The 54,511-nt window shown below is 62.9% G+C and carries 60 protein-coding genes and 2 pseudogenes (2 of these 62 only partly in view); 35 read left to right on the top strand and 27 right to left on the bottom strand.

The window, feature by feature from the left end:
* The 6 genes from ASD99_RS19830 to ASD99_RS19810 all read left to right on the top strand — a co-directional run.
* Positions 1 to 940, top strand: the 3' portion of a protein-coding gene (locus ASD99_RS19830) for a dipeptidase (RefSeq protein ID WP_057144648.1). Its footprint begins 446 nt before the window's first position; only the last 940 of its 1,386 coding nucleotides appear in the window; the start codon falls outside the window, past its left edge; it ends in the stop codon at positions 938 to 940.
* Positions 941 to 1,063: 123 nt separating this feature from the next.
* Positions 1,064 to 1,684 carry a ribonuclease D gene (locus ASD99_RS19825; protein WP_057144647.1) on the top strand — a complete coding sequence of 207 codons (621 nt, stop codon included), beginning with the start codon at positions 1,064 to 1,066 and terminating at the stop codon, positions 1,682 to 1,684.
* Between the two features lie 83 nt (positions 1,685 to 1,767).
* Entirely contained in the window at positions 1,768 to 1,968 is a 201-nt protein-coding gene (locus tag ASD99_RS19820) for a hypothetical protein (RefSeq protein ID WP_057144901.1), read from the top strand.
* A 237-nt stretch (positions 1,969 to 2,205) separates the two neighbouring features.
* Positions 2,206 to 2,460: a GlsB/YeaQ/YmgE family stress response membrane protein gene (locus ASD99_RS19815; protein WP_057144646.1), complete on the top strand. Its 255-nt coding sequence runs from the start codon at positions 2,206 to 2,208 to the stop codon at positions 2,458 to 2,460.
* A gap of 24 nt (positions 2,461 to 2,484) precedes the next feature.
* Positions 2,485 to 2,631 carry a hypothetical protein gene (locus ASD99_RS34130; RefSeq protein WP_082525739.1) on the top strand — a complete coding sequence of 49 codons (147 nt, stop codon included), beginning with the start codon at positions 2,485 to 2,487 and terminating at the stop codon, positions 2,629 to 2,631.
* Positions 2,632 to 2,649: 18 nt separating this feature from the next.
* Entirely contained in the window at positions 2,650 to 3,564 is a 915-nt protein-coding gene (locus tag ASD99_RS19810) for a hypothetical protein (RefSeq protein ID WP_057144645.1), read from the top strand.
* Positions 3,565 to 3,621: 57 nt separating this feature from the next.
* On the opposite strand, the gene ASD99_RS34855 is transcribed toward ASD99_RS19810, so the two are convergent.
* Positions 3,622 to 3,885: a hypothetical protein gene (locus ASD99_RS34855; RefSeq protein ID WP_244483010.1), complete on the bottom strand. Its 264-nt coding sequence runs from the start codon at positions 3,883 to 3,885 to the stop codon at positions 3,622 to 3,624.
* On the opposite strand from ASD99_RS34855, the gene ASD99_RS19805 reads away from it, so the two are divergent.
* From ASD99_RS19805 to ASD99_RS19790, 4 genes are all read left to right on the top strand, one after another.
* Positions 3,871 to 4,662 (top strand): YncE family protein, encoded by a 792-nt coding sequence (locus ASD99_RS19805; RefSeq protein ID WP_244497821.1) that lies wholly within the window; start codon positions 3,871 to 3,873, stop codon positions 4,660 to 4,662. The two genes, ASD99_RS34855 and ASD99_RS19805, sit on opposite strands and share 15 nt — an antisense overlap.
* A 113-nt stretch (positions 4,663 to 4,775) precedes the next feature.
* Entirely contained in the window at positions 4,776 to 5,159 is a 384-nt protein-coding gene (locus tag ASD99_RS19800) for a hypothetical protein (RefSeq protein ID WP_056594915.1), read from the top strand.
* Between the two features lie 377 nt (positions 5,160 to 5,536).
* Positions 5,537 to 7,810: a transglycosylase domain-containing protein gene (locus ASD99_RS19795; RefSeq protein ID WP_056594917.1), complete on the top strand. Its 2,274-nt coding sequence runs from the start codon at positions 5,537 to 5,539 to the stop codon at positions 7,808 to 7,810.
* Between the two features lie 146 nt (positions 7,811 to 7,956).
* Positions 7,957 to 8,709, top strand: coding sequence for an SDR family NAD(P)-dependent oxidoreductase (locus tag ASD99_RS19790; RefSeq protein ID WP_056594919.1), 753 nt, complete (start codon positions 7,957 to 7,959; stop codon positions 8,707 to 8,709).
* A 26-nt stretch (positions 8,710 to 8,735) separates the two neighbouring features.
* On the opposite strand, the gene ASD99_RS35330 is transcribed toward ASD99_RS19790, so the two are convergent.
* Positions 8,736 to 9,656: a zinc-binding dehydrogenase gene (locus ASD99_RS35330; RefSeq protein WP_057144643.1), complete on the bottom strand. Its 921-nt coding sequence runs from the start codon at positions 9,654 to 9,656 to the stop codon at positions 8,736 to 8,738.
* Positions 9,657 to 9,872: 216 nt separating this feature from the next.
* Here ASD99_RS35330 and ASD99_RS19780 point away from each other — a divergent pair, with 216 nt between their 5' ends.
* Positions 9,873 to 10,682, top strand: a complete 810-nt coding sequence (locus ASD99_RS19780; RefSeq protein ID WP_057144642.1) for an AraC family transcriptional regulator — start codon at positions 9,873 to 9,875, stop codon at positions 10,680 to 10,682.
* A gap of 57 nt (positions 10,683 to 10,739) precedes the next feature.
* On the opposite strand, the gene ybaL is transcribed toward ASD99_RS19780, so the two are convergent.
* Together ybaL and ASD99_RS19770 are read right to left on the bottom strand one after the other, a co-directional pair.
* Positions 10,740 to 12,524: a YbaL family putative K(+) efflux transporter gene (ybaL, locus tag ASD99_RS19775; RefSeq protein WP_057144641.1), complete on the bottom strand. Its 1,785-nt coding sequence runs from the start codon at positions 12,522 to 12,524 to the stop codon at positions 10,740 to 10,742.
* 222 nt (positions 12,525 to 12,746) lie between these two features.
* Positions 12,747 to 13,196, bottom strand: a complete 450-nt coding sequence (locus ASD99_RS19770; RefSeq protein WP_057144900.1) for a host attachment protein — start codon at positions 13,194 to 13,196, stop codon at positions 12,747 to 12,749.
* 418 nt (positions 13,197 to 13,614) lie between these two features.
* On the opposite strand from ASD99_RS19770, the gene cysG reads away from it, so the two are divergent.
* From cysG to ASD99_RS19735, 7 genes are all read left to right on the top strand, one after another.
* Positions 13,615 to 15,066, top strand: coding sequence for a siroheme synthase CysG (cysG, locus tag ASD99_RS19765; protein ID WP_056594927.1), 1,452 nt, complete (start codon positions 13,615 to 13,617; stop codon positions 15,064 to 15,066).
* Positions 15,063 to 15,356 (top strand): DUF2849 domain-containing protein, encoded by a 294-nt coding sequence (locus ASD99_RS19760; protein WP_057144640.1) that lies wholly within the window; start codon positions 15,063 to 15,065, stop codon positions 15,354 to 15,356. The genes cysG and ASD99_RS19760 overlap by 4 nt, the downstream gene beginning before the upstream one ends.
* A 43-nt stretch (positions 15,357 to 15,399) precedes the next feature.
* Complete coding sequence (locus ASD99_RS19755) at positions 15,400 to 17,070, top strand: nitrite/sulfite reductase (protein WP_056594931.1); 1,671 nt, start codon at positions 15,400 to 15,402, stop codon at positions 17,068 to 17,070.
* Positions 17,045 to 17,809 carry a phosphoadenylyl-sulfate reductase gene (locus ASD99_RS19750; protein ID WP_056594933.1) on the top strand — a complete coding sequence of 255 codons (765 nt, stop codon included), beginning with the start codon at positions 17,045 to 17,047 and terminating at the stop codon, positions 17,807 to 17,809. The genes ASD99_RS19755 and ASD99_RS19750 overlap by 26 nt, the downstream gene beginning before the upstream one ends.
* 178 nt (positions 17,810 to 17,987) lie before the next feature.
* A complete protein-coding gene (locus ASD99_RS19745; RefSeq protein ID WP_056594935.1) occupies positions 17,988 to 18,521 on the top strand; it encodes a DUF934 domain-containing protein in 534 nt (177 codons plus the stop codon).
* A gap of 96 nt (positions 18,522 to 18,617) precedes the next feature.
* On the top strand, positions 18,618 to 18,833 hold the full coding sequence (locus ASD99_RS19740; protein WP_056594937.1) for a GMC family oxidoreductase N-terminal domain-containing protein: 216 nt from the start codon (positions 18,618 to 18,620) through the stop codon (positions 18,831 to 18,833).
* Positions 18,834 to 18,889: 56 nt separating this feature from the next.
* Complete coding sequence (locus tag ASD99_RS19735) at positions 18,890 to 19,510, top strand: DJ-1/PfpI family protein (RefSeq protein ID WP_057144639.1); 621 nt, start codon at positions 18,890 to 18,892, stop codon at positions 19,508 to 19,510.
* A gap of 131 nt (positions 19,511 to 19,641) precedes the next feature.
* On the opposite strand, the gene ASD99_RS19730 is transcribed toward ASD99_RS19735, so the two are convergent.
* The 3 genes from ASD99_RS19730 to ASD99_RS19720 form a co-directional block, all read right to left on the bottom strand.
* Positions 19,642 to 20,664, bottom strand: a complete 1,023-nt coding sequence (locus ASD99_RS19730) for a fatty acid desaturase (RefSeq protein WP_057144638.1) — start codon at positions 20,662 to 20,664, stop codon at positions 19,642 to 19,644.
* A gap of 324 nt (positions 20,665 to 20,988) precedes the next feature.
* On the bottom strand, positions 20,989 to 21,234 hold the full coding sequence (locus ASD99_RS33935; protein WP_057144637.1) for a hypothetical protein: 246 nt from the start codon (positions 21,232 to 21,234) through the stop codon (positions 20,989 to 20,991).
* Positions 21,235 to 21,355: 121 nt separating this feature from the next.
* Positions 21,356 to 21,556: a hypothetical protein gene (locus ASD99_RS19720; RefSeq protein ID WP_056594945.1), complete on the bottom strand. Its 201-nt coding sequence runs from the start codon at positions 21,554 to 21,556 to the stop codon at positions 21,356 to 21,358.
* Between the two features lie 238 nt (positions 21,557 to 21,794).
* Between ASD99_RS19720 and grpE the strand changes: the two genes are divergently transcribed.
* Together grpE and ASD99_RS19710 are read left to right on the top strand one after the other, a co-directional pair.
* Positions 21,795 to 22,430, top strand: coding sequence for a nucleotide exchange factor GrpE (gene grpE / locus ASD99_RS19715; protein ID WP_057144636.1), 636 nt, complete (start codon positions 21,795 to 21,797; stop codon positions 22,428 to 22,430).
* Between the two features lie 117 nt (positions 22,431 to 22,547).
* A complete protein-coding gene (locus ASD99_RS19710; RefSeq protein ID WP_056594949.1) occupies positions 22,548 to 23,180 on the top strand; it encodes a trimeric intracellular cation channel family protein in 633 nt (210 codons plus the stop codon).
* Positions 23,181 to 23,257: 77 nt separating this feature from the next.
* On the opposite strand, the gene ASD99_RS19705 is transcribed toward ASD99_RS19710, so the two are convergent.
* From ASD99_RS19705 to ASD99_RS19680, 6 genes are all read right to left on the bottom strand, one after another.
* Positions 23,258 to 24,133, bottom strand: coding sequence for a GNAT family N-acetyltransferase (locus ASD99_RS19705; RefSeq protein WP_056594951.1), 876 nt, complete (start codon positions 24,131 to 24,133; stop codon positions 23,258 to 23,260).
* 181 nt (positions 24,134 to 24,314) lie between these two features.
* On the bottom strand, positions 24,315 to 26,606 hold the full coding sequence (locus ASD99_RS19700) for a PAS domain-containing hybrid sensor histidine kinase/response regulator (protein ID WP_056594953.1): 2,292 nt from the start codon (positions 26,604 to 26,606) through the stop codon (positions 24,315 to 24,317).
* Positions 26,607 to 26,749: 143 nt separating this feature from the next.
* A complete protein-coding gene (locus ASD99_RS19695) occupies positions 26,750 to 27,739 on the bottom strand; it encodes an MDR family oxidoreductase (RefSeq protein WP_056594955.1) in 990 nt (329 codons plus the stop codon).
* A gap of 57 nt (positions 27,740 to 27,796) precedes the next feature.
* On the bottom strand, positions 27,797 to 28,309 hold the full coding sequence (gene lspA, locus ASD99_RS19690; protein WP_056594957.1) for a signal peptidase II: 513 nt from the start codon (positions 28,307 to 28,309) through the stop codon (positions 27,797 to 27,799).
* 13 nt (positions 28,310 to 28,322) lie between these two features.
* Positions 28,323 to 29,180: a TrmH family RNA methyltransferase gene (locus ASD99_RS19685; RefSeq protein ID WP_057144635.1), complete on the bottom strand. Its 858-nt coding sequence runs from the start codon at positions 29,178 to 29,180 to the stop codon at positions 28,323 to 28,325.
* Positions 29,181 to 30,272 carry a class I SAM-dependent rRNA methyltransferase gene (locus tag ASD99_RS19680; RefSeq protein WP_057144634.1) on the bottom strand — a complete coding sequence of 364 codons (1,092 nt, stop codon included), beginning with the start codon at positions 30,270 to 30,272 and terminating at the stop codon, positions 29,181 to 29,183.
* 136 nt (positions 30,273 to 30,408) lie between these two features.
* Here ASD99_RS19680 and ASD99_RS19675 point away from each other — a divergent pair.
* The 3 genes and pseudogenes from ASD99_RS19675 to ASD99_RS19665 all read left to right on the top strand — a co-directional run bounded on the left by ASD99_RS19675 (position 30,409) and on the right by ASD99_RS19665 (position 32,031).
* Positions 30,409 to 31,097: pseudogene (locus ASD99_RS19675) on the top strand (helix-turn-helix transcriptional regulator).
* 75 nt (positions 31,098 to 31,172) lie between these two features.
* Complete coding sequence (locus tag ASD99_RS19670; RefSeq protein WP_057144633.1) at positions 31,173 to 31,565, top strand: VOC family protein; 393 nt, start codon at positions 31,173 to 31,175, stop codon at positions 31,563 to 31,565.
* Positions 31,562 to 32,031, top strand: a pseudogene (locus tag ASD99_RS19665) (EVE domain-containing protein). Before ASD99_RS19670 ends, ASD99_RS19665 begins: the two are co-directional and overlap by 4 nt.
* A gap of 58 nt (positions 32,032 to 32,089) precedes the next feature.
* Here ASD99_RS19665 and ASD99_RS19660 read toward each other — a convergent pair.
* The 4 genes from ASD99_RS19660 to sppA form a co-directional block, all read right to left on the bottom strand.
* Positions 32,090 to 33,055 carry an ornithine cyclodeaminase family protein gene (locus ASD99_RS19660; RefSeq protein WP_057144632.1) on the bottom strand — a complete coding sequence of 322 codons (966 nt, stop codon included), beginning with the start codon at positions 33,053 to 33,055 and terminating at the stop codon, positions 32,090 to 32,092.
* A 37-nt stretch (positions 33,056 to 33,092) separates the two neighbouring features.
* Positions 33,093 to 33,461 carry a hypothetical protein gene (locus ASD99_RS19655; protein WP_057144631.1) on the bottom strand — a complete coding sequence of 123 codons (369 nt, stop codon included), beginning with the start codon at positions 33,459 to 33,461 and terminating at the stop codon, positions 33,093 to 33,095.
* A gap of 57 nt (positions 33,462 to 33,518) precedes the next feature.
* On the bottom strand, positions 33,519 to 33,803 hold the full coding sequence (locus ASD99_RS19650) for an integration host factor subunit beta (RefSeq protein WP_006200394.1): 285 nt from the start codon (positions 33,801 to 33,803) through the stop codon (positions 33,519 to 33,521).
* An 82-nt stretch (positions 33,804 to 33,885) separates the two neighbouring features.
* Complete coding sequence (sppA, locus tag ASD99_RS19645; protein WP_057144630.1) at positions 33,886 to 34,842, bottom strand: signal peptide peptidase SppA; 957 nt, start codon at positions 34,840 to 34,842, stop codon at positions 33,886 to 33,888.
* 168 nt (positions 34,843 to 35,010) lie between these two features.
* On the opposite strand from sppA, the gene ASD99_RS33530 reads away from it, so the two are divergent.
* From ASD99_RS33530 to ptsN, 7 genes are all read left to right on the top strand, one after another.
* On the top strand, positions 35,011 to 35,205 hold the full coding sequence (locus ASD99_RS33530) for a hypothetical protein (RefSeq protein ID WP_056594974.1): 195 nt from the start codon (positions 35,011 to 35,013) through the stop codon (positions 35,203 to 35,205).
* Positions 35,206 to 35,542: 337 nt separating this feature from the next.
* Positions 35,543 to 36,256 (top strand): LPS export ABC transporter periplasmic protein LptC, encoded by a 714-nt coding sequence (lptC, locus tag ASD99_RS19640; protein ID WP_056594975.1) that lies wholly within the window; start codon positions 35,543 to 35,545, stop codon positions 36,254 to 36,256.
* Entirely contained in the window at positions 36,243 to 36,827 is a 585-nt protein-coding gene (locus ASD99_RS19635) for an LptA/OstA family protein (protein WP_056594976.1), read from the top strand. Before lptC ends, ASD99_RS19635 begins: the two co-directional genes overlap by 14 nt.
* Positions 36,827 to 37,645 (top strand): LPS export ABC transporter ATP-binding protein, encoded by an 819-nt coding sequence (gene lptB, locus ASD99_RS19630; protein ID WP_056594977.1) that lies wholly within the window; start codon positions 36,827 to 36,829, stop codon positions 37,643 to 37,645. Before ASD99_RS19635 ends, lptB begins: the two co-directional genes overlap by 1 nt.
* Before the next feature lie 261 nt (positions 37,646 to 37,906).
* Positions 37,907 to 39,433 carry an RNA polymerase factor sigma-54 gene (rpoN, locus tag ASD99_RS19625; protein WP_057144629.1) on the top strand — a complete coding sequence of 509 codons (1,527 nt, stop codon included), beginning with the start codon at positions 37,907 to 37,909 and terminating at the stop codon, positions 39,431 to 39,433.
* A 264-nt stretch (positions 39,434 to 39,697) separates the two neighbouring features.
* Positions 39,698 to 40,282 carry a ribosome hibernation-promoting factor, HPF/YfiA family gene (gene hpf, locus ASD99_RS19620; protein ID WP_056594980.1) on the top strand — a complete coding sequence of 195 codons (585 nt, stop codon included), beginning with the start codon at positions 39,698 to 39,700 and terminating at the stop codon, positions 40,280 to 40,282.
* A 106-nt stretch (positions 40,283 to 40,388) separates the two neighbouring features.
* On the top strand, positions 40,389 to 40,853 hold the full coding sequence (gene ptsN, locus ASD99_RS19615; RefSeq protein WP_013529589.1) for a PTS IIA-like nitrogen regulatory protein PtsN: 465 nt from the start codon (positions 40,389 to 40,391) through the stop codon (positions 40,851 to 40,853).
* Positions 40,854 to 40,921: 68 nt separating this feature from the next.
* Here ptsN and ASD99_RS19610 read toward each other — a convergent pair whose 3' ends face one another.
* Together ASD99_RS19610 and ASD99_RS19605 are read right to left on the bottom strand one after the other, a co-directional pair.
* Positions 40,922 to 41,176 (bottom strand): DUF1150 family protein, encoded by a 255-nt coding sequence (locus ASD99_RS19610; protein WP_023760740.1) that lies wholly within the window; start codon positions 41,174 to 41,176, stop codon positions 40,922 to 40,924.
* A 65-nt stretch (positions 41,177 to 41,241) separates the two neighbouring features.
* Positions 41,242 to 41,667 (bottom strand): Hsp20 family protein, encoded by a 426-nt coding sequence (locus ASD99_RS19605; protein WP_023760739.1) that lies wholly within the window; start codon positions 41,665 to 41,667, stop codon positions 41,242 to 41,244.
* Between the two features lie 315 nt (positions 41,668 to 41,982).
* Here ASD99_RS19605 and ASD99_RS19600 point away from each other — a divergent pair, with 315 nt between their 5' ends.
* Entirely contained in the window at positions 41,983 to 42,924 is a 942-nt protein-coding gene (locus ASD99_RS19600; RefSeq protein WP_056595245.1) for a nucleoside hydrolase, read from the top strand.
* A 189-nt stretch (positions 42,925 to 43,113) separates the two neighbouring features.
* Here ASD99_RS19600 and ASD99_RS19595 read toward each other — a convergent pair whose 3' ends face one another.
* From ASD99_RS19595 to ASD99_RS19575, 5 genes are all read right to left on the bottom strand, one after another.
* The gene (locus ASD99_RS19595) at positions 43,114 to 43,728 is read right to left on the bottom strand and encodes a LysE family translocator (RefSeq protein WP_056594983.1); all 615 of its coding nucleotides are present in this window, start codon (positions 43,726 to 43,728) and stop codon (positions 43,114 to 43,116) included.
* A gap of 113 nt (positions 43,729 to 43,841) precedes the next feature.
* Positions 43,842 to 45,296: an amidase gene (locus ASD99_RS19590; protein WP_056594985.1), complete on the bottom strand. Its 1,455-nt coding sequence runs from the start codon at positions 45,294 to 45,296 to the stop codon at positions 43,842 to 43,844.
* A gap of 1 nt (position 45,297) precedes the next feature.
* A complete protein-coding gene (locus ASD99_RS19585; protein WP_057144628.1) occupies positions 45,298 to 46,203 on the bottom strand; it encodes a ribokinase in 906 nt (301 codons plus the stop codon).
* Positions 46,204 to 46,359: 156 nt separating this feature from the next.
* Entirely contained in the window at positions 46,360 to 46,800 is a 441-nt protein-coding gene (locus ASD99_RS19580; RefSeq protein ID WP_057144627.1) for a hypothetical protein, read from the bottom strand.
* A 218-nt stretch (positions 46,801 to 47,018) separates the two neighbouring features.
* The gene (locus tag ASD99_RS19575; RefSeq protein WP_056594991.1) at positions 47,019 to 47,894 is read right to left on the bottom strand and encodes a methylated-DNA--[protein]-cysteine S-methyltransferase; all 876 of its coding nucleotides are present in this window, start codon (positions 47,892 to 47,894) and stop codon (positions 47,019 to 47,021) included.
* Positions 47,895 to 48,009: 115 nt separating this feature from the next.
* On the opposite strand from ASD99_RS19575, the gene ASD99_RS19570 reads away from it, so the two are divergent.
* Complete coding sequence (locus ASD99_RS19570; RefSeq protein ID WP_056594993.1) at positions 48,010 to 48,825, top strand: class I SAM-dependent methyltransferase; 816 nt, start codon at positions 48,010 to 48,012, stop codon at positions 48,823 to 48,825.
* 65 nt (positions 48,826 to 48,890) lie between these two features.
* Here the strand turns inward: ASD99_RS19570 and ASD99_RS19565 are convergent, their stop codons facing one another.
* Positions 48,891 to 49,385 (bottom strand): DUF2244 domain-containing protein, encoded by a 495-nt coding sequence (locus tag ASD99_RS19565; protein WP_057144626.1) that lies wholly within the window; start codon positions 49,383 to 49,385, stop codon positions 48,891 to 48,893.
* Between the two features lie 22 nt (positions 49,386 to 49,407).
* Here ASD99_RS19565 and nth point away from each other — a divergent pair, with 22 nt between their 5' ends.
* Complete coding sequence (gene nth / locus ASD99_RS19560; protein ID WP_057144625.1) at positions 49,408 to 50,214, top strand: endonuclease III; 807 nt, start codon at positions 49,408 to 49,410, stop codon at positions 50,212 to 50,214.
* Here the strand turns inward: nth and ASD99_RS19555 are convergent.
* On the bottom strand, positions 50,208 to 50,663 hold the full coding sequence (locus ASD99_RS19555; protein WP_057144624.1) for a DUF2214 family protein: 456 nt from the start codon (positions 50,661 to 50,663) through the stop codon (positions 50,208 to 50,210). The two genes, nth and ASD99_RS19555, sit on opposite strands and share 7 nt — an antisense overlap.
* Positions 50,664 to 50,864: 201 nt before the next feature.
* On the opposite strand from ASD99_RS19555, the gene ASD99_RS19550 reads away from it, so the two are divergent.
* Both ASD99_RS19550 and ASD99_RS19545 read left to right on the top strand, forming a co-directional pair.
* The gene (locus ASD99_RS19550; RefSeq protein WP_056595002.1) at positions 50,865 to 51,398 is read left to right on the top strand and encodes a GNAT family N-acetyltransferase; all 534 of its coding nucleotides are present in this window, start codon (positions 50,865 to 50,867) and stop codon (positions 51,396 to 51,398) included.
* A gap of 134 nt (positions 51,399 to 51,532) precedes the next feature.
* Positions 51,533 to 52,633, top strand: a complete 1,101-nt coding sequence (locus tag ASD99_RS19545; protein WP_056595004.1) for an OmpA family protein — start codon at positions 51,533 to 51,535, stop codon at positions 52,631 to 52,633.
* Positions 52,634 to 52,659: 26 nt separating this feature from the next.
* Here the strand turns inward: ASD99_RS19545 and ASD99_RS19540 are convergent, their stop codons facing one another.
* Positions 52,660 to 54,511, bottom strand: partial view of an EAL domain-containing protein gene (locus ASD99_RS19540; protein ID WP_057144623.1) — the 3' portion only. 641 nt of this gene lie beyond the right edge of the window; only the last 1,852 of its 2,493 coding nucleotides appear in the window; its start codon lies off the right edge, out of view; it ends in the stop codon at positions 52,660 to 52,662.

The following is a 54,511-nucleotide window of genomic DNA, read 5'->3' as shown; positions in this document are numbered from 1 at the left end:
CTGCCGCATCACCATCCTGTTCGAGGGCGAGGAGGAATCCGGCTCGCCGTCGCTGAAGCCGTTCCTCGAGGCCAATGCCGACGAACTCAAGGCTGATTTCGCGCTGGTCTGCGATACCGGCATGTGGGATCGCGACACGCCGTCGATCTGCGTCGGATTGCGCGGACTGGTCGGTGAGGAGATCACGGTGAAGGCCGCCGACCGCGACCTGCATTCCGGCCTCTATGGCGGTGCCGCCGCCAACCCGATCCGCATCCTGGTCAAGGTTTTGGCCGATATCCACGACAAGGACGGCCAAATCACTATTCCCGGCTTCTATGAGGGGGTCAAGGAAACACCGTCGCAGATCCTGAAATCGTGGGAGACGCTTGGCGAGACTGCCGAGACGTTCCTCGGGCCTGTTGGCCTGTCGATCCCATCGGGTGAAAAGGGGCGCTCGGTGCTGGAATTGACCTGGGCGCGGCCGACGGCCGAATTCAACGGCATCATCGGTGGCTACACCGGCAAGGGCTTCAAGACGGTGATCGCGGCGGAAGCCTCGGCAAAAGTCTCCTTCCGCCTCGTCCACAAGCAGGATCCCAAGAAAATCCGCGCCGCGTTCCAGAAATTCGTCCAGGAGCGCATCCCGGCCGACTGCTCGGTGGAATTCCACCCGCATGGCGGCTCGCCGGCAATCCAGCTTTCCTATGACTCGCCATTCCTGGCCAAGGCCAAGGATGCGCTGTCCGACGAATGGCCGAAGCCGGCGGTGACGACCGGCAGCGGCGGGTCGATCCCGGTGGTTGGCGACTTCCAGACCTATCTCGGCATGGAATCGCTCCTGGTCGGGTTCGGCCTCGACGACGACCGTATCCACTCGCCCAATGAGAAATACGAGCTCAACTCCTTCCACAAGGGCCAGCGCTCCTGGGCGCGGATTCTCGATGCCTTGACGCGCTGAGCTGCGGGATCCTCGTTTTCCTGTTGATTTTTCAGCGGATCGCGGCGAGGACGGGCCGCAAGACGAAGCGCTACAGCGTCCCTTGCGGGTCAAGGGACGCGCAAGGCCCGACCGGAGAAGACAATGGCCGATATCCGTTTCCACAAAAATGACCTGCCCGACCTCTTGCACTATAATGTCGGGGCAGTGGCCATCGACACCGAGACGCTAGGGCTCAATCCGCATCGCGACCGGCTGTGCGTGGTACAGATTTCGCCTGGCGACGGCACGGCCGATGTCATCCAGATCGCGCCCGGCCAGAAGAAGGCGCCGAACCTCGTCAGCCTGCTGAGGAATCGCGGCATAACCAAGCTCTTCCATTTCGGCCGGTTCGACCTCGCCGTGCTCTACAACGCGTTCGGTGTGATGCCGGAGCCGGTGTTCTGCACCAAGATCGCTTCGCGGCTGACGCGTACCTACACCGACCGGCACGGGCTGAAGGACATCTGCTTCGAGCTTCTCGGCGTCGGCCTGTCCAAGGCGCAGCAATCGTCGGACTGGGCGGCCGAGACGCTGTCGCCCGAACAGCTCGAATATGCCGCTTCCGACGTGCTCTATCTGCACCGGTTGCGCGATGTGCTGGCCGGACGGCTGGTGCGCGATGGGCGGACCAAGGAGGCCGATGCCTGCTTCCGCTTCCTGCCGACGCGTGCCAAACTCGATCTGATGGGCTGGGACGAAGAGGATATCTTCGCCCATAGCTGACGGTCGTCACGGCGATCTGCTGCCGATGGCGGGTTGGAACCAGATGCAAGCCGCGGCGTTCTGTCGGCTCGATGGGGAATGACATGACGGACAGAAAGCCGATAGCGACCGCGCCGACCGACGGCTCCAAGGTCTCCGTCACGTGGAAGGACAGCGACGGCGTCATCAACGAATCCATCGCGCAATATCGCGACGACGGCTGGTGGGTCTACATCGACAGTCACACGCAAAAGAAGGTCGAGCCGACCAGCTGGCGACCTGCCGCAAGCGATGATGACGATTAGAGCAGTTCACCGTTTCACGGAAACGGCGAGCTGCTCTAACTCTTTGTTTTGACGCAACTCTAGGGAAAGCGCCAGGCGCTTTTCCCGGGAAAACCGCTTCACACTTTTCCTGGAATTGCCCTAGTGAGCGCGCCGCTGGCGAGGCCGGCCGCTTTCGAATAGCCTGAAGCCGTTGATATCGAGGCCGATTCGGGGCTTTCCGTTCCGCCGTCGCCCTCTTGCTTGGAGGAAATCGCTATGGGTCTCGAAAGCCTGCTCGTCTTCATCATCATCGGTGCCATCGCCGGCTGGCTCGCCGGTCTCATCGTTTCCGGCTTCGGCTTCGGCCTGATCGGCAACATCATTGTCGGCATTGTCGGCGCGTTCATCGCCGGCTGGTTGTTTCCGAGGATCGGTTTCTCCATCGGCGGCGGTATTCTCGCCTCGATCATCCATGCCACCATCGGCGCCATCATCCTGCTGGTGCTGGTCAAGGTCCTGAAGCGAGCTTGACGCTCGACAACGAAAGAGCGCGCCATGAAGCAGAACACACTCTATCTCCTCATTGGCGCGCTCGTCGTCGTTGTCATCGCGCTCGGTATCTACGTCTATCGCGAGCAGACCAAACCCAAGGGCGTCGAGCTCAAGATCGACGACAAGGGTATATCGATCCAGCAGAACTGAGCCATTCGGGAGCGCGACATGGTGGCTTCTGACGCTCCGGAAGACGTCGATCAGCCTGGGATTACCGTCGCTGAATGGGAGAGGCTGAACAGGCCGCCAAGGCGCGAGGCGTGGCTGCGCTATCATTGGCGGGTATTTCGCTTCCTGAGGTCATCCGCCCCGGTCAGCGAACTGCAGGGGCGAGAGCAGGCCTTCCGCGATGCGATCATCGCCACCGTGGCCTTCAACCGACCCGACGTGGTCGAATGGCAGATCCATCTCGTGCGCCGATATCTGGCCGAGCACGACAGCTACATCGTCTTCGACAACAGCAAGAAGGACGATGCAAGGGAAGCGATTCGCGCTCTCTGCCGTCGCCAGCATGTCCCCTATGTCGCATTGCCGAAGAACAGGCTGGTCGTCAGCAGATCGCATGGTCAAGCGCTCAACTGGATCGTGCGGAATTTCTTGCCCAGGTTCGGTCCGAGGCTCTTCGGCTTCATCGATCATGACATCTTTCCGACTGAACCATTTTCGATCCGCGCCCGGATGGAGGGCAAAAGCCTCTACGGCAGCGTGCGGCGCGACACGCCAACGCCGGGCGGCTGGTTCCTGTGGCCCGGGTTCTGTTTTTTTGATGGAAGCCTGTTGCGGCGACGGCTGGATTTCGCCCCGAGCTACAAGTTTCATATGGATTCCGGTGGCGGCAACTGGCCGCTGCTCTACAGGTCGATCGATCCGGCACTGGTTCGGTTCGCTGAAAACAAATCGCTTCGCTTCGGCGCGGGACATGATCAATCCGAGGATTTTTTCATGGTGGTCGATGGCTGGCTGCATGTGACGAACGCCTCAAACTGGAGGCGACAGCAGGTTGACAGGGGCGAACACATTCTCGCGCTGTTGCGGCAAGCCGGCGGTCCTGACCAGCCGGATGTGAATTTCGAGCCTATCTGAACGAGACATCAAAGCCGGGCAGGGTTTGGCAATGGGCCGGGCCGACGAGACAGATTTTCAGCCTTCAATGCCAATGAGAGGCGCATGACGATCCACCAGATCGATTTCAAGGCAGGCGACGCCGTGCGGGCCGCGCTTGCGGAAATCGGACGCACCGAAGACCTGCGCTTTTCGCCTGACAACCGGCTGCTGGCAATTGCCGGATATGCGCGCAAGCGCTGCCTGGTCCTGCGCGTCGACGTCGAGACGGGACCTGATGGCCCAGGCGTCACACTCCACAATTTCATGGAGTTGACGTCCGACAGCATGGGCGAAATCCATGGTCTCGATTTCATCGATGACCGCACCTTGGCGATCGCCAACCGCGATGGGCTGGTTGCGCTGTTTGCTCTGCCGCGTGAAGAACCGGTTGGCCAGAGTCGTCGGATCGCGGCCATTCGCCAACTCCGAGGCAGGCAGCCCCACAAACTGAATTCGCCGGGTTCGATTGCAGTCAGGCTTGAGTCACATGGCCGGGTCAGCGTGCTGGTTTGCAACAACTACACGCATCTGGTTACCCGGCACGTCGTCAACCGGTGGCTTGGCTATCGCGCTACAAGCAATCAACTGCTTCTGAAGCGCGGTCTTGATATACCGGACGGCATTGCGCTCAGCCATAATGGAAAGTGGATCGCCGTCAGCAGCCACGGCACAAAGGACGTAAAACTCTACCGGATGTCCGGGTCGCTTGGACCGGAGAGTGAACCGGCCGGCGTCCTACAGAACGCCGGCTATCCGCACGGCGTGCGCTTTACGGCTGATGATCGGCACATCCTCGTCGCCGACGCGGGCAGCCAGATGGTGCATGTCTATGCCAGCGACGGTGGCTGGAAGGAGCGTCGCGAGCCCGCACGCTCGGTTGCCGTGCTCGACGAGGCAACCTTCCTGCGCGGCAGGGCCAGTTTTGACGAGGGCGGGCCGAAGGGCCTCGATATCGACCGGTCCAACAGCATCGTGGCTGTGACCTGCGAAGAGCAGCCGCTGGCCTTTTTCTCCCTGTCGACGATACTCGGTGCGGTTGAAGATTGCCGGCAAGGCAGGGCCATTGCACTGGCGTAGCGACGGAAGAGAGCCCAACCCGACATGGAATTAGAATGACGGATCGACGTTTCGGCGCTATGATGGCGGGATAGGGCGTTTGGGCCAACCAACCTAACCATTAGGAGGTTGCCATGAAGCACCAAACACTGGACCAACTGCATGCAGTGGCCGAGATCAACACTAAACAGCCGGTAATGAGCCGAACCCAGCGTCTCGTACGTTGGGCCGAACTCCTTGAACGTGAGCCCAGCCGGCTCCTGAACGCGCTTGCCGGGACCGAATACCGTGCGCCGCCCGAGCGCGATGTGATGCGAGGCGATGGCTCGCCGATAGCGGTTGCCTTCACGGACCCCATTTTGCATGACGAGGGTCTGAAAGACGACAGCTATGGCGAAGCCAAGCGCTTCTTCGAACTGACCGACCATCAACTGCACGAGATTGTCTGCTACTGCCATGTCGGCGAGGTTATGCAATCGTCCAGGGCAGCGCTTTCGGTTCGTGCGGCGATCGGCTGACGCATGTCCGCCAGGTGATCACATTGTGACGAGATGAATTAGGGCGCGGTCCAACGCGAAGCCGCAACCACTTGCGATCGCGCCCTAACGAGGAACATGGTTGCAACGCCCGCCAAAGGCTTGTCCGCGCAGCGGCTGGCAGGAGTTGGATCTTTGGCCCCCGAACAAAAATACTACGGTTTCTGATTGTTCTATCTTCGGGGGTGTGGAGCGCTTGCCAGCGCCAAAACAGGTGCCTCGAACCGGGCGACAACGGCCGGACCCCAAGCATTTGATTATCAATCACTTTGAATTTTTCCGACTTAACCCGCCCTTAAATCGCCGCATCTACTCTTCAACCCGAACGCCATAGGCATCGGGGATATCAAGCACAGCGCATGGCGAACCGCAGAGACAGCCGCATCGAACCCAGTTTCGAGGGGGCGCCGCAGGCGCGATCCCCGGCGGGGCTTTCGGTGAACGAGGAGGATCGCGTCGTGCCGAGCAACCGCAAAGCCTCCGCCAAACGCAAGCCGGCCAAAGGGAAATCGTCGCGGGCCAAGCGCGGCAGAAGCCGGCGCGGCCTGTTCGGCGTGCTCGGCCGGCTGTTCTACTGGTGCTTCGTGCTTGCCATCTGGGGCGGCATCGCGGTGGCCGGCATCGTCGTCTATTACGGCGCCAAGATGCCGGCGGCGACGACCTGGTCGATCCCCGACCGCGCCCCCAACATCAAGATCGTCTCGGCCGATGGCCAATTGCTCGCCAATCGCGGCATGAGCGGCGGCGAGGCCGTCGGCTTGCACGAAATGTCGCCCTATATCCCGGAGGCCGTCATCGCCATCGAGGACCGCCGCTTCTATTCGCATTTCGGCATCGACCCGATCGGCCTTTCCCGCGCCATGGTCACCAACGTGATTGGCGGACATTTCTCGCAGGGCGGTTCGACACTGACCCAACAATTGGCCAAGAACCTGTTCCTGACGCCCGACCGCACGCTGGAGCGCAAGGTGCAGGAGGTGCTGCTGGCGCTGTGGCTGGAGCACAAGCATACCAAGGACCAGATTCTCGAAATGTACCTCAACCGGGTCTATTTCGGTTCCGGCGCCTATGGTGTCGAGGCGGCCTCGCGGCGTTATTTCGGCAAGAGCGCGCGCGACGTCACCTTGTCGGAAGCCGCATTGCTTGCCGGCCTGTTGAAGGCGCCGTCGCGGCTGTCGCCGGCACGCGATCCCAAGGCTGCCGAGGAACGCTCGCAGTTGGTGCTTGCCGCCATGCGCGATGAAGGCAAGATCAGCGCCAAGGAACTGACCTCGGCGATGAGCGCACCGGCAACGCGCGCGCCGTCCTACTGGACCGGCTCGGAGAACTATGTCGCCGATACCATCATGGAAGAACTGCCCGATCTGATCGGCGACGTGCGCGGCGACATCGTCGTCGACAGCACCGTCGACCTGAACCTGCAGAAGCTTGCCGAACAGTCGATCCGCAGGCTGATCGACGACAGCGGCAAGAAGCTCAACGTCACTCAGGGCGCCCTGGTGTCGATCGATGATTCCGGCGCGGTGCGCGCCATGGTCGGCGGCTACGACTATTCGACCAGCCAGTTCGACCGCGCCTCGGAGGCACGCCGCCAGCCAGGCTCGGCGTTCAAGCCGTTCGTCTACATGGCCGCGCTTGAAGCCGGCCGCACACCCGACAGCGTGCGCAACGATGCGCCGATCAAGATCGGCAACTGGACGCCCGACAATTACGGCGGCAAGTATTTCGGCAAGGTGACGCTGGCCACCGCACTGGCCAAATCACTGAACTCGGTCGCCGCCCAGCTGACAATGGAGGTCGGGCCGAACGCGGTTGTCGAGGCAGCGCACCGCATGGGCATCCAGTCCGACCTGCAGTCCAACACGTCGATCGCGCTCGGCACGTCGGAAGTGACGCCGCTGGAACTGACGTCGGCCTATGTCCCCTTCGCCAATGGCGGCTACAAGCCGGACATCCATTTCATCCGCCGCGTGACGACCACCGACGGCAAGGTGCTCTACGACAGCGGTGGCGGCAGCGCGCCGCGTGTCGTCAAGCCCGAGATCGTCGGCATGATGAACTCGATGATGACCGGTACGGTCGAGATCGGCACCGCCCGCAAAGCGGCTTTCGCCTGGCCTTCAGCCGGCAAGACCGGCACCAGTCAGAATTCGCGTGACGCCTGGTTCGTCGGCTACACCGCCAACCTCACCACCGGCGTGTGGTTCGGCAATGATGATGGCAGTCCGATGAAGAAGGTCACCGGCGGCGCATTGCCGGCGCAGGCCTGGCACGAATTCATGGTCGCCGCCCACGAGGGCGTGCCGGTGCGGCCGCTGCCCGGCACCTGGAAATCGACGCCGGCCGATACCATCGTGCCCGACGAGATACCCTCGGCGAACAACGCGCCGCCGGCGCCGGTTCCATCCGCCTCCGTCGGCCAGCAGGCGCCGGCGGCGCGGCCGGCCGCGCCGGTCGCCCAGGCGCCGGTCCGCGCGGCCCGTCCCGCCCAGACCGTCGATGCCGATGGCCTTTCTATGCCGGAGGACGACGGCGCCACCGCGTCGATCAAGCACCCGGTGCCGCCAGGCGACGTCGGCGGTCCGCGCAAGAAGCGGCAGACCTCGATCCTCGACCTCCTTGGCGGCGGCTAAAGCGCGTCGCGCGCTTTAGCTCTTTTGTTTCCATGCATGTCGTTGCCTCAAAACCGGGGCCACTTTTGAGCGACATGCACTAGCGGCAACTCGCCTCTCGCCACGTTGGCGTCGTTCGGCTACATCTCCGGCCCGGAGATCCTGAAATGGCTGAACTCGACACCAGAAAGACCATCGTGCTGACCGGCGCCAGCCGCGGCATCGGCCACGCCACGGTCAAGCGCTTTTCGCGCGAGGGCTGGCGCGTCATCACCTGCTCGCGCCAGGCCTTTGCCGAGGATTGCCCGTGGCCGGCGGGGCCGGAAGACCACATCAAGGTCGATCTCGCCGACCAGGAGGATGTCGGCATCGCGGTGTCGGAAATCCGCCACCGGCTGGAAGCGCATGGCGGCCAGCTGCACGCGCTGGTCAACAATGCCGGCATCTCGCCGAAGCTCAAGGACGGCAACGGCCGAATGGACTCGATCGACACGCCGATGCATGTCTGGCGCGATGTGTTCCAGGTCAATTTCTTCGCGCCGATCATGCTGGCGCGGGGCCTGTTCAAGGAACTGGCGGCGGCCAAGGGCTCGATCGTCAACGTCACCTCGATCGCCGGTACCCGCGTGCACCCCTTCGCCGGCACGGCCTATGCGACATCGAAGGCGGCGCTCGGTTCACTGACGCGCGAGATGGCGCATGATTTCGGCCCGCACGGCATTCGCGTCAATGCCATAGCGCCCGGCGAGATCGACACCGCTATCCTGTCGCCGGGCACGGACAAGATCGTCGAGACGATCCCGTTGAGAAGGCTTGGCACCACGGCGGAAGTCGCCGACATCATCTTCTTCCTGTGCTCGCAGCAGGCGTCCTATGTGACGGGCTCGGAAATCCACATCAATGGCGGCCAGCACGTGTGAGCGGCCAGCTTCAGGCCGAGGACTGCTCATTCGGCCATGGTGAGAACAGCCTTGCCGCTGAAGCTGCGCTGTCGCAGTGCGTCCAGGGCTTGGGCGATGTCTGTCCACGGCACGGTCAAGGCCACGCGCGTTTCGAGCCTGCCGGCCGCGACTGGAGTGAGCAGCGAGGCGATGTCCGCGCCAATGCCTGGACCAGACGTGTAGTACGCAAAAGTCTGAAGCCTTGCCCCTTCATGATCCGGAACGAACTGGCGGAATCCAATGGGCGTGAGTTCGCCACTGCTCGAACCGAACATGACGATGGTCCCGCCAGGTGCGACGCGTTCGATCGCGTGAGCGAGACTTTTGCCGCCGACCGACTCTGTGATCAGCGAAAACGGCCCCTCGGCCAGTTCGATCGCATCGACAACCTGCTCGGCTCCAAGGCCGCGGAGATCCTCGGCATGCCGGGAGGCGGCGACCGCGGTCACGTGCCCACCCTGCTGATGGGCGAGCTGGATCTGGAACCGACCGACCGCACCGCTTGCGCCGGTGATCAGGACCTGCTGGCCGGCCAGGCCGCCGCCATGGCGCAAAGTCCTCAGTGCCGTCGTGCCGGCGACTGGAAGCGTGGCTGCGGAAACGAAACTGACGTCATCCGGCAGGACGGCGAGACGGTCGGTTGGAACGGCGACCCGTTCGGCCCATCCGGCCTGGTCGACCAGAGCCGCAACCCGGGCGCCCACGGCTGGTCCGGAGCCATCGGCTGCTGCCCGTTCGACAATCCCAACGATGTCTTGGCCTGGTATCCAGCCGTTTGAACGGGTGGCGAGCAAGCGCAGTTCGCCGCGGTTCAACGAGGTCGCGCGGACCGAGACAAGCGCCTCGTTCGAGGCCGCATGTGGCTCGGCAAGCTCCACGAGCCTTAGTCCTGTCGTGCTGTCGGAAGAAATGACTAGGGCGAGCATGGTTCATACCTCACTGCTGCGTGGTGGACGCCTTTGGACAGTTGCTTTGCCCGGTCTTGCTGGTTCGACTTTGGAGCGCCGGCGGGCGCCACTGGCGAAGTCAAGTTCGCCAGCTGCGCACGATCCTGAATTGCTCGTTTCACAAGCGGAACCTATCGATTTTCCCCTTCGAATAATCTAGATATTAAGGCATCTGATCGCTAAAAACGGTCAATCATGAGACAACCCCTTCGCTACCCCTGGTTCAATCTCGATGTGGATGACCCTTCCGCGCCGGCGATTGCCGTGCGCGTTGACGTCCCCGAAACCACAGCGGAGGTACCCGCCCATCGGCATCGCAAAGGCCAACTTGTCTTCGCGCTGGGAGGCGGCGTCACATGCCGTGTCCCAAGCGGCCTGTGGATGGTGCCGCCTCATTGCGGGGTGTGGATTCCAAGCGGCATGGAGCACAGCAATGTCGCCACTGCCAACGCCCGGATTTTTTTCGTGTATATCGAGCCGGGAGCCGCTCATCTGCCGGACCGGTGCTGCACGCTTTCGATCTCGCCGTTGCTGCGCGAACTGATCATCGAACTGTCCGATGGTGTGGAGGACGATCAGGCGCGGGATGAGCTGTTGACCAAGACACTGCTTGCTGAGCTGCCACGTATGCCTGTCCAGCAGCTGCACCTGCCGATCTCACCCGAGCCGCGCTTGAGGCGGATCGCCGAAGCGTTGGCGCAAGATCCCGCCGACCGCAGCACACTGGCAGAATGGGCCAATCGCCTTGCGCTCAGTGAGAGCAGTCTCGCCCGTCTCGTGGTGAAGGAAACAGGGCTGAGCTTTGGGCGCTGGCGTCAGCAATTGCACTTGATCGTCGCAATACGAGAGCTGGCCTCCGGCGCCAGCGTGCAGCAGGTTTCGGGCGATCTCGGCTATGAATCCGTCACGGCCTTCATCACCATGTTCAAGAAGGTGCTCGGGAAGCCCCCGGCAAAATACCTCAGCAGTGTCGTGCACCGTGGCGGCTCTGCTTTCGTCGCGTGATCAACCTGCTTGCGAGCAGACGATCGACACGGCAATCTGTCGCCGACCAGGATCGGCTCAGGCAGCGGACGGTTCAGCCGCCTTCGGCTTGTGGCCAAGCACCTCTTCGACAATGCCACGGGCGATCTCGCGCTCGCCCATGATCACCGTGTCTGCGCCGAGGCCCTTGAGGTGCTCGACCTCGGCGTCGGAATGGGCTCGGGCGATGACGTTGATGCCGGGGTTGGCGGCGCGTGCCCTGAGCACGATCTGGCCGGCCTCGAAGGCGTTGGGAATGGCCAAGATCAGCCGCTTGGCCCCTTCTGGATTGGCGGCGGAGAAGACTTCAGCGTTGGCCGCGTTGCCGGAGACGGTCTCGACGCCATCGGCTTTCAGTCTCGCCAGCGTCTTGTCGGCATCCTCGACGACGAGGAAGGGCAAGGCGGCCTCTTTCAACGACGCACCGACGAGACTGCCGACGCGGCCATAGCCGATCAGGATGGCGTGGTTGGTGAGGGTTGTCCTGGGCGGCGGGCCGTCTTCCGCTTTCGTTGTGGCTGCAACGGAGGCCACCTGGCCCGGTTCCGTCGCCGGACCGACCGGCTTTGCCTCGACCGGCGGTGCCGTCCTGGCGGCGCGCCGCTCCAGCCATGGCTTTATCCAGTCGATGGCCAGGAACATCAGCGGGTTCAGCACGATCGACAAGATGGCGCCGGCCAGAATGAGGTCGCGGCCTTGTTCGGGCAACAGCTTTAGGCCGACGCCGAGCTCGGCCAGGATGAAGGAAAATTCGCCGATCTGCGCAAGGCTTGCCGAGATCATCAGTGCCGTGGCCAGGGGATAGCCGAAGGCAACGACGATGACGAACGCCGCCAACGATTTGCCGATGACGATGATGGCCAGTGTTGCCAGGATCGGCCAGCCATTGCTGATCAGGCTGAACGGATCGAACAGCATGCCGACCGAGACGAAGAACAGCACGGAAAAGGCATCGCGCAGCGGCAGCGATTCTTCCGCCGCGCGGTGGCTGAGTTCGGACTCGCTCATGATCATGCCGGCGAAGAAGGCACCTAGCGCCAGCGAGACCCCGAACAGGTTGGCCGCGCCGAAGGCGACGCCGAGGGCTATGGCGAGCACCGCCAGCCGGAACAATTCGCGCGAGCCGGTGTGGGCAACATAGTGCAGGATCCAGGGAATGACCCGGCGGCCGACCACCAGCATGACGATGACGAAAGCGGCGACCTTGGCTAGCGTGATGCCGACGACGCCCCAGATGCCGTAGCTGGCCGGCAGCGACAGCAGGCCGCTCGCATGTGCGTCCGCCTGTTCCTGGCCGCCGAGCACGCCGGCGAGTGCCGGCAGCAGCACCAGCGCCAGCACCATGGCCAGGTCCTCGACGATCAGCCAGCCGACCGCGATCCGGCCGCGCTCGGTCTCGATCATCCGCCGCTCCTGCAGCGCGCGCAGCAGCACCACGGTCGAGGCGACCGACAGCGCCAGGCCGAAAACCAGCCCCGCGCCCATCGACCAGCCGAGCATCCACGACAGCCCGGCGCCGAGCGCGGTGGCAAAGCCGATCTGGACGATGGCGCCGGGCACGGCGATGGCGCGCACCGACAGAAGATCCTTCAACGAGAAGTGCAGGCCGACGCCGAACATCAGCAGGATGACGCCGATTTCGGCCAGTTCGTTGGCAAGGCCGGCATCGGCGACGAAGCCGGGCGTGTTCGGCCCGACCAGCACGCCGGCTACGAGATAGCCGACCAGCGGCGGAATACGGAAGCGGTTGGCGAGGGCGCCGAAGACGAAAGCCAGCCCCAGACCGGCGACGATGGTGGCGATAAGGGGCGTGTCATGCGGCATTGTCTATGGAGCGCCCTTCAAAACCAGCGATGTTGGATGGGCGCCGCCCGGAGCCGTCGCCTGTTTGCAATATGGTGGATTGGGTGTCGGCGAGGCAACCCGCAAAGCCATGAAATCGACGGTGCGGCCGCAAAAACTTGACCGGCGGCCGAAGAAGCCGCCGGTCGGATTTGAAGTCGCGCGATGATGTTCCGTTGATCCGGCGCGATCGATCGACGACGATCAGGCTGCCTGCAGCAGGGCCTCGATCTCGAATATGGCGTGGTTGGTCAGTGTCTTGGGAATTTCGGCGGTCACCTTGTCCCCGACTTCCTTGTGCAGCTTCTTGCGCATTGTCCCAAGCAGCATCGGCGGTGCGACAAGCACGATCTCGTTGAACTCGCCGCTATGCGCGAGCTTGTAGAGCCGGGCGGCGATCTCGTCGGCGAAACGCTCCTTGCCGATGCGGTGCCAGTCCGTATCCTCGACCGCGCTGCGGTGTACGGAGGGACCATCATTGTATCGGCCCGGGCTGTCACTGCCTTGCTCGCGGGTGGGCGGGTTGTCCTGCTGCATTTCCTGCACCACCTCGAGGTTCGGATATGTGTTGTCGCCGGCGTTCCTGAGGAAAAGCGCCTTCTCGCCATCGGCCACCATGACCCAGATGCCGTGCTTCAGATTGATTGTGCTCATGATGACTGGTTCCTTCTTGGGTCGCTCGGGCATCTTGTGACATGTCGCGGCCGGGTTTCGATCCGACGTGATGGGCTTTTTGGGGAACGCGCCCCGAACCGGTAATGTTCCAACCAGGCCCTCGCGGGTGTCGGCCATTCGGGTTGTCCAATGCCCGCGGCTTTAATCTACTAAATTGGTAGAATTTAGAAAAAACTGTTTTGTGGCATTTCTCGTTGGGCGCTAAAAGACCTACAAATCAAGGCCTGCGACAGCAGCTTGAATCCGCTCCATCCGCCAACGAGGAATATTTTTCTCTTGGCCGGGATGCTTTCAGAAAAGCGATTGCATCCCGACAGGCGATGCGCGAGTGCGTTCCTTCTGGTTTTTCGCGCCCGCGCGTAGAACTGCAAGCCCGTTCAGGATTCCGCTCGCGCCCATGTCGCACACTGCTCCCAAACTCAATTCCTTCCCCGTCTTCATGCGGGTCGAGGGGCAGACCGTGGCCATCGTCGGCGGCGGCGAAGAGGCGCTGGCCAAGGCGCGGCTGATCGGACAGTCGAGCGCGGTCCTGCGCATCGTCGCGGAAGACGCTGAGCCCGACCTGCTGGCCTTTATCGCTCAGACCGGCACGACCCATTTTGCCGCCGCTTACGACGCGTCACAGCTCGAAGGCGCGGTCATGGTGTTTGCCGCCAGCGGCGATGAGGAACTCGACCGCCGCGTGGCCACGGATGCGCGCCGGCTTGGCATTCCGGTCAATGCCGTCGACCGGCCCGAGCTTTGCGATTTCTTCACCCCGGCGCTGGTCAACCGGGCGCCGGTCGCTATCGCCATCGGCACAGAAGGTGCAGGCCCGGTGCTTGCCCAGATGCTGCGCAGCCGCATCGACCGCATGCTGTCGCCCTCGCTCGGGCCCCTGGCAATTCTTGCCGCGTCGTTTCGCGGGGCTGCCGAGAGGCTGCTGCCGAGAGGCAATGCCCGCCGCCGCTTCTGGAATGATTTCTTCGCTGGCGCTCCTGCCCGCGCGGCTGAAGCGGGCCAGCTTTCGCAGGCGCACGACGCAGCCGTCGATCTTCTGCTGTCGAACACGCCGGCTTGCGGCCACATCGCCCTGGTCGGCGCCGGCCCGGGGGCCGAGGATCTTTTGACCTTGCGAGCGCACCGTCTGCTGATGGAAGCCGATGTCATCGTTCATGATGCGCTGGTGCCGGAGGCGGTCGTTGCCATGGGGCGCCGCGATGCCGAGCGCCTGCCGGTCGGAAAACGCAAGGGCTGCCACACCAAGAGCCAGGCGCAGATCAATGCGCTGCTGGTCGAGCTTGGCCGTGAAGGCAAGCGTGTCGTGCGGCTGAAATCGGGCGATCCGCTGGTGTTCGGCCGGGCTGGCGAAGAGATGGCGGCACTGCGCGATGCCGGCATCGCCTATGAGGTGGTTCCGGGCGTCACCGCGGCCTTTGCCGCCGCCGCCGATTTCGAACTGCCACTGACCTTGCGCGGTGTTTCCTCGTCGATGGTGTTCACCACGGGCCACGACCTCAAGGGCAATTCGCTGCCCGACTGGGCCAAGCTCGCCATTTCCGGCGCCACCGTCGCCGTCTATATGGGCCGCTCGGTCGCGGCCGAGGTTGCCGGCCGGCTGATCGAGGCCGGCCTGTCGCCGGATACGGCGGTCGCCGTGGTCGAGAATGCCAGCCTTGCCAACAGGCGCCGGTTCCACGGCACGCTTGCCGACCTGCCGTCGCTGGAAGCGCGCGCCGATCTCTCCGGTCCGGTCATGACCATCATTGGCGATGCGGTCGCCGGGGCCAACTTTGAACGGTCCGAGCCGCTCGCGGCACACAGGCATGAAGGCGTGTCCAGTTCGGTCGCCGAAGGAGTTCAGCAATGAAGATATTGACCGCCAACCGCCTCAGCGACGGCATTGCCGTCTGGTACGCCGATGGCGGCTGGGCCGAGACGGTCGACCATGCCGACCTCGCCCATGACAAGGCAGCCGAGGATAGGCTCGAGGCGATCGGCGCCAAGGCCTACGCCGCCAACGAAGTGGTCGACGTGAATTTGATCGATGCGGATGTCGTCAACGGCGTCGTCCAGCCGGTGCGGTTGCGCGAGAAGATCCGCGCCGCAGGCCCGACCATCCGCAACGATCTCGGCAAACAAGCTGCTCGGGCAGCATAATTAAGACACCAGGCATGGGCGGACGCGCCCTGAAAGACGAAGCATGTACCGCTACGATGAGTTCGACCACGATTTTGTCCAGGCCCGCGTCGCCGAGTTCAGCGACCAGGTCCAGCGCCGCCTTGCCGGCGAGATCACCGAGGACCAGTTCCGGCCGCTCAGGCTGATGAACGGCGTCTATCTTCAGCTGCACGCCTACATGCTGCGCATCGCGGTGCCCTATGGCACGCTGAACGGCAAGCAGTTGCGCATGCTGGGCCACATCGCCCGCAAATACGACAAGGGCTACGGCCATTTCACCACGCGCCAGAACATCCAGTTCAACTGGCCGGCGCTGTCGGACATTCCTGCGATCCTGGCCGATCTGGCAAGCGTTGAGATGCACGCCATCCAGACCAGCGGCAATTGCATCCGCAATGTCACCGCCGACCATTTCGCCGGCGCTGCCGCCGATGAGGTCGCCGATCCGCGGCCCTATGCGGAAATCTTGCGCCAGTGGTCGTCGGTGCATCCGGAATTCTCGTTCCTGCCGCGCAAGTTCAAGATCGCGGTGACGGGTGCCGAGCGCGACCGCGCCGCCATCCAGACCCACGACATCGGCCTGCACTTGAAGAAGAACGCCGCCGGCGAACTGGGTTTCGCCGTCTATATCGGCGGCGGCCAGGGCCGCACACCGATGGTCGCCCGCAAGATCCGCGACTTCCTGCCGGAAGCCGACCTCCTGTCCTACTGCACGGCGATCCTGCGCGTTTACAACCTCTATGGCCGCCGCGACAACAAGTACAAGGCGCGCATCAAGATCCTCGTGCACGAGACCGGCGTCGAGGAAATCACCCGCCAGGTCGAGGCCGAGTGGCAGGATTTGAAGGACGCCGAGCTGAAGCTGCCGGAGGCGGATATCCGCGCCATCGAGGCCTATTTCGCGCCGCCGGCGCTCACGGAGCGGCCGGAGGGCGACCAGGCGGTCAAGCTGGCGCGTCTGGATTCCAAGGGGTTCTCGGAGTGGCTCGACCAGAATGTCGTCACCCACCGCCATCCCGACTACGCGGCGGTGACGATCTCGCTGAAGGGCATCGGCGAGGTGCCCGGCGACGCCTCGGGCAGCCAGATGGAAGCGGTCGCCGACATCGCCGAGAGATATGCCTTTGACGAGCTGCGCGTCAGTCATGAGCAGAACCTGATCCTGCCGCATGTGGCGCGCGCCGACCTCAAGGCGGTCCATGATGCGCTGGTCGGCATCGGCCTGGCGACGGCCAATTCCAACCTGATCTCAGACATCATCGCTTGCCCGGGCCTCGATTATTGCGCCCTGGCCACCGCGCGCTCGATCCCGATCGCGCAGGAAATCTCGCGCCGCTTCGCCTCGCTGGAGCGGCAGCGCGAGATCGGAGAACTGAAGCTGAAGATCTCCGGCTGCATCAACGCCTGCGGTCATCACCATGTCGGCCATATCGGCATTCTCGGCGTCGAGAAGAAGGGCTCCGAGCTCTATCAGGTGACGCTGGGCGGCTCGGCCGACGAGAACACCTCGGTCGGCGAGATCATCGGCCGCGGCTTCTCCTCGGAGGAGATCACCGACGCCATCGAGCAGATCGTCGAGACCTATCTCGGCCTCCGGCTCGACCCACAAGAGAAATTCATCGACGCCTACCGCCGAGTCGGTCCCGCGCCGTTCAAGGAGGCGCTCTATGCTGGCGAAGCCAAGGCCGCTTGACCATATAGCCGATGTCGATGACGGCATCGCCGCCAAGGCGGCGGGGCTGGATGCGCTCTACGGTCATCTGAACCCGCTCGAGATCATCGAACGCTCGGCCCGCGAACTGTTCCATGACGAGATCGCCGCGGTGTCGTCGTTCGGTGCGGACTCGGCTGTGCTGCTGCACATGATCGCCAAGATCGACCGGACGCTGCCGGTCATCTTCCTCGACACGGGCAAGCATTTCGAGGAGACGCTCGGCTATCGCGACGCGCTTGCAGCCGATTTCGGGCTGACCAACATAAGGGTGATCAAGCCCGAGGAAGCGGCGCTCGAACGGATCGATCCGACGGGCAATCTGCATCAGAGCAACACCGACGCCTGCTGCGACGTGCGCAAGGTCGAGCCGCTGGCGCGGGGTGTCGCTCCCTTCCGTGCCTGGTTCACCGGCCGCAAGCGTTTCCAGGCCTCGACCCGGGCAGCGCTTCCGGTGTTTGAAGCGGTCGGCCCGCGTATCCGCATCAATCCGTTGGCGCACTGGACGACATCGGACCAGGCGGACTATATGCGCGCGCATGCGCTGCGCGAAAATCCGCTGGTCGCCTATGGATACCTGTCGATCGGCTGCTTCCCGTGCACGCAGCCGGTGCAGCCGGGCGAGGACGCGCGCAGCGGCCGCTGGGCCGGTCATGCCAAGACCGAGTGCGGCATTCACCTGTCGGGGCTGGAGAAGTCGCTGACCGACGCGTCCCTTTAGGGTATGGTGATATTCAGGTGAGGCTGGCCTGCAAACGGCAGCTTCCTGCGCTTCCGGTGCTCACGTACTTCAAGTACGCTCCGCTCGTCGCAGGACGACCCCGGAAGCCGCCATTTTCGGTGCGGCCTGACCTGAATCTCAACACAAACGTGTTTCTTCGAATTTTTGGGAATTTTTGATGACTGAACCGACGATACCGGAGACGCGCCTCTGGACCCCGACGGGTTTCCGCGAGGACGAGTGGGCGCATGCCGAGAGCGCCGATGCGCTGTCCGGCAATGGCCGCTTCATCCTGCCACTGCAAGCGTTCCTCGATCTCGATCCGGAGGTGCGCCGCTCTGCCAAGGAACGGCTCGGTGTGGTGCTGCAGCCCGGCGATCAGCTCGAGAAGATCGCCGGCCTGCTTGACCAGCTCTCGCTGGTGGCGCTGGCCTTCCCGGCCTTCAGCGACGGCCGCTCCTTCTCCAAGGGCGAACTGCTGCGTGGGCGCTATCATTTCGAGGGCACAGTGCGCGCCACCGGCCAGGTGCTGGTCGACCAGTTGCCGCATATGCTGCGGCTTGGCTTCGACGAGTTCGAGATATCGAACCCGGTGCTGTTGAAGCGCCTGGAGGAGGGCCGCACCGGCGGGTTGGGGCTCTACTACCAACCGGCCGCCGTGTCGGAGCCGAACGGGCCGAAATATTCCTGGCGGCGCCTTCGCAACAGTTGACGCTGCGGTAATTCCCGACGTCTTTACGTCGGTTCCGATCGGTCCTTCTCTGGGCTATCCGGACGGAAATATCCGCCGGTTGCGAGGAGGGAGATCATGGATTTCGACTATGTCATCGCTGGCGGCGGATCCGCCGGCTGTACGCGCGCCGCGCGGCTCTCCGAGGATCCATCGAAGACGGTCTGCCTGATAGAAGCCGGCGGCGAGGGCAGGAACCTGCTCGTCCGCGCCCCGGCCGGCGGTGCCAATCGACATCAACTGGTCTTACCAATTGTGCGATTTGTGCTTTCCCTTTCGCCATCCTGCCCTTAGGATAAATCTATTATTTCGCGATCCGAAATAAATATGGTCACAGGGAGGAACCGGGAATGGCTGGCAAGAAGATACTGATGCTCGTTGGCGAGTTCAGCGAGGAATATGAGATTTTCGTCTTTGAGCAGGCGATGCATGCGGTTGGCCACACCGTCCATGTCGTCTGTCCGGACAAGAAGGCGGGCGATATATTGAAAACGTCGCTGCACGACTTCGAAGGCCACCAGACCTATACCGAAAAGCTCGGCCACGACTACATCCTCAACAAGACGTTTTCCGAGGTGGATCCAGCCGGCTACGATGCCGTCTACGCAGCGGGCGGGCGCGGCCCGGAATACATCCGTATCGACAAGCGGGTGCAGGGGCTGGTGCGGCATTTCCACGAGGCCGGCAAGCCGATCTTCACCATCTGCCATGGCGTGCAGATCCTGATTGCCGTGGACGGGGTGGTGCGGGGCCGGGAAGTCGCGGCGCTCCAGTACTGCGAGCCGGAGGTGACGCTGGCCGGTGGCATCTATATCGACGTCGCGCCGACCGGCGCCCATGTCGACGGCAATCTCGTTTCAGCCAAGGGTTGGCCGGGCCTGTCCAACTTCATCCGCGAATGCCTGAAGGTGCTGGGCACCGAGGTCCGCCATGGCGAGATATTGATGCGCGACGAGCGTCAGGCGGCCTGACCCGGGAGTTTGCAAAGCCGCCGCGTCCACGACGCGGCGGTCTTTCTATTTTTCTTGTTTGACGCAATTCCCAAGGGAAAGCGCCATGCGCTTTTCCCGGGAAAACCGTTTCACACTTTTCCTGGAATTGCTTAGGCGGCCGCCAGCGCTTCGCGGAACGACACGAGCTTGCGGCGGTTTTCGTCCCATAATGCCAGTTTGACGCAGCGCAGGCTTTCGAGCAGCGTGACGCGGCCGATGCTGCGTAGCTCGGGATAATCCCGCAGCACTTCCTGCAACCGGTAGCATGGCACCTTGGCGGAGAGGTGGTGGACGTGATGGACACCGATATTGCCGGTGAACCAGTTCAGCACCGGCGGCAGGTCGTAGTAAGACGATCCGTGCAGGGCGGCGTGCTGGAATTCCCAGTCGGCATCCTTCGCCCATTCCGTTTCCTCGAACTGGTGCTGGACGTAGAACAGCCAGATGCCGGCCGAACCGGCGAGGATGACGATCGGCAGATGGACCACCAGGAACGCGCCGGGGCCGACGAACCAGATGAGGATGGCTGCTGCAACCGCGATGCCAAGGTTGGTGGTCATCGACGACACCCAGGGCGTCAGGCCGCCGCGCATCATGCCGACGGGCAGCCTTTGCTCGAAGATGAACAGCCAGATCGGCCCAAGCCCGAACATCACCAGCGGGTGGCGATAGAGACGATAGGCAAGGCGGCCGCGCCATGACATTTGCCGGTATTCGGCAACGGTCAGCGTCCTGATGTCGCCCATGCCGCGTTCGTCAAGATTGCCAGCGCTGGCGTGGTGCGTCGCGTGGGCGCGCCGCCAGCAGTCGTAGGGTGTCAGCGTCAGGATGCCGAGCGCACGGCCGATCCAGTCATCCGCGTAGCGATTGGCGAAGAAGGAGCCGTGGCCGCAATCGTGCTGGATCATGAAGATGCGCACCAGAAACCCGGCCGCGGGAAGGATCAGGATCAGTCCCCACCAATGGCCATAGGCATATGCCGCCGAAGACAGTCCCCAGAGCACGGCGAACGGAATGAGTGTGATGGCGAGTTCGACGGTGCTGCGCCGCCTGTCGGGCTTTTTGTAGCGCGCCAGAATCTTCAGCCAGGCGCGCTTGCTGTTGGCGGCCGCCTCGGGGGAAATCATGTTCATCAGGAAGCATAGGCGGGGTGTCCCGCCACCGCAAGCGGACAATCACGCAAAATTACTGTGCGTAATTGTCGCGTGGTGGCGGTCGAGCCCGCCCGCCAGCAGATCGACCCGTTTGATGATACGCTGCCGAAGCGCCTGGCTTTCAAGCCCAATCGTTCGGAATCCGATGCTCTCTCTTCTGTTTGAGCATCGGGTTTCCCACTCTTGGGGCCGATCTCTATTCGCGATCGAGGATAGGACAGCCGCGCTCGGTGCCAAAAGTCACGCGCACGCGGTCGCCACCCTGCCTGCTGCGGACAGTGATCTCCCGGCGGCCGACGGACTCTATCCTTGCCCGGCGGATGCCCATCCGATCCGCCTTGTCGAGAGCCCGGTCTTCCGTGCAGCCTCGCGATTGACGGCGGTTGCGCCGGTCGTCGCGAGGCCTTCGCAACCGTCATAGGCGGGATCGCAATCTTCCATGAGCTTCAGCAGCAGGCCATGTTTGCCCAATTGCAGCTGCAGATCCTGTGCTTGTGCCGGAAAGGCAACCAAGGTGACGGCGCCGAGGCCGACAAGCGACGAAAGCAATAAGGTGATCGAACCTTGCGCATTACGTCCTCCATTTGAACCACAACGCATCCATCATTAGATGGTTCGGCTCTTCAGGCTATTGCCGATAGAGGTTTGCTGCAAAGATTTGCCTGTCGCGTTAGTGGCGGCGCCGGCCGACGTCACCGTCTTCCGCTCCGTCGAGGCGGTCGAGCAATTCTCTGAATCGGTCAGGAATGTCGGCCTCGGTACGGAAGGCCGGCAAGGTGCGCATAAAGCGCGTCACCGCTTCGGCACCGAACTGACGCCTGACCTCGGCGGCCAGCCCTTGTGCCTTTTCACCCTTGTTGCGGGTCATTATCTCAAAATCCTGTGTCGGCTTCGAAACTCCTCCAGTAAGGGAATGGTTCCCCCATCACGCCTTTGTGGCAAGCAAAGCCGGCGGTTAGGGTAAAATTTGAATTAAAATCGAATGTCTTGCCTGTCGTTGTCCAGCCTTGGCCGATAGCCTCCACAATCGCTTACCCCTTGATTTTTGGCTGCCGAACCTCGATATCGGGCACAAAATCCACATCATTCGAGATTGACGGGAAACGGCGATGAGCGACCAGGCAAAAGACGAACGCGCGCCAGATGAAGTCGAGGCGACCGAGGCCACTGCCGAGCGCACGGAAGGCAGCATCGACGGCGACTATGAAGCCCTTGTGCGGCTGCTGAAGGAAAATGAAGAACTGAAGGACCGCGCGCTGCGCGTGGCGGCCGAGATGGAAAACCTGCGTCGCCGCACGGCGCGCGACGTGCATGACGCGCGCACCTACGCGGTCGCGAATTTCGCGCGTGACATGCTGTCGGTGTCGGACAATCTGCGCCGCGCGCTGGACGCTATCCCCACCGAGGCCAAGGCGTCGGGTGACGCCGGCTTCAAGGCCTTGATCGAAGGCGTCGACCTCACCGAGCGCGCCATGCTGTCGGCGCTGGAACGCCACGGGGTCAAGAAGCTCGCGCCGGAAGGCGAGAAGTTCGACCCCAATTTCCACCAGGCGATGTTTGAAGTGCCCAACCCGGACGTTCCGGCCAATACCGTGGTCCAGGTCGTGCAGCCGGGCTATTCGATCGGCGATCGGGTGCTGCGCCCAGCCATGGTCGGCGTCGCCAAGGGCGGGCCTAAGCTTGCCGCCGCTGAAGCGCCGGTCGAGCCGGGGCCTGTCAATGAGCAGGCCGAGAAGGACGCCTGAACGGACAAGCGAATAGGCAATAGCGAGTAGCGAGTAGGGAAATATGCAAGAGTTGCTGCGCGGCTTCGTGCTATTCGCTACTCGCTATTCGCTACTCACTCTTTCATTGTTCGCTTCATGAACCTCATCGCGCTTCTCGACTATGCCGGTGTCGCCGTCTTCGCGGCGACCGGGGCGCTTGCGGCTTCTCGCAAGCAGCTCGACATTATCGGCTTCCTGTTCCTGGCCAGCGTCACCGGGATAGGCGGCGGCACGCTTCGCGACGTCATCCTCAACCTGCCGGTTTTCTGGGTGGCCAACTCCGGCTATGTGCTGATCTGCGCCGTGGTTGCGGTGCTGGTCTTCTTCAGCGCGCATCGTGTCGAATCGCGCTGGAAATGGCTGCTCTGGCTCGACGCCATCGGGCTCGCCGCCTTTTCGGTGATGGGCGCGGCCAAGGGACTTGCGATTACCGGTTCGCCGGTCGTCTCCGTCGTCACCGGCGTGCTTACCGCCACTTTCGGCGGAATTCTGCGCGACCTCCTTGCCGGCGAGCCATCGGTGCTGCTCAGGCCCGAAATCTACGTCACAGCAGCCCTTGCGGGGGCGGGCCTCTACACACTTGGCGATCTTGCCGGGCTGCCGCCGCTCGCCTCGGACCTCGCCGGTTTTGCGGCGGCGTTCCTAGTGCGCGGCGGCGCGCTCAAATTCGGCTGGTCGTTTCCGTCCTACAAGAGCCGACCCGGCCGGCGGCCGGAAGATATTCCGTAAAGAGAGGGAATAGGGAGTAGCGAATAGGGGATAGCAGTCCGCAGGATTGCGGCGTAGCGCCTGGCTATTCGCTAGCGTCAGGCAGCGAAGCGTTGGGCTTCCCCGCCATAATAATTGACGTAGCGGGCGCCGATTTCCTTGACCGGCATCACGACGAAGACGTCGACCGTCGAGAATTCGCGGTCGATGACGCAGCCGTCGCCGATGCGCGCACCGACGCGCAGATAGCCCTTAACCAAAGGCGGCATCGCGGCGATCGCCGCCTTGGCATTGACCGCCTCGATCGGCATCAGATCCATCGAGCAGTAGCGCCCGGATACCGCGCGCACATCCCAGGCCGAATTGGTCCGGCAGTGGTGGGCGAGGTAGGTGAGTGCCTCGGCATGCGCCGCCGGCACGGTGCCGTGGAAGGACGCGCATCCGGTCATCACACCGATCTCGTAATGGTTGATGTAAGCCCAGATGCCTTGCCACAGCGCCTCGATGGTGCGCTTCGAGCGGTATTCCGGCAAAACGCAGGAGCGGCCGAGTTCGAGAAAACGCTGGCCGGGGTGGCGAGCGATGAGCTTGGTCAGCTCAAATTCACCTTCCGAATAAAACCCTCCGGCCGTGGCCGCGATTTCTTGCCGCAGCAGCCGATACGTGCCGACGATGCGGCGATGTTCGGGACCGGAAAGCGTGGTGTCCAAAACCAGCAGATGGTCGCAGAGCGGATCGAACCGGTCGGCATCACGGCGGTCATGGGCCTGGAACAGGTCCTTCCTGGCGCCTAGTTCGTCGTAGAACACCCGGTAGCGCACTTCCTGCGCGGCCGCGATCTCTGCCTCGTTGCGAGCGAGCCGCACTTCAAGATTGCCTATACGGCCCAGTGCCGCGCCCCTTGTGACGGAATCGACGTTACGTCCGGCAAGCAAGGCGCTGCTGGCGTTCGGCCGAGTGTCACATTCCGGCATAACTGTATGCACGAGTGATTCTCCTTCGAGCCATCCCTCTTGGCACGGGGATACGGTGTAGGTGCAACAGGATTGTGACAGTACCGTGATACGATGTCGTGGGCAATACTTCGTCGGCTGGCGAATACGATCAACCGGCTACGTTTTAGTGATCGCGCGGCGCGGAATGGCGGTGGAAAGCTCAGGCCGCGACGACCTGTCCCTCGACCGCATTCACCAGCGCCTCAGGGTCGAGCGGCTTGGTGACAAAGCCGCTCGCGCCATGGGCCAGCACCGCATGGCGGGTCTTTTCCTGGCTGTCGGCCGACAGCACCATGATCGGCACCGGCGACACGGCGGTTTCTTCTTCATGGCGGCGGATGGCGGCAATCGCGTCCAGCCCGTCCATGACCGGCATATGCAGATCCATCAAGACCACATCGAAGCGGTCCCTGTGCCCGGCGCCGGTGACGGCCTCGACGGCGGCCTTGCCGTTACCGACCACCTTGACGCGATGCCCGGCCTTCAGCAGCGTGGCGCGGGCCAGCATGGCGTTGATGTCATTGTCCTCGGCGATCAGCACCGACAGGCCCCGCTGCCGGTTGCCGACGGCGCGCAGCATGGGCGCGCCGCGCCTTTCCGGCTGCGGCTGGGCGAGGCTGGGGGCATGGCTGCTCAACAGCACACGCAGAAGCGTTCCGCCACGCACTGGCCTGGCCAGGAACGTTGCGTAGCCGCTGGCGCGGAACTCGCCAAGCATGCCGCGGTCGGTAGGCGCGATCAGTGTGATGGCCTCGCAGTCGGAAAAGCCGCTCTGGCGCAGGCGCTTGAGCAGCCTTCCGTCGCTTTCTTCCATGGCCGCATCGACCAGAATCACATCGCAGCCTGCGGCGAAGGCCGCGGCCTGTGCGGCAGTGATGGCGACGTCGACCGCGCCGCCATTGGCGCGGATGGTGCGGGCGATGGCGTCCGCCTCGACGGCGTTTTTCGACAGGATCACCGCGCGCCTGCCCGAGAGCGCGTTCTGGCGGCCCTGCGGCGCTTCGGTGGCCGCTATCGCCGGGATTTCGAAGACGAACTCGGATCCCTGGCCGAGCCGGCTGGATACCGAGATCGTGCCGCCCATGGCGGCCACCAGGCGCCTGGAGATGGCAAGGCCGAGGCCGGCACCGCCATGCGTGCGCGTCGACGTGCCGTCGGCCTGCTCGAACTCCTCGAAAATGCGATCCAGATCCTGATCATGCAGGCCTGGACCGGTATCGGCGATGGTGAAGCATACGCGGTCGCTGGTTTCGGTGCGCGCGCGTGCGATGCTCACCAACACGCCGCCGCTGTCGGTGAACTTGATGGCGTTGCCGATAAGGTTGAGCAACACCTGCCTGACCTTGCCCGGATCGGCGGTGATCAACTGCGGCACGTCGGGTTCGACATGGCAGCCCAGCCCGATGCCCTTGGCGAAAGCGCGCGCGGCCAGCAACTCGATGATGTTGTCGGCGATCTCGCGCACCGACATCGGCTGCGGCTCCGGGTCGAAGCGCCCGGCTTCGATCTTGGAGTAGTCGAGAAGATCCTCGATCAGGGCAAGCAATGCGCTGGCCGAGGTCGAGATGGCGCCGACATAGGTCTGCTGCTCCGGCGACAGGCTGGTGTCGGCCAGCAATCTGGCCATGCCCATGATGCCGTTCATCGGCGTGCGAATTTCATGGCTGACGGTGGCGAGGAAGCGCGATTTGGCCTGGCTGGCATATTCGGCCCGCTCGCGTGCGGTGATCAGCGAGGATTCGGCGCGTTTGCGGGCGGTTATGTCGCGAGCGATCGCGCGATGCGAAACCGCATCGCTGTCCTTGTCACGCACCGACAGTTCGATCCACGAGAACCAACGCGGGCCGGTCGGCGTGCGGATGGCGACATCGGTGGAACTCAGGCACTCATGGTCGGAAAAGGCGGCATCGGGAACGATGCCGACCTCAATGCCGAGTTCCGCCAGGGTCTTGCCGGCAAGGTCGCGTTGATCGATTTCGACGAGATCGGCGAAGACCTTGTTGGCATAGACGATGTAGCCATCGCGGTCGCGATGGATGACGAGATCACCAAGCGCGTCGATCAGGCCGCGAAAGCGCTCATCGCTCTCCTGCATTTCCCACATGCGGTCGGCCAGCGTCTCGATCTCGGCGCGGCTGCGGGCAGTGGTTTCGTCAAGAAGGGCGGCGGTGCGGTGTTCGCTCCGCCTGGTGCGCAGATGCATGGCAAGACCGGCAAGGCCGGTTGCCAGCAATGCGACGCTGATGAAGATCGGTGCCCCGGTCAGATGCGCCAGGCCGGCCACCACCACGATGGCGACGAATGTCAGAAAGGGCAGGTTTTCGCGCCTGGAGAATTCCGGTTCGGGCACCAGCGACGGCGCGGCGACAAAGCGCCGCGTCGACGTCGGCGGGGGCGCCGCATCGACGTCGTCGCCAGTGTCCGCCTCTTGGCTGCCGGATTCCGCGATCATGCGAAATCCTTGCCAGACAGAGATTATGGAAAATTGCGGCGGATCGTTCGAATTTTAGCGGATGAGCGCTTTTTGCCGAGGCGGCGGCGGATTTGCCACCAGACATGGCGATTTCCGTCCGCCTTCTCCGGCAGTCGAGCGGTTCACATGTCCACGACGACGCGCCCGCGAATCTTGCCGTCGACGATGTCGCGCGCGGCATCGATGATGCCGTCGAAACCGATGGTCCTGGACAGGCTGGCGAGCTTCTGCAGATCGAGATCGGTGCCGATGCGGCGCCATGCCTCGAGGCGGACTGCCTTCGGCGCCATCACCGAATCGATGCCGAGCAATGAGACGCCACGCAGGATGAAAGGAGCGACGCTGGTCGGCAGGTCCATGCCGCCGGCCAGGCCGCAGGCGGCGACCGCGCCGCCATAGGAGGTCATCGACAGCACATTGGCCAGCGTGTGGCTGCCGACGGCGTCGACGCCGCCGGCCCAGCGCTCCTTGGCCAGCGGCTTGGCCGGCTGGGCAAGCTCTTCGCGCGATATCACTTCGGCGGCGCCAAGGTTGATCAAATAGGGGCTTTCGGCATTGCGGCCGGTGGACGCGATGACATGGTAGCCGAGGCTGGACAGGATCGAGACCGCGACCGAGCCGACGCCGCCGGCCGCCCCTGTTACCACCACCGGGCCGCGATCGGGCAGGATACCGTGCCGCTCCAGCGCCATGACGCAGAGCATGGCGGTATAGCCTGCGGTGCCGACGGCCATCGCGTCATGCGGGCTGACGCCTTGCGGGAGCGGCACCAGCCAGTCGCCCTTGACACGCGCGCGGCCGGCATAGGCGCCGAAATGGGTTTCGCCGACGCCCCAGCCGTTCAGAATGACCTTGTCCCCGGTGCGCCAGTCGGGATTGGAAGACGAGATGACGGTGCCGGCGAAATCGATGCCCGGCACCAGCGGCCAGCGGCGGATCACCGGCGCCTTGCCTGTGATCGCCAGGCCATCCTTGTAGTTCACCGTCGTCGCCTCGACTGCGACGGTGACATCGCCTTCCATCAAGTCGGCTTCGGTGAGATCGGTCACGATTACCGACTGCTTTTTCTCGGCGTCGCGCGAAACGAGGATGGCTTTGAAGGTTTCGGGCATCTCTTTCTCCGCGATCTTGTTTGGCGACATGAACAGTGCGGCGATGGCCGCACGGGGTCAATCTTTGGAAGGCTTGGCTTTGAAAGGCTTGGCGTTTGAAGGCCTGGTCTCGCGCCGCCAGCCGAACAGTTCATCGAAGACGACCAGTGCCGCACCCACAGAGATGAAGGCGTCGGCAAGGTTGAAGACGGCGAAGGACCAGACCGCCGTGTGGAACAGGATGTAGTCGATGACGTGGCCGTAGACGGCGCGGTCGATCAGATTGCCGAGCGCACCGCCGACGATCAGCGCAAAACCGGTGCGGGCAAGGATCTGGGACGGCGCGATTCGCGTCGCCAGGAACAGCACGAACGCAACGACCGCAAGCGAAATGACGATCAGCCCGGTGTCGCCGAAAGACGAGAACATCGAGAAGGCGATGCCGGTGTTGTAGGTGCGAAACAGCGCCAGGAAGGGCACCAGATCGAGCTTTTCCTGAAAAGGCAGACCGGTCTCGACCAGGTGTTTTATCCACTGGTCAAGCGCTATGGCAGCGACGACGAGCAGCGCGTAGGGAGACCATGATCTCACGGGCAGGCAACCTTCATTGCTGATCCACGATTGGTTCGAGCTTCAGCGCGCCCCGCCGGATCTCGAACAGCATGATGCCGGTGGCAACGGCCAGATTGAGGGAATCGGCACGGCCCGCTTGCGGAATCCTGAGCAGCCTGTCGCAACTCGCAGCCAGGCTTTCTGGCAGTCCCTGCTGCTCGTTGCCCATCATCAGCAGCACCGGCCCGCGGGAAAAATCGACCGAGCGGTAGTCGACGGCACCTTTCAGGTGGGTTCCGGCGACGAGGCCTGAAAACCCGCCTCGCCAGGCAAGGAAAGCCTCGGTTGTCGCCTTGGCCACCGGCACGGCAAAGATCGAACCCATGGTGGCGCGCACCGTCTCCACGGAGAAAGGATCAGTGGTGTCGCCGACCAGGATGACGCCCTTGGCGCCGACGGCATCGACGGTGCGGATGACGGTGCCGAGATTGCCGGGATCGCGCACCCGGTCGAGCGCCACCCAGACGTCGCCATTGTCAGCGCGGACATCCTTCAAGGCCAGGAATTTTTGCGAAAAGACGCCGACCACCATTTGCGGATTGTCGCGACGGGTGATGGCTACGAGCACCTTTTCCGACACTTCGAGAACCATGCCGCCGGCGGCAACCGTGCGTGCCGCGACCTTCTCCACCGCCGCGTTGCCGCGCCCGGCCTTGGCGAAAACCAATGTCCTGATCTGCCAGCCGAGATCGAGCGCATCGATGACCAGCTTCAGTCCCTCGGCCATGAAGGCGTTCTGCTGGTCGCGGAATTTCTTCTGCGCGAGTGCCTTGATGTCCTTGACCAGCGGATTGGCGAGGCTGGTGACTTCCTTCACCTGCCCGGGTGCGCTTGGGTGCCGCTCGTTCATTCAGGCCACCCAACGCGAAAACAATGAGGTCGAAAGCGCCCGGCCGGCGGACTTTTCGCGGATGATCAGTTCACCCGATTCGATTTTGCCGCCCATGCCGGCAAAGGTGTCGCGCATCAAGGCATGGATGGCGAAGAAGGAGGCGCGGATTGAATAGGCGGTCAGCACCACGGCGAGCGGCTTCGGCGTCAGGATCGCGCGGCAAAGGTCGGTCAAATCAGGCAGGTCCTCGAACAATTGCCAGACCTCGCCCTTGGGGCCGCGGCCATAGGCCGGCGGGTCGAACAGGATGATGTCATAGCGGCTGCCGCGGCGCTCCTCGCGCTCGGCGAATTTCACCGCGTCGTCGACGATCCAGCGGATCGGCTTGCTGCCGAGGCCAGCCATCTCCTGGTTTTCGCGGGCCCAGCCGATCGCTTTCTTCGAGGCATCGACATGGGTGACCTCGGCGCCGGCGCGGGCCGCCACCAACGATGCAAGACCGGTATAGCCGAACAGATTCAGCACCTTGACCGGCCGCTTCGCCGTCGCGATCAGCCCGGCCATGTGGTCCCAGTGCGAGGCCTGCTCGGGAAAGACGCCGACATGACGAAACGAGGTGAAACGGCCGAGATAGTCGATGCCATCATGCTTCATCGGCCAGGTCTCGCCGAGCGGCGTCTTGGGGAAACGCCAGCGGCCGATGCCTTCCTCGTCGGTGTCGCCGGTGAAGATGGCGTCGGCGCGCTCCCATTCTTTTGCCGGCAAGGCCTTTTGCCAGATCGCCTGGCCCTCGGGCCGCACGATCCTATAAGGGCCGTATTGTTCGAGCTTCTGACCGGCGCCGCTGTCGAGCAGCGCATAATCGGCATTGGGCAACACTTCCAGGATCACGGGAAGCTGCTCGCTGGGCAGGGCGCCTTCGCGGCGGGCCAGGATGCGCGGCGCCGATTTCGGCTCGGAACGGGTGTCGGGTTTCGCCTCATGCCGCTCGTGCGGTTGCGCGTCAGGTCTGGCGGGAACGGGCCCGGTGCGCAGGCGTGACGCGTCCGCCGCACCCTTTGCGGATGGATGCGGACGGTTGTCGCGGCGTTTGTCGCGAAAAGACTTCAAGCGGGGGCAACTCCGAGCGGCGTGGCCGCTTTTGACATAGGGCAACCGGCTTCGCAACCAAGTCCGACACGTCGGCCTTTCCGGTTTATGTCGGCCGGCGATGGACCAATGTCAAAGAAACAGGCAAATCTGCCGGATGTCCCGCTCCGAACGCCTGCTCGACCTGATCCAGTCCTTGCGTCGGCATCGCCGGCCGGTGAGCGGGCAGGCCCTGGCCGATGAGCTTGGGATTTCGATCCGCACGCTCTACCGAGACATCGCAACGCTGCAGGGCCAGGGTGCGCCGATCGAGGGTGAGGCGGGGCTCGGTTATGTGCTCAAGCCCGGCTTCATGCTGCCGCCGCTGATGTTCAGCGACGAGGAGATCGAAGCCATCGTGCTCGGCTCGCCTGGGTCGCCAAGCAGCCGGACCAGCGTCTCTCGGCCGCCGCCACCAACGCGTTGGCCAAGATCGCCGCCGTGCTGCCGGACGATCTGCGCGAGGATCTCGATGCGAGCACACTGCTGGTCGGCCCTCCCGCGGCGGCCATCGAGGGCATCGACCTCGGTCTGGTGCGGCAGGCCATCCGCAATGAGCGCAAGCTCGGCTTTTTATACCGTGATGCCGGCGGCGCTGCGTCCGAACGTGCCGTCTGGCCGTTCGCGCTGGCCTTCTTCGACAAGGTGCGGGTGGCGGTGGCGTGGTGCGAGATGCGGCAGGATTTCCGGCATTTTCGCGCCGATCGCATCGCCGGGCTCCAAGCAACAGACACGCGCTATCCGCGCCGTCGCCAGGCGCTGCTCAAGGAATGGCGGGCGACGCTCGACAAACCGCGCGGTCCGTGACGGCTACTGCCATAATCTGACAGCAGCCTATCCTATTGTTCGCCAAGTCGAAACACCGAACCTTGGAGAGCAGACATGACCGCCCCGAATTTCGTCATCCTCTATGTCGACCAGCCGCAGCAGAGCGGTGCCTTCTACAGTGCGCTGCTCGGCCGTGAGCCGGTCGAAAGTTCGCCGACCTTCGTGCTGTTCGTTCTCGACAAGGGCTTCAAGCTCGGCCTCTGGTCGCGCCATACGGTCGAGCCGGCGGCTGCCGTGGCAGGCGGCGGCGAAATCGTCTTTGCGCTTGATACGCCCGATGCGGTCGATGCCACCCATGCCGAGTGGTCCGGGCGCGGGCTGACAATCCTGCAGACGCCGACCGACATGGATTTCGGCCGCACCTTCGTTGCGCTCGATCCCGACAATCATCGCCTGCGCGTCTACTGGCTGTCCGATGGGGAACAGGCCAATGGGGAACAAAAATGAGCGCGTACTGGATCGCAGTGGCTTCCGCCGAGCATGTCCGGCGCGGCCGTGCCACCGGCTTCATGCAGGTCAACCACGGCAAGACGGCACCGCTGCGTCGCGTCAAGCCCGGCGATGGCATCATCTACTATTCGCCGACCACCATTTTGGGCGAAAAAGACGGCCTGCAGGCCTTCACGGCGATCGGCACGGTGCGCGAAGGCGAACCCTATCAGGGTGATATGGGCAGTGGCTTCACGCCGTTCCGTCGCGATGTCGAGTGGGCGAAGGCTGAGGAAACGCCGATCAAGCCGACAGGCTGCACTTCACCGCCGGCAAGTCGAACTGGGGCTATCAGCTTCGCTTTGGCCTTTTCGAAATCGGGGACCACGATTTTCGTGTGATCGCCGAGGCGATGGGCGCCAAAATGCGCGCAACAGTAAACGAGAGCAGTTCACCGTTTCACGGAAACGACGAACCGCTCTAACTCTTTGTTTTGACGCAATTCCGGACGGAAAACCGTTCACACTTTTCCTGGAATTGCTCTACGCCGTGAGCGCCTTGTAGACGGCAATGCCCGCGGCAAGATCCTCGAGCGCCGCGCCGACCGATTTGAACAGCGTGATCTCACCGGTGCTCTCGCGGCCCTTCTTCTGGCCACGCGCCAATTCGTGCAGATCGGCGACGATGGCTTCCGGCTTCAGCACGCCGGAAGCCAGCGGCTGGACGATGTCGCCGGCTTCCTTGGTGGCGCCGGCGCGGGTGTCGACATAGACGCGGGCGAGCCTGATCGCATCGTCATCGCTTTCGCGCATCGTAGGCGTAAAGCCGCCGACCAGGTCGACATGGGTTCCCGGCCGCAACAATGCGCCCTTGATCAGCGGCGTCGTCGTGATGGTCACCGAGGAGACGATATCGGCCTGCCCAAGTTCGGCATCGAGATCAATTGCCGCGCTGGCCGCGAAGCCCTCGGCGCGCAGATCGGCCGCGACCTTCTCGGCATTGGCCGGGGTGCGGTTCCAGATGCGGATGGTCTTGATCGGCCGCACGGCAGAATGCGCCTTGGCGAGGAAAGGCGACAGGGCGCCGGCGCCGACCACAAGCAGCCGCGAGGCATCGTCGCGAGCGAGATAGGAGGCCGCGAGCGCCGAAGCACAGGCCGTGCGCCACTGTGTCAGGCGCTGGCCGTCAATCAAGGCCTCGGGTTCGCCGGTGGCGCCATTGAGCAGGAGATAGAGCCCCATCACCGCAGGCTTGCCGATGGCGTTGTTGTCGGGCGAGACAGTGACGATCTTGACGCCGACGTGACCACCGGCCGACGTGCCTGCCGCGTTGAGATCGGTCCAGGCCGGCATCAAAAGCAGGGTGGAGGCCGCACCGTCGGGCCGCTCGATCGTATGATGGTGCCTGACCGGCTGCACCGCTCCGTCGCGAAACGCGGTGCGCAGCGTCTCGACCAATCCCGGAAAGGTCAGCGCATGGTCGACCTCTGCGGCCGAAATGGTCAGCATGAAAGACTCCGTGGGGACAAAACCACCGACCGGCGGTTCAAGTGGTCGGCTTCGGCAATGCCGATCCTTGGGCGGACCCTTGGGCCGACCCCTGGATTGGGCTTTGCGGTGCCGCCGGCGTACGGCTGACCGCCTGGCGCAGGTTCTCGGCCTCGACGCCGCGCTGGCGCGCCAGTTTGCGGTAGCGACCTTGCTTGACCCAGGTTGCCAGGCTGCCGACGATCATGCCGACGGCGAGCGCGAGGAACAGGAAGATGAACAGCGGCAAAGTCAGCGTCAGCTTCGGATTGCCGGGGTTGAACGGATCCAGCGTGAAGGCGACCAGTTCGCGGTTGGCAACGGCCAGTGCGATCAGGATGATCGCCAGCGGCACGAAGATCACGATGAGAATGAAGCGATTGAACATGATGTTTTCTGTCGGAAGCTGGCCTGTCCGAAAGGCCGTCTGGCGCTGACGCCACGCCTACTTGCCGCCGTTCAGCCTTTCACGCAATTCCTTGCCGGTCTTGAAGAACGGCACCCACTTCTCCTCGACCTCGACGGATTCGCCGGTGCGCGGATTGCGGCCAGTGCGGGCGGGACGGTTTTTCACCGAAAACGCGCCGAAGCCACGCAACTCGACCCGGTTGCCTTCGGCAAGGGCGTCGGTGATTTCATCGAAGATCGCGCCGACGATGTTTTCGACGTCGCGCAGGAAAAGATGCGGATTGCGCGTGGCAATAATCTGCACAAGTTCGGACTTGATCATGAGACGTGTCCCCGTGAAAGCAGTGCGGTCAAAAGTATGAGGATGATTTTATTTGCTTTTTTCACTTGCCCCAAACGGCATCTCAAGGGTGCCAGACGGAAACGAGACCGTCAAGAAACAAGCGGTCGGCACCGAGTTCATGGATGATGTCGCCGCTGTAGGCCGGCAGACCGAGCGCACTGCCGATTGTTTGCGCCATTGCTTTGGAGAACAGGAAGCCGCCGCCCCGTTCGGTGTCCTTCCATTCGACGACCTTGAGTTTGGCATCGACGCCCTTGGTCGCCAGCCAGTCGATCGCTTCAGTCTCGCCCCCGACGGCGTCGATCAGTCCGTTGGCGACGCCCTGGCGCCCGGTGAAGATCGAGCCGTCGGCAAGCGCCAGCGCTTGCTCACGGGTCATCTTGCGGCGCTCGGCAACGATGCCCACGAACCAGTCGTAGCTGTCGAGGATGAGCTTGCGGACCATTGCGCGCTCGTCGTCATTGGTCGGCTTGAAGGGAGAGGGGGCGGCCTTCAGCGGCGAGGATTTCACTTCCTCCAGCTTGACGCCGAGCTTGTCCATCAGGCCGCTGACGTCGGGATACTGGATCAGCACGCCGATCGAGCCGACGATCGAAGTCTTGCGGGCAACGATGTGATCGGCGGCACTGGCGATCATATAGCCCGCTGATGCGGCGAGGGTGCCGACTTCCGCCGCCACCGGCTTGTCGGCAGCCAGCTTGCGCACCTCTTCGTAGATCGATTCACCGCCGACCGTGGTGCCGCCAGGCGAATCGATCGACAGGATCACGGCTTTCACCTTCGACGACAGGCGGATAGTTTCCAGCCGCTTGATCAGTTCCTCGTCTTCGGTGATCGTGCCTTCGATCTTGACCTTGGCGATATGGTCGACCGCCGAGCCGCCGAAATCGTCGCCATAGAACCAGGCTGAAAGCGCGATCACCCCAAGTGCCACGATGCCTATGGCGACGACGCGCCAGAATGTCAGCTTGCGCCGCAAGCGGCGGCGGTCGATCAGGTCGTCGGCTCTCAATGCCATGGTCAGCCTTTCAGTCGGCGAGAGGAGACGCTTTTAGACCATGATCCTTCCATCGGGAAGCAGTTCTCTTTCCCGGCAGTGTCTCATTTTGAAATTTGCGGAAACGCCTAATCCTTTGGCCGAGTTGTGCAAACGCCCTATATACCGGCAAAAGGCATAGGAGACGTCATGATCGCCAAACACACAACCGCCGAAGATATGGCTCGAACTGTCGGTGTCGACCCAAATACGTTCCGCGAAGCGTTGCGTAACGCGAAGCACCCTCGGAAACGCAACACTGATTGGGAAGTGAAAATTGGCAGCCTATCGTATTCGGGAATGCGCACCGTTCTGGTTGGTCTCATACAGCGGAAGGTCGCATGACGCCGACCGGATCTAAGGGAAAAAGCGCCCGCCGACGTGATCGGCAACGCTGCATACACGATTGACCAGGCTTGCCAGGCGGGCATCCGACTTCTTACCCTCGCGTTCTTGCGCAATCAACGCGAGGTCGGGCGAGGCAGACAGCTGAGAAATTTTACCCCGCGTGTCTGTTTCTGCTATGAAGAACGGGCAGTTGTGTGGATCGGGTTTTCATCTGTACAAGTGCGGCTGTCACATTTTTGCAGTTTTCGTGGGCTTGTGCTTGCTTGAAGGCGCCTGCGTCCCACCTATAGGCGGTGCTCCCGGTGGGTGGCTGGGGTTTAGAAGAAAGCAGTGAATGTTAGCGCGACCGATTGAACAGACCGACGCCGAGATGGAGTTGGTCCCCCAGGCGGACGACCGGACGCGTGGCGACGCGTTCGACCGCGCGCAACGTCATTCGCGCCGTGTGCGCATTCTCAAGTTTGCCGTGCCGCTGGCTGCGGCCCTGATCGCCATCGCTTTCCCAGTCTACTCCTACCTGGCCGCCCCCGTCTCCGTGAAAATACAGGCGGAAGGCACCGCCTTTTCCAACGGCAAGCTGGTGATGGCCAATCCCAAGCTCAACGGTTTCACCAAGCAGAAGCAGCCCTATTCGATGACGGCGCTGCGCGCCATTCAGGATGTCAGCACGCAAGGTATCATCGAACTGGAAGGCATCGACGCCAAGGTGCCGATCGCGCCCGACAATGTGGCGGCGGTCAAGGCCTCGCACGGCACCTATGATCGCGACGGCAATACGATGAACCTGACCAGCGACGTGACGATCACCACAACCGACGGCATGCAGGCCAAGTTCAAATCGGTCTTCCTCGACATGGGCAAAGGCACTATGAAGACGGGAGATCCCGTCGATGTCAGCCGTGGCGGGTCGCGGATCACGGCGGATTCGATGTCGGTCCAGGAAAATGGCAAGATTCTGGTTTTCGAGAACAAAGTGCGCGTCAACATCGATTCCGCCGCCTTGAAGACGGCAGAGGGAAACAGCGGAGAAACCAATGCGGCTCAGTAGTTCGACGCGGCTCGCGGCTGCAACTTCAGCGTTGCTGCTGCTCGGACTTGTGCCGTCATGGGCACAGACAACCAGCCAATCAGGCCTCAAATTGTCCGGCGACAAGCCGATCCAGATCGAAAGTGACAAGCTGGAGGTCCGCCAGGCTGACAGTGTCGCCATCTTCACGGGCAATGTCAGCGTGGTCCAAGGGCCGACATTGATGAAGGCCGGCAAGATGATGGTCTATTACGTCAAGGATCCCAACGCCGGCGCCAAGGGTGCGGAAGCGGCTGGCGCAGCGGCGATGACCGGCTCGGCCAACATCGACCACCTGGAGATCTCCGACAAGGTTTACATCAAGTCGGATGCGCAGGTCGCGACCGGCGATCAAGGCAGCTTCGATATGAAGAGCCAGGTGCTGGTGCTTTCGGGCAAAAAGGTCGTTCTGTCGCAGAACGACAACGTCCTGGTCGGCTGCAAGCTCACCGTGCAGATGAAAAGCGGGCTGGCCCAGGTTGATCCATGTGCTGGGCAACGTGTCCAGATGTCGATCACGCCGCCGCCGAAATCGGGAGCGACGAACCCCTGATGGCCAGCCTGTCGTCGCTGACGGCGCGTCTTCCGGGACGGGCCGCCGGCAAGATTTCGGCGCCCGCCACGGTGACCGTCGATGCGGGAAAGTTCAAGGGAACCCTGATCGCCAAGGGTTTGACCAAGAGCTACAAGGGCCGCAAGGTTGTCAGCGGCGTCACCATCGGCGTGCGTGCTGGCGAGGCCGTAGGATTGCTTGGCCCCAATGGCGCTGGCAAGACAACCTGTTTCTACATGGTTACCGGCCTCGTGCCGGTGGATGAAGGCACGATCGAGATCGACGGCTTCGATGTCACGTCGATGCCGATGTACCGTCGCGCCCGCCTCGGCATCGGCTATCTGCCGCAGGAAGCGTCGATTTTTCGCGGCCTCAATGTCGAGCAGAATATCCGTGCCGTGCTGGAGGTGGTCGAAAAGGACCGCAAGGTGCGCGAGCGCAATCTCGACGAGCTGCTCGAGGAATTCCACATCAGCCATCTGCGCAAGGCGCCATCCATGTCGCTCTCGGGCGGCGAGCGGCGACGCCTGGAAATCGCACGCGCGCTGGCGACGCGTCCGGCCTACATGCTGCTCGACGAGCCTTTTGCCGGCATCGATCCGATCGCCGTCGCCGACATCCAGCAATTGGTGCGCCACCTGACGGCGCGCGGCATCGGGGTCCTCATCACCGATCACAATGTGCGCGAAACGCTCGGGCTGATCGACCGCGCCTACATTATCCATGCCGGCCAGGTGCTGACCCATGGAAGGGCCGACGAAGTGGTTGCAAACCCGGATGTGCGGCGGCTTTACCTCGGCGAGGGTTTTACGCTCTGAGTCTTTTTCCCCGCAATTCCGAACGGAAAACCGCAACAGACTTTTCCTGGAATTGCCTTGAGCGTGAAATTTGTTTCCTGACACGATTTTTGCGGTTCGCCAGGCTCATTTTCCTCGATTTTGCTTCGAGATAACGCTCCGGTAAGCGCGTTTTGCTAGCAATTGCCTTGACAAGCAAAAGCCGGGCCAGTTTCTATGGCCGGCTGCAAAAATTATTGTCCGGAAGGCCGGATGCGTAGACGAGGCGTTTGAAACCGAACCATGGCGTTGGCGGCCAAACTACAGCTACGACAATCGCAGTCGCTGGTGATGACGCCGCAGCTGATGCAGTCGATTCGGCTGCTGCAGTTCACCCATGTCGAACTCGAACATTTCATCGATGAGGAAATCGAGCGCAACCCGCTGCTGGAGCGCGCCGAACCGCAGGACGATGCCACCGGCGACCAGGCCCAGAAGATCGAGGCGGAGCCGCAAGCCACCACTGACGGCGACTGGTTCGAAAACGAGACGCAGTGGAGCGCCGAGGCGATCTCGGACAAGCTCGACACGTCGCTGGAAAACCTGTTTCCCGACGATCCGGGCACCAGCGAGCGGCTCGGTCCAGATCTGACGGCGCAATGGAAATCGGCTTCCGGAAACGGCGCGAGTTCCTCATCCGAGGGTTTTGACGCCGGCGACATGGCGGCCGCGGCGATCACGCTGCGCGACCATGTCGGCGAACAGGTCGCGCTTGCCTTCGCTGACCCGGCCGCGCGGCTGATCGCCGCCGACCTCGCCGACTGCCTCGACGAGAGCGGCTATTTGCGCGCCGACATGGCCGAGATCGCCGCTCGTCTCGGTACCGACGCCGCCGCGGTGGGTAAGGTGCTGGCGACGTGCCAGACTTTCGAGCCGGCCGGCCTGTTCGCCCGCGACCTTGCCGAATGCCTGTCGCTGCAGCTTGCCGTGCGGGACCGGCTCGATCCGGCAATGAAAGCGCTGATCGCCAATCTCGAACTGCTGGGGCGGCGTGATTTCCACGCATTGAAACGGATCTGCGGTGTCGACGAGGAGGACCTGCTCGACATGCTGGCCGAGATCCGGGCACTCGATCCCCGGCCGGGCATGGCGTTTTCGGGCGGCGCCAGCGACGCGATCGTCGCCGATGTCGAGGTGGGTGCGGCCAATGACGGCAGCTGGACGGTCGAACTCAACGCCGAAACGCTGCCGCGCGTTTTGGTCGACCATATCTATTTCGCCCAGGTCTCGCCGCAGGCGAAGAATCAGGCGGAAAAGGATTTTCTGGCCGAATGCCTGCAGAACGCCAACTGGCTGACGCGAAGCCTCGACCAGCGGGCGAAGACCATCCTCAAGGTCGCCTCGGAAATCGTTCGCCAGCAGGATGCCTTCCTCGTCCATGGCGTGCGCCAGCTGAAGCCGCTCAACCTGCGCACGGTGGCCGATGCCATCGGCATGCACGAATCGACGGTCAGCCGGGTCACCGCGAACAAATACATGTTGACACCGCGCGGCGTGTTCGAGCTTCGTTACTTCTTCACCGCCTCAATCGCTGCGTCGGGCGGCGGCGATGCGCATTCCTCGGAAGCCGTGCGCGATCGCATCAAACAATTGATCGATGAGGAAAAACCGGTCGACGTGCTTTCCGACGATGCGATCGTCGACATGTTGCGCGAGAGTGGCGTCGATATTGCCAGGCGTACGGTCGCCAAGTACCGGGAAGGCATGAATATTCCCTCCTCGGTGCAGCGCCGGCGCGAGAAACGGGCGCTGGCCAGCGCCAGGCGCTGAGGCGGTCCGATTTCCAAAGGGCCGCACTTCATTGACAAGCTGCGGTGAAGTGGCTAGAAGCCCGCCCGCATGAGAAGGGCTAGATGCCTGCATGCGGATGGTCCGTCACGACGTTGGCCTCGGGACGGTCAAAGGGCGGCTTGTGATCAACCGGAAAGTTCGGATTTAAAATCGGCGCGAGTGACGCCGCAAAGCTTGTGCGCACGGATCACGAGTATAAACTCGGGCCAGTTTGAAGCCTGAGCAAGGAAGGTCAGTTTTCAGATGAATCTGCGCATATCGGGAAAACACATGGATATCGGCGATGCGTTTCGTACACGCATCAACGATCGTGTCGGCGAAGCGATTGGCAAATATTTCGATCGCGGCTTTGCCGGACACGTCACGGTCATCAAATCGGGCTCGCGCTACTCGGCGGATTGCATGATCCGGCTGGATTCCGGCACTTCGCTGCAGGCCACCGGCGATGCCCAGGATCCGACGCTTGCCTTCGAGGCGGCGGCGGATCGTCTGGAGACCCGCCTGAGGCGTTACAAACGCCGGCTGAAATCGCACAATTTGGGCGCCGCCAATGGCGAACCGACCGACATTGCCTATACGGTGATGGCGCCGCTTGCCGATGACGACGAGGACATTCCGGAGAATTTCGCACCGGCCATCGTCGCCGAATCAACCATGACGCTGAAAACCATGTCGGTGGCGTCGGCGGTCATCGAGCTCGACACCAAGGACAGCCCGGTCTTCGTCTTCCGCAACGCCAGAAACGACCATCTCAACATCGTCTATCGCCGGCCCGATGGAAACATCGGCTGGATCGACCCGTCCACGACCAAGGTCGCCCAAGCGTGACGACAAGGGTCGCACGGGCGTGACGACAAGGGTCGCACGGGGATAAAAGCCGGCCGCACGAGGGGTGAGGACTGGTGACGGCAGGCGAACAAGGGATTTTTCAAGCATGGATCTGAGCGATCTTATCAACGTTCCGGCGATATTGCCGGCGTTGAAGGCGAACTCCAAGAAGCAGCTGCTGCAACTGCTGTCCGAACGGGCAGCTGCGATTTCGGGCATTCCGGAGCGGGAAGTGTTCGACACCATCCTGCAGCGTGAGCGGCTGGGCTCGACCGGCGTCGGTAATGGCATCGCCATTCCGCACGGCAAGCTGGCCGGCGTGAAGCGCATCGCCGGTGTTTTCGCCCGGCTAGAGACGCCTGTCGATTTCGAATCGCTGGACGATCAGCCGGTCGATCTGGTGTTTCTGCTGCTGGCACCGGAAGGGGCGGGCGCCGATCATCTCAAGGCACTGTCGCGCATCGCACGGGTGTTGCGCGACGCCGACACGGTGGCCAAGATCAGGGGCACGCGCGACGCCGCGGCGATCCACGCGCTGTTGTCGGACACCCAGGCCTCGCACGCGGCCTGAATTTTGAGAGTGATACCGCCACAAGGGCCGCCATGGGCGGCCCTTTCCGTTTCAGCCGGAAATTGCTGTCAGTGAATGGCGACCGTGGTCAGGTCGTTTTCCATGGCGCCGGCCAGAGCGCGGTCACGCGCGTCGGAAAGCAGGATCGGCTGGCCATTGGCGGCAAACAGCGCCCACAGTTCCATGCCGGGAGCAATTTCGCCGAGATTCGGGAAACGGCCGAGCAATTCGTCGCTCGAGACCTTTCTGAGATAAGCGACCGAGCCCTCGCCGAGATGGGCGAATTCGCCATTGGTCATGGTGATATTTTCAGTTCTGGTCATTTCAAAGCCTCCTTGGCGCGAGGACGCCGCTCAAGGCCATCCCGCATGAGAGCCATCGGTAAAGATCAGTCTTTCACCGATATGTTTATTTTCCGTACCAGCCGTTCGGACTCCGGCCGATCGAGGTCGATCGACAAAAGGCCATTCTTCAGCTCCGCCGCGATCACCCGCATGCCGTCGGCCAGCACGAAACAGCGCTGGAACTGGCGCGCGGCGATCCCGCGATGAAGAAATTCGCGCTCGGTGTCGTCGGTCTGACGGCCGCGCACGACCAGCTGGTTTTCCTCCGTGGTGACATCGAGATCGCTTTCGGCGAAACCGGCAACCGCCAATGTGATGCGCAACCTTTCGGTCTTGCCGTCGGCGCCGCTGAGGCGTTCGATGTTGTAGGGAGGGTAGCTGTCACCGGACTTCGCCAAGCGCTCCAGAGTCTTTTCCATGGCGTCGAAACCAAGGAGAAGCGGGCTGGAAAAGGGCGTCATTCGGCTCATGTTACACTGTCCTCTCAAGAGCGACATAAAGTGGAAAAACCCAGATGGCATTTTTCCCGATGGTCTTGATATGGTCCGCCCCGCGACCAAGTTCAAGCCGTCAAAAGACCCGCCCAAAAAGACCAGGTCGTGGACTCACAGGAATGATCGACATGGCGCTTGAAACGGCGAGCAGATGCAAGGAGAAGCGCGCGAGCCGGGACTGTCTTCCCCGGTCGAGCGGTTCGACATGGCAGCTCTCGGCCGCTTCGGCGTCATTTGGATGTTTCGATCGGATTCATTCAGGTCCACGGCCTCGCCAAACAAGGAATTGAAATGCCCCAATCACGCAAGATCATCATCGACACGGATCCCGGCCAGGATGATGCCGTCGCCATTTTGCTGGCGCTCGGCAGCGCCGAACTGGAGATCGTCGGCATCACAGCGGTTGCCGGCAACGTGCCGCTGAAGCTTACCGAAAAGAATGCCCGCAAGATCTGCGAGCTGGCCGGCCGCCCGGACATCAAGGTCTATGCCGGCGCTATCCGGCCCCTGATGCGCGAACTGGTCACCGCCGAGGAAGTGCATGGCAAGACCGGCCTCAACGGACCGCAATTGGCCGAACCGACGATGAAGCTGCAGGACCAGTACGCGGTCGATTTCATCGTCGAGACACTGATGGGGGAAGAGAGCGGCACAATCACGCTTTGCGCGCTCGGGCCACTCACCAACATTGCGCTGGCGCTGATCCGCGAACCGCGCATCGCACCGCGCATCAAGGAAATCGTGCTGATGGGCGGCGGCTTCTTCGAAGGCGGCAATGTCACGCCGTCGGCCGAGTTCAACATCTATGTCGATCCGCATGCCGCCGACGTTGTGCTCAAGTCCGGCATTCCGATCGTGATGATGCCGCTCGACGTCACCCACAAGGCGCTGACCACCGCCAAGCGCACGCTGGCCTTCCGCGCGCTCGGCACCACGGTCGGCACCGCGACCGCAGAGATGCTGGAGTTCTTCGAGCGCTTCGACGAGGAGAAGTACGGCACCGACGGCGGGCCGCTGCACGACCCCTGCGTCATCGCCTATCTGTTGAAGCCGGACCTGTTCAAGGGCCGCAACTGCAATGTCAGCGTGGAAACCAATTCGGAACTGACCATGGGCATGACCGTGATCGACTGGTGGGGCGTCACCAAGCGGCCGAAGAACGCCATGGTGATGCGCGAGATCGACCATGACGGCTTTTTCGCCTTGCTGGTGGAGAGGCTGGGGCGGCTGTGAGAGCTCCCTTCACCCCGTTTGCGGGGAGAAGGTCCCGGCAGGGGCATGAGGGGCGGCACAAGCGTTGACTTGCTATTTGCAGCCTTGGAGCTGCCCCTCACCCGATCGCTTCGCGACCACCCATGCCGGGGCGAGCCGCCTGTCTCGCCCGTCCTTCGGACCCCCGTAAACGGGGCGAGGGAAGGGCGCTTACTTCGCCCTCGAAAACGCCAGCCACAGGCCGCCGCCGACCATGAAGCTGCCGCTGATCCTCGACAAAAGCTTGATTCGGCTGGTCGACAGCAGGCGCCCGGCGCGGCCGGCGGCCAGCGCGTAGGTCGAATCCGACATCGCGGCGAAGATCATGGCGGTGAGGCCCATGACGGCGATCTGCAGCGAGTAGTTGCCTTGCGGCGAAATGAACTGTGGAAAGAAGGCACCGAAGAAGATCAACGTCTTCGGATTGCTGAGCGCTACCAGCAGACCCTGCAGGAAGAAGCCGCCACGCGGTTTCCTGGCCGTTCCATCGGCGTTCAGCGTGCCTTTGGAACGGAACATCTGCACGCCCATCCAGATCAGATAGGCAGCGCCGATCAGCCTGACCCACTCGAACCAGTGGCCCATGCCCGAGATCAGCGTGTTGACGCCGATGCCGACGATGGCGATCATCACGGCAAGCCCGGCCTGCGTGCCGGCGACGTTGGCGAGACCGGCGCGGGAGCCATGGCGGATGCTGTTGGCGATGATCAGCGTGACCGTCGGGCCCGGTACCAGGATGATGACGATGCAAGCGAGGACATAGGCAGCGTAGAGTTCGAGCGACATGATTTTTCCCTAGGAATGCCGGCGATGCGGCGCAACTGAGGACAATCAATGCATGGCGGCACTGCCGATTCAAGCCGATGCGCGAAGCGCCGCGACAGGCCGGTACATGCGGCTCAGGCGCCGGCGCCGGCCTGCCAGGGCAGCGTCGCCTCATAGGCCGCCGCCGCCTTCAGCACGGCAAGGTCGCCGCGTGGCCGGCCGATCAGCTGCATGCCCATCGGCCTCCCCTTATCGTCGAAGCCGACCGGCACGTTCACCGCCGGGCAGCCGCCCAGCGTGGCGAACGCGGATACCTGCATCCAGCGGTGGTAGCTGTCCATCGCGCGTCCGGCGACCTCACGGGGCCAATGCGTGCTTACATCGAAGGGGAAGACCTGAGCGGTCGGCAGCGCAATGAGATCATAGCGGTCGAAGAGCGACAGCAACGTGCGATGCCAGGACGTGCGGATGACCGAGGCGGCGCGGATCTGCGGCGCCGTCAGCCGCATAGCGTTTTCTACCTCCCAGATGGCTTCCGGCTTGAGCAGGCGGCGCTTTTCTGGATCGTCATAGTGGGTTTTGAGCGCACAGCCGCTGCTGGCCTGGCGCAGCGTCACGAAGGCCTGCCACAGCGCTTCGAAATCGAAATCCGGCAGCAAGGGTTCGCCAGGGAAGGCCGTCTCCGCAAAGCGGCCAAGTGCCGCCTCGCACAGATCGAGGATGCCGGGTTCAACCGGCAGATGACCGCCGAGGTCCCCGAGCCAGGCGATGCGGCCACCAGCTGCTGTTGTTGCGAGACCTTCGAGGAACGAGCCCGGTTTCTCATAGGACAATGGCGCTTTAGGATGATAGCCCGCCTGCACATCAAGTAGCAGCGCCATGTCACGGACGTTGCGGCCCATCGGCCCATCGACGCCCATCTGCGCATGAAAAACCTCAAAGTCGGGTCCGCCCGGGACAAGCCCCTGTGACGGGCGGAAGCCATAGACATTGTTCCAGGCGGCCGGATTGCGCAGCGAGCCGCCGAAGTCGCTGCCATCGGCGACAGGCAGCATGTCGAGCGCCAGCGCCACCGCCGCGCCGCCGCTCGAGCCGCCGGCGGTCAGAGCCGGATCGAAGGCGTTCAGCGTCGGTCCGAACACGCTGTTGTAGGTGTTGGAGCCCAACCCGAATTCAGGGACATTGGTCTTGCCGATGATGATGGCGCCGGCGTTGCGAATGCGCTCGACGAAGAAATCATCTTCCTCCGGCACGAAATCGGCGAAGATCGGCGAGCCGAAGGAGGTCCTGAGGCCCGTGGTCGAGGCGAGATCCTTGATGGCGATCGGCAGGCCGAAGACCGGGCCGGTTTCTGATTGCCCCGGCCGGGAATCAGCCGCATCGGCCTCGCGCAGGATATCGCCGCGGTCGCGCAAGGAGACGATGGCGTTGACCAGCGGGTTGACCGCCTCGATGCGGTCGAGGAATGCCGCCACCACTTCGCGCACGGAAAGTTTCTTTCGGCGGATAGCGTCGGCGAGTTCGACCGCCGACAAGCGGCAGATGTCGCCGACCGGCGACACGGCATGTTTCGTTTGAGGGCGCAGCATCTCAACGGGTTTCTTGCAACGCCAGATCGACATCCCTGGCGAGCGGGATCGCCGGCTGGGCGCCAGGCTTCAGACAGGCCAGCGAGCCGGCCGCGCCGGCGCGCACCAGCGCCTGTTCGAGCGTGAGGCCCGACGACAGCCCGGCGGCGAAATAACCGCAGAACGTATCGCCGGCGCCGACCGTGTCGACAGGGGTGATTTTCAGGGCCGGAATTGTGAGGAAATCGCTCGGCGTCGCCGCCATCACGCCGTCGCCGCCAAGCGTCACGACGATGGCGCGGCCGGTTTTCGCGGCGAAGTCACGCATGCGCGCCGCCCGGTCGCGGCCGCTCAGCGCCAGAGCCTCGCCATAGAGGTCGAATTCGGTTTCGTTGGCAACGGCATAGTCTGCCTTGCCGAGAAAGCCGGCTGCCTTGCCCTGGAAAGGGGCTGTGTTGAGCACGGTGATGGCGCCGGCCGCTCTTGCCTGGTCAAGCGCTGCATCGACGGTCGCAAGCGGGATCTCATGTTGCAGCAGCGCGACATCGCCCTTTTTCAGGAAGGCCTTGGCGAGGTCGCCCGGCAACACGGAAGCGTTGGCGCCGGGTACCACTGCGATTATGTTCTCGCCGTCGTCGTCGACCATGATCAGCGCCGTGCCGGTCGAGGCAAAGGTCTCCGCGACGCCCGACAGGTCGACCTTGCCATCGCGCAGCAGCGCCAGCGCCTCGGCGGCGAAGCTGTCCTTGCCGACGGCGCCGACCATGCGCACCGAGGCGCCGGCGCGCGCGGCGGCCAGCGCCTGGTTGGCACCCTTGCCGCCGGGGGCGGTGGTAAAGGCCGAGCCGCCTACCGTCTCGCCGGGGCTCGGCAAGCGGTCGACATTGGCGATAAGGTCGAGGTTGATCGAGCCGATGACGATTATCAAGCAAGGCCTCCTGGCAGCACAAATTCAAAGTGTCGGAGCGTCTTTTGTGCGTCCAGGCGAACGCAGGTCGCTCCAATCGTGCGGGAAGCTAACCTGTAAGGCCGCGGCTTGCCAGACCACCCGAATGGTCCAGCTTCGATTTGAGGTATCGTGGCCCTATTCACAGCGCACTGTGACCGTGCCCTGATAGTTACCGGCGGGAAAGATACCGCTCGACTTGGTGGCGGTGAGGTCGACCTGCATGGGGTGGGTGCCGTTGACAACCCGCTGCGGCACACTTCCGTCGATGTCGACCCCCGAGCCATCGAGGCGGAAGACCGAGGCGAAAGTCACGTTGGTCCCGCCACCGCTCGGCGCTGACGAGAATGTGGCTGGTGCCGGCGCCGAAACCGAATAGCAGTCCAGCAAGTTGAGCAAGGAGCACAGCAGCGAGCTTGCCACGATGGTGGCGCTTGCGCTCGATCCGCCGGCCTGTTTGGAGCCCAGTATGCCGATGGCCGGATTTGCGGTCATCGTTCCCGAAGCCCCGATCATGATGGTGCAGGTGCCGATGATCGCCGCCTGCATCGGAAGGCAGACGGCGCGAAACAACGTCATCGAGCCCTCCTATTAAGCCGGATCGCCCGAATTAATATGGGTCATCATCACTTTATCGTGGTTAAGTTAGATTAAAATAAAATAACCTTTAAAATAACAAAAACGGTATAACCAGGAGTGATCTCGGTTGCAGCAAAAAAATGGAAACCAGAATCATAACTATAATTATTGGTATCGATATCTATATATTCATTCGGCAATAAATGGAAAATCGATGCTCACGACACCTGCCCGGCTTCCCAGCCCAGGATGGCGCGCTTGCGGGTCAGGCCCCAGTGATAGCCGGTGAGGTCGCCGGATTTGCCGATGGCGCGGTGGCAGGGCACCACGAAAGAGAGTGGATTGGCGCCATTGGCGGCACCAACGGCGCGGCTGGCGGACGGCGCGCCGATGCTGGCGGCGATCGAGGAATAGGTGCGGGCCTTGCCCATCGGGATCGTGAGTAACGCCTCCCAGACACGAACCTGGAAGTCGGTGCCGATCATGACGACATGCAGCGGCTGGTCGGGCCGCCACAGCGTCGGGTCGAAGATGCGCGCGGCATAGGGGCCCGTAGCACTCATATCCTCGACATAGATGGCGTTCGGCCAGCGGCTGGACATGTCGGCGAAGGCGGCACGTTCCTCACCGGGGTCGCTGAAGGCGAGGCCGGCAAGCCCACGGTCGGTTGCCATGATCAGGGCGGTGCCGAAGGGCGAGGAATGGTAGCCGTAGCGGATGGTAAGCCCCGCGCCGCGCGTCTTGTAGTCGCCCGGCGACATCGCCTCATGGGTGACGAATAGGTCATGCAGCCGCCCCGGGCCGGACATGCCCAGTTCGAACGATGTTTCGAGCAGCGGCATGCCGGAATCGAGCAGTCTGCGCGCATGATCCAGTGTCACCGCCTGCAGGAAAGCCTTGGGCGAAAGGCCGGCCCAGCGGGTGAAGAGCTTTTGCAGGCCGGTCGGCGTCTCGCCGACCTCCTCCGCCAGCTCTTCGAGGGAAGGCTGATCGCGGTAGTCGAGGCTGATCTTCTCGATGGCACGGCGCACGATTTCATAGTCGCTGCCTTGCGGCGTGATGTCCTTTTTGAGGACTGCTGTGTGTGTGCTCATGGACCTGTCTCCTTGAGCCGGAATATCGCCCCTCGGGGCGTCGATCGCCACCCGAAACTTGCCTTCTTGCGGCGCATACCCAGATAGACTCCGATTTCGAGCCCAGGAGTCGCTCATGGCCGGCGAAAAAGTAAATCTCACCGGGGCAAAAGAGACCTTGCTGATGACGCTCTACGGCAAGGCGCTGGAGAGCCGGTTGCCGGATTCGCTGCTCGGGGACCATTTCGCCGACGAGGCGGCACGCAAGATCGATTATGATTTCTCCAGACTCAAGGTTGACGACGATCTCGGCGTCGGCCTGGCGATCCGGGCAAAGACGCTGGATGTCCGCGCTGAGGACTTTCTCGCCAGAAATCCTGACGCCATCGTGGTGCATCTGGGTTGCGGGCTCGATACGCGCATCTTCCGTGTCGATCCACCACCAGGCGTGGACTGGTTCGACGTCGACTACCCCGAGGTTATCGAGCTCAGGCGCAAACTTTACCCGTCGCGCGACCATTACCATCTGGTCGCCTCGTCGGTGACCGAACCGGATTGGCTGGCTGAAGTGCCGCGCAACCGCCCGGCCATTGTGGTGGCGGAAGGACTGACGCCCTATCTCCCCGTCGATGAAGGGCCACGCCTGTTAGCGCGGCTCGTCTCGCATCTTGCCAGCGGCGAGCTGATCTTCGACGCCTACAGCCGTTTCGGCCTGAAGCTGCTCCGCCTCCATCCGACCATCAAGGCGACGGGCGCCGAGGTCCACTGGGCCATCGACGATCCGCACGAACTGGAGCTGGCCGTTCCGAAGCTGCGGTTCGTCGAGGATATCTCGGCCTACAAGCCTGAGCACGCCGCCCGCATGGGCTGGTCCGCGAAACTGTTCATTCGGCTTTGGCGGCACATTCCCGCGTTACGCAAGATCGGCAGGTTGTTGCGATATCGGTTCTGAAGCGCTTTTTGCCGCAATTCCCCAGGGGCGGCGCTGTGCGCTTTTCCTGGAATTGCTTCTAGCGTTCAGCGCGTCTTGGCGGTCGCCAGCGCGCGTGAAAAAGCCGTGGCAAAGCTTTCTCGGGAGTCTGGGTCCAGGAAAGATCCGATCGGCACGTTCTGGCCTTGCCCTTCAACCGTCATCCGGGTGATGCCGATCTCGGCGTGACGGGCGACCGAAAACCGTGCCCAGAACGGATTGAAACGATGCGCTTCCGATTTTCCGGAAGGTGCGGTCTTGCGGATGTCGAGGCTGGTGCGCGAGACCGAGACTTCCTCGCGTGCACGGGCGGCCCGGTAGTTGACGCGAAAGGCGATGTAGACGGCGGCCACGTCGAGGCCGAAGAAGCCGAACACTGGCCAGGCACCGCGCGACAGGAAAAACGCGCCTGTCACCAACCAGCCGAACAACAGCGCGCCCATCAGGGTGAAGAAGCCTGTCCGGCCCAGCGACCGGTGCGGGGTCAGTAGCGCCTGAAAGAATGGCTCGTCGGCCTGAAACGAGGCGTTTGTGTCGTTCATGAGGGGCTATTATAGGAGGGAAATGGCGAGCCCCAAGTCCAAAGATTCTTCCACGTCCAAAAAAGAGCTGTTGCCCGGACGACGCGATGGGTCGAATGCCAAGCCGCGCCCGCGGCCTGTGCGACACACTTCGCGCTACAGCCCGGCGGAAGTGCACGAGATATTCCGGCGGTTTTCCGTCCAGAGGCCTGAGCCGAAGGGCGAACTCGAGCATGTCAACGCCTTCACCCTGCTGGTCGCGGTGGTGCTGTCGGCGCAAGCCACGGACGCCGGCGTCAACAAGGCGACGCGGGCGCTGTTCAAGGTTGCCGACACACCGCAGAAGATGCTGGCGCTGGGCGAAGCCAAGGTCGGCGAGTACATCCGCACCATCGGGCTTTGGCGCAACAAGGCGAAGAATGTGACTGCGCTGTCGCAAGCGCTGATCCGGGACCATGGCGGCGAGGTGCCTGACGACCGCGATGAATTGGTCAAGCTGCCGGGCGTCGGGCGCAAGACCGCCAATGTCGTGCTCAACATGGCCTTTGGCCAGCACACGATGGCTGTCGACACGCATATCCTTCGCATCGGCAACCGGCTCGGGCTGGCGCCCGGCAAGACGCCGGAACAGGTCGAGCAGGGGCTGCTCAAGATCATTCCGGACGAATATATGCGCCACGCGCATCACTGGCTGATCCTGCATGGCCGCTATGTCTGCAAGGCGCGCAAGCCGGATTGCACGGCCTGCGTCATCGCCGACATCTGCAAGGCCGAGGTGAAGACAACCGACGTGCCCGCGCCGCTGGTGCCGATCGCTCCCCTTGAAATGGCTTCAGCGGCAGATCAGTAGCCGTAGCCGCGCGCCATCGCCGCGGCGAAGACCGGGATCAGCAGGAAGATGAAAGCCTCGGCGCGGATGTAGGTCTTCACGGACGCAAGCTCGGTCGCCGGCACCAGGAACGAAGGATTGGCGCTCGCCTGCCTGTTCCAGGAACTGAAGCGGACAGTCGGGATGATCGACAGCAGGCCGACCACGCCGAACGCCGCCATCTTGGCCCAGAACACCCAGTTGTAGACGTAGAAGTCCCAACCCTTGAGGCCATAGAAGACGCGGCCGATGCCGACGATGATGATCAGCGTGGCGATGATGCCATAGTGGCGGTCGATGCCGGCGAGCCGCTTCAGCGTGGTCGCGGCCAGATCGCCGCGGATCAGCACGAATTCGGCGCCGATGATCCCCGCCAGTGAAAACACCAGCACATGATGGAAGATCGCAAGCACAAGATCGGTGGTGTCCACGCTCTTTTCCCTTGGGTTTGACGGCACCGGCCCCGCGCCTGAAAAAGGGGCGCGCTGGCAGGTCTGAAACTGCCTATCGTGAAAATAACACCGTCGCTTGAGATTCCCATAGCGGCGCCTGGATGATGGGCCTCGTTGCCCTGGCCCTTGCGCCAGACCGGTGATTTGCTAAGCGCTGACCATACGTGCGAGGCAGATCCCATGAACAATCCACCAACGACCAGCGCTCCTCTCATCGAGACGAAGCGAACCATCCTGCGGGCACACCGGCTGGGCGATTTCGACGCCTATGCCACGATGTGGACCGATCCCGTAGTCACCCGTTTCATCGGCGGCAAGCCGCGCACGCGCGAAGAGAGCTGGATGCGTTTCCTGCGTCACGCCGGCCTGTGGTCGCTGCTCGGCTATGGCTTCTGGGCGATCGAGGAGAAGGCGACGGGCCGTTTCATGGGCGAGGCCGGTTTTCACGATCTGAAGCGCGATATGGAGCCGTCGATCGAAGGTATTCCCGAGGCCGGCTGGGCGCTGGTTCCGGCCGTGCACGGGGCGGGCTTCGCCACCGAGGTGGTTGGCCGTGTGCTCGCATGGGGCGAAGAGACGTTCGGGCGGGAGAAGACCGTCTGCATCATCGATCCGGAAAACGCCGCCTCGCTGAGGGTCGCGGCGAAGTGCGGTTTCCGGGAAGTGGTGCAGACCACCTATCACGACGCCCCGACCATCCTGCTGGCGCGGTGACCCTGGAGCCGGATGATCTCAGGTCGAATTGACCTGAGATCTGAATCCGCCTCTAAATCAAAGCTCTAGGCGGCGTCATCGACTGGACATACCCGCTCTGCTAGCATCGATCATAGTGCGGAGGGGGATGATCGATGCGTGCATTCAAGACGACAGCTCTAACGTTTTTCTGGGCGGTGCTGATGCTCATGCTGGCCGGACGGCTGGCGGCAGCCGATGCGACTGTGCCGACCGCCGATATCGAGGGCGCCGCCGACAACCATCTCGCCAAGCGCTACGAAGGCTCGTTCATCGTCTCCTATGACAAGTTGGCCTTCACGGATTTCAGCGTGCCGCTGTCGCCGCTGAAGCCGAGCGCCGACCCGGACGCGCGCGATGCCATGAACAATCGTGTCTTCACACCCGACAAGAAGGCCGAGGTCGAGGGCGCTTTGACCCGCATCGCCTATGTGCTGCCAGCCGAGCGCTCGCCGCTCGAAGTGCTGCGCAACTATCAGGATGTGATCGAGGCGGCCGGCGGCGAAATCCTGTTCGAATGCAAGAAGGAGGAATGCGGTGGCGCCGCTGACCGCTCGTCGAGCGGCGGCGGCGGCGACATGAGCCTGACGATGTATTCCTTCCATGAGAGTGATCTGAAGGACGCGGCATTCTCCAATGGCGCCTGCGCGCTAACTTCCGGCATCAACGACCAGCGCTATTTCTCGGCCAAGGTGCCGCAGGATGGCGGCGACGCCTATGTGACCGTGCAGACCTATACGATGACCGACGATCTCTACTGCAAGGAGCTCAACGGCCGCACCGTTGCCATCGTCCAGGTGCTGGAACCCAAGGCGCGCGACAAGAAGATGGTGATCGTCGAGGCGGCAAAGATGGCGGATTCGCTCACCGCCACCGGCAGCATTTCGCTCTACGGCATCTTCTTCGACACCGACAAGGCCGATATCAAGCCGGAGTCGGAACCAACGCTGAAGGAAATTTCGACGCTGCTGGCCAACGACCCGAAGATGGCTGTGATCGTCGTCGGCCACACCGACAATCAAGGCGCCTTCGACTACAATCTCGACCTGTCGTCGCGACGGGCGCAAGCGGTCAAGGCAGCACTTGTAGCGAAATACGGCATCGACGGGGCGCGGCTGACCGCTGCCGGCGCCGGCATGATGGCGCCTGTCGCCAGCAATGACGATGATGCGGGCCGCGCCAAGAACCGCCGCGTGGTTCTCGTCAAATTGAACTGAGCGAGCGTTCCCGACCGGGACGCATTCTAGCTGGCCTTGCGGCGCAGCTTCTGCGCCAGATCGATCCACGGATCGGTGACGGTCTCCGCGGCCGGCGCGAGGCTCTGGCAGAGCAATATTGTTGAAGCGTCGAAAGGCTGAGGCCGGGCGATCGCATAGCCCTGGGCATAGTCGACGCCGATCTTTTTCAGCGCCGCAATGATGCCGTCGCTTTCAACGAACTCGGCAATGGTGCGCTTGCCCATGACCTTGCCGATGTGATGGATCATCTCGACCATGGCGTGGTCGATGCGGTCTTCCAGCATGTCCTTGACGAAGCTACCGTCGATCTTGAGGTAGTCGACCGGCAGGTGCTTCAGATAGGCGAAGGACGACATGCCCGAGCCGAAATCGTCGAGCGCAAAACGGCAACCCAGGCCGCGCAAATCGGCGATGAAGCGCATGGCGTTGGTCAGATTGGCAATGGCGCTGGTTTCGGTGATCTCCAGGCAGATCATGGCGGGCGAAATGCCATGGATGAGGAATTGCTCACGCAGGAAGCGGAGAAATGTCTCGTCGCCGAAAGTCGCTCCGGAAAGATTGATGGCGCAGGTGGAGATCGGCGCCGTGCGCGGATCGGCCTGCCGCGCGGCCAGGATGGCGAACGTGTTGCGCACCACCCAGCGGTCGATCGACGGCATCAGGCCGTAGCGCTCGGCCGCGGGAATGAAGCTTTGCGGGGTGACGAAGCTGCCGTCTTCACCGGTCAGCCGCAACAGGATCTCGATATGTGCGCCTGCCTCGGTGGCTTCGTCGTTGAGCGGCCAGATTTCCTGGGCATGAAGCCTGAAGCGGTTTTCTTCGAGGGCGGCGTGCAGGCGCTGCACCCAGGCCATCTCGCCGAAGCGCTCCTGCAAGGCCATGTCGCAATCGCTGTGGATCTGGACGCGGTTGCGGCCCTTTTCCTTGGCCATGTAGCAGGCGACGTCGGCGGCCCTGAGCGTTTCCTCGATGGTCACTTGCGCATTGGCGATCTGCACCATGCCGATGCTGACGCTGGTGTTGAAGGGCCTGCCATCCCAGACGAAATGCAGGTCCTGCAAGGCGGCGCGCAGCCGTTCGGCGATGTCGGCCGCACTGTCGGCATCGCAATCGACGAGCAGCACGCCGAACTCATCGCCGCCCAGCCGGGCCAGCACATCGCCGGGCCGCAATTCACCGGTCAGCAGCGATGATATCCGGCGCAGCAGCTGGTCGCCCGCGGCATGGCCGCAGGTGTCGTTGACCAGCTTGAACTGGTCGAGGTCGAGATACATCAGCGCGTGCTGGCGGGGTCGGTCAGCCAAGTCCGCGATCGTTCTTTCCAGCTGGCTTTCGAAGTCGCGTCGGTTGGCCAGTCCGGTCAACGCATCATGCGATGCCTGCCATGAGAGCCGCTCGATATAGTCCTCTTCGCGCGTCATGTCGTGGAAGGCGAACACCGCGCCAACGACGTAACCGGAAACGAGCAGCGGCGCGCCGGTCAGCGCGACGGGAACAACCGAGCCGTCCGGTCGCTGCAGCAATTGCGGACGCGCGCTGGAACGGCGCAGTTCCCCGGCCAACAGGCGCTCGACCAGCCTGACATCCTCGACGCCGGTGTCCTTGTCCACAAGGCGAAACAGCGACTCGATCGGCCTGCCCCGGCCGGCACTGAGCGGACATGCCAGCAATCTTTCGGCGACCGCGTTCATGTAGTCCAGCCGTCCGTCGGCGCCGGTGCTCATCACGGCTTGTCCGATCGAAGCCAGAGTGATCTGCGCGCGCTCACGCTCGGCGTTCAGCGCCAACTGGAAGGCCTGGCGCTGCGCCAGGAGTTTGCGTGTCCGCCACACAGCAAGCAGGATCAGCAAGGCGGCA

Source organism: Mesorhizobium sp. Root695 (assembly GCF_001428185.1).
In the GTDB taxonomy this organism is placed as follows: domain Bacteria; phylum Pseudomonadota; class Alphaproteobacteria; order Rhizobiales; family Rhizobiaceae; genus Mesorhizobium.
The sequence above is the reverse complement of the archived record's forward strand: the minus strand, read 5'-3'. Positions and strand labels throughout refer to the sequence as shown.

Bases quoted from the DNA above. Each gene is read 5' to 3' on its own strand.
- ASD99_RS19825 (WP_057144647.1), top strand. From the start codon at position 1,064: ATGGCCGATATCCGTTTCCACAAAAATGACCTGCCCGACCTCTTGCAC.
- ASD99_RS19820 (WP_057144901.1), top strand. From the start codon at position 1,768: ATGACGGACAGAAAGCCGATAGCGACCGCGCCGACCGACGGCTCCAAG.
- ASD99_RS19815 (WP_057144646.1), top strand. From the start codon at position 2,206: ATGGGTCTCGAAAGCCTGCTCGTCTTCATCATCATCGGTGCCATCGCC.
- ASD99_RS34130 (WP_082525739.1), top strand. From the start codon at position 2,485: ATGAAGCAGAACACACTCTATCTCCTCATTGGCGCGCTCGTCGTCGTT.
- ASD99_RS19810 (WP_057144645.1), top strand. From the start codon at position 2,650: ATGGTGGCTTCTGACGCTCCGGAAGACGTCGATCAGCCTGGGATTACC.
- ASD99_RS19805 (WP_244497821.1), top strand. From the start codon at position 3,871: ATGGGCGAAATCCATGGTCTCGATTTCATCGATGACCGCACCTTGGCG.
- ASD99_RS34855 (WP_244483010.1), bottom strand. From the start codon at position 3,885: ATGGATTTCGCCCATGCTGTCGGACGTCAACTCCATGAAATTGTGGAG.
- ASD99_RS19800 (WP_056594915.1), top strand. From the start codon at position 4,776: ATGAAGCACCAAACACTGGACCAACTGCATGCAGTGGCCGAGATCAAC.
- ASD99_RS19795 (WP_056594917.1), top strand. From the start codon at position 5,537: ATGGCGAACCGCAGAGACAGCCGCATCGAACCCAGTTTCGAGGGGGCG.
- ASD99_RS19790 (WP_056594919.1), top strand. From the start codon at position 7,957: ATGGCTGAACTCGACACCAGAAAGACCATCGTGCTGACCGGCGCCAGC.
- ASD99_RS35330 (WP_057144643.1), bottom strand. From the start codon at position 9,656: ATGCTCGCCCTAGTCATTTCTTCCGACAGCACGACAGGACTAAGGCTC.
- ASD99_RS19780 (WP_057144642.1), top strand. From the start codon at position 9,873: ATGAGACAACCCCTTCGCTACCCCTGGTTCAATCTCGATGTGGATGAC.
- ybaL (WP_057144641.1), bottom strand. From the start codon at position 12,524: ATGCCGCATGACACGCCCCTTATCGCCACCATCGTCGCCGGTCTGGGG.
- ASD99_RS19770 (WP_057144900.1), bottom strand. From the start codon at position 13,196: ATGAGCACAATCAATCTGAAGCACGGCATCTGGGTCATGGTGGCCGAT.
- cysG (WP_056594927.1), top strand. From the start codon at position 13,615: ATGTCGCACACTGCTCCCAAACTCAATTCCTTCCCCGTCTTCATGCGG.
- ASD99_RS19760 (WP_057144640.1), top strand. From the start codon at position 15,063: ATGAAGATATTGACCGCCAACCGCCTCAGCGACGGCATTGCCGTCTGG.
- ASD99_RS19755 (WP_056594931.1), top strand. From the start codon at position 15,400: ATGTACCGCTACGATGAGTTCGACCACGATTTTGTCCAGGCCCGCGTC.
- ASD99_RS19750 (WP_056594933.1), top strand. From the start codon at position 17,045: ATGCTGGCGAAGCCAAGGCCGCTTGACCATATAGCCGATGTCGATGAC.
- ASD99_RS19745 (WP_056594935.1), top strand. From the start codon at position 17,988: ATGACTGAACCGACGATACCGGAGACGCGCCTCTGGACCCCGACGGGT.
- ASD99_RS19740 (WP_056594937.1), top strand. From the start codon at position 18,618: ATGGATTTCGACTATGTCATCGCTGGCGGCGGATCCGCCGGCTGTACG.
- ASD99_RS19735 (WP_057144639.1), top strand. From the start codon at position 18,890: ATGGCTGGCAAGAAGATACTGATGCTCGTTGGCGAGTTCAGCGAGGAA.
- ASD99_RS19730 (WP_057144638.1), bottom strand. From the start codon at position 20,664: ATGAACATGATTTCCCCCGAGGCGGCCGCCAACAGCAAGCGCGCCTGG.
- grpE (WP_057144636.1), top strand. From the start codon at position 21,795: ATGAGCGACCAGGCAAAAGACGAACGCGCGCCAGATGAAGTCGAGGCG.
- ASD99_RS19710 (WP_056594949.1), top strand. From the start codon at position 22,548: ATGAACCTCATCGCGCTTCTCGACTATGCCGGTGTCGCCGTCTTCGCG.
- ASD99_RS19705 (WP_056594951.1), bottom strand. From the start codon at position 24,133: ATGCCGGAATGTGACACTCGGCCGAACGCCAGCAGCGCCTTGCTTGCC.
- ASD99_RS19700 (WP_056594953.1), bottom strand. From the start codon at position 26,606: ATGATCGCGGAATCCGGCAGCCAAGAGGCGGACACTGGCGACGACGTC.
- ASD99_RS19695 (WP_056594955.1), bottom strand. From the start codon at position 27,739: ATGCCCGAAACCTTCAAAGCCATCCTCGTTTCGCGCGACGCCGAGAAA.
- ASD99_RS19685 (WP_057144635.1), bottom strand. From the start codon at position 29,180: ATGAACGAGCGGCACCCAAGCGCACCCGGGCAGGTGAAGGAAGTCACC.
- ASD99_RS19670 (WP_057144633.1), top strand. From the start codon at position 31,173: ATGACCGCCCCGAATTTCGTCATCCTCTATGTCGACCAGCCGCAGCAG.
- ASD99_RS19660 (WP_057144632.1), bottom strand. From the start codon at position 33,055: ATGCTGACCATTTCGGCCGCAGAGGTCGACCATGCGCTGACCTTTCCG.
- ASD99_RS19655 (WP_057144631.1), bottom strand. From the start codon at position 33,461: ATGTTCAATCGCTTCATTCTCATCGTGATCTTCGTGCCGCTGGCGATC.
- ASD99_RS19650 (WP_006200394.1), bottom strand. From the start codon at position 33,803: ATGATCAAGTCCGAACTTGTGCAGATTATTGCCACGCGCAATCCGCAT.
- sppA (WP_057144630.1), bottom strand. From the start codon at position 34,842: ATGGCATTGAGAGCCGACGACCTGATCGACCGCCGCCGCTTGCGGCGC.
- ASD99_RS33530 (WP_056594974.1), top strand. From the start codon at position 35,011: ATGATCGCCAAACACACAACCGCCGAAGATATGGCTCGAACTGTCGGT.
- lptC (WP_056594975.1), top strand. From the start codon at position 35,543: ATGTTAGCGCGACCGATTGAACAGACCGACGCCGAGATGGAGTTGGTC.
- ASD99_RS19635 (WP_056594976.1), top strand. From the start codon at position 36,243: ATGCGGCTCAGTAGTTCGACGCGGCTCGCGGCTGCAACTTCAGCGTTG.
- lptB (WP_056594977.1), top strand. From the start codon at position 36,827: ATGGCCAGCCTGTCGTCGCTGACGGCGCGTCTTCCGGGACGGGCCGCC.
- rpoN (WP_057144629.1), top strand. From the start codon at position 37,907: ATGGCGTTGGCGGCCAAACTACAGCTACGACAATCGCAGTCGCTGGTG.
- hpf (WP_056594980.1), top strand. From the start codon at position 39,698: ATGAATCTGCGCATATCGGGAAAACACATGGATATCGGCGATGCGTTT.
- ptsN (WP_013529589.1), top strand. From the start codon at position 40,389: ATGGATCTGAGCGATCTTATCAACGTTCCGGCGATATTGCCGGCGTTG.
- ASD99_RS19610 (WP_023760740.1), bottom strand. From the start codon at position 41,176: ATGACCAGAACTGAAAATATCACCATGACCAATGGCGAATTCGCCCAT.
- ASD99_RS19605 (WP_023760739.1), bottom strand. From the start codon at position 41,667: ATGAGCCGAATGACGCCCTTTTCCAGCCCGCTTCTCCTTGGTTTCGAC.
- ASD99_RS19600 (WP_056595245.1), top strand. From the start codon at position 41,983: ATGCCCCAATCACGCAAGATCATCATCGACACGGATCCCGGCCAGGAT.
- ASD99_RS19595 (WP_056594983.1), bottom strand. From the start codon at position 43,728: ATGTCGCTCGAACTCTACGCTGCCTATGTCCTCGCTTGCATCGTCATC.
- ASD99_RS19590 (WP_056594985.1), bottom strand. From the start codon at position 45,296: ATGCTGCGCCCTCAAACGAAACATGCCGTGTCGCCGGTCGGCGACATC.
- ASD99_RS19580 (WP_057144627.1), bottom strand. From the start codon at position 46,800: ATGACGTTGTTTCGCGCCGTCTGCCTTCCGATGCAGGCGGCGATCATC.
- ASD99_RS19575 (WP_056594991.1), bottom strand. From the start codon at position 47,894: ATGAGCACACACACAGCAGTCCTCAAAAAGGACATCACGCCGCAAGGC.
- ASD99_RS19570 (WP_056594993.1), top strand. From the start codon at position 48,010: ATGGCCGGCGAAAAAGTAAATCTCACCGGGGCAAAAGAGACCTTGCTG.
- ASD99_RS19565 (WP_057144626.1), bottom strand. From the start codon at position 49,385: ATGAACGACACAAACGCCTCGTTTCAGGCCGACGAGCCATTCTTTCAG.
- nth (WP_057144625.1), top strand. From the start codon at position 49,408: ATGGCGAGCCCCAAGTCCAAAGATTCTTCCACGTCCAAAAAAGAGCTG.
- ASD99_RS19550 (WP_056595002.1), top strand. From the start codon at position 50,865: ATGAACAATCCACCAACGACCAGCGCTCCTCTCATCGAGACGAAGCGA.
- ASD99_RS19545 (WP_056595004.1), top strand. From the start codon at position 51,533: ATGCGTGCATTCAAGACGACAGCTCTAACGTTTTTCTGGGCGGTGCTG.